We start from the raw sequence: 56002 nt of genomic DNA on the forward strand, positions 1-56002 counted from the left end.
CTTTAGAAGACCGGTTGGTCTTTCAGCACACTTGCTGAGAGACCAACCGGTCTTTTTTATTGCCCGTAGGAACAGGAGTCGTACCCCATGTCGTATTCACCCGAGGACCGATCTGAGAGGCGTGGACCCCGGCGTGATGACCGGCCCCGTCGTGATGGTGACCGGCCGGCGTTCCGGCCTGACCAGCGTCGGGACGACCGTGACCGCCCCCGCCGGGACGACGCTCCGCGTCGTGACGGGGATCGGCCCCCGTTCCGTCGTGACGATCGTCCGCGCCGTGATGGGGACCGTCCTGCGTTCCGCCGTGATGAACGGCGTGATGACCGTCCTGCGTTCAAGCGGGACGATCGGCGCGATGACCGGCCTCGCCGGGACGGTGAGCGGCCGGCGTTCCGGCGTGATGACCGTCGTGACGATCGTCCGCGCCGTGATGGGGACCGTCCTGCGTTCCGCCGTGACGATCGACGTGACGACCGGCCTGCGTTCCGCCGTGACGATCGACGTGATGAGCGTCCTGCGTTCAAGCGGGACGATCGGCGCGATGACCGGCCTCGCCGGGACGGTGAGCGGCCGGCGTTCCGGCGTGATGACCGTCGTGACGATCGCCCGCGCCGTGATGGCGACCGGCCCCCGTTCCGGCGTGACGATCGACGTGACGACCGGCCTGCGTTCAAGCGTGATGAGCGTCCGCGTCGCGACGGGGACCGGCCGGCGTTCCGGCGCGATGACCGTCGTGACGATCGTCCGCGTCGCGATGGCGAGCGGCCTCCGTTCCGGCAGAACGATCGGCGTGATGAGCGTCCGCGTCGCGACGGGGACCGGCCTGCGTTCCGACGTGATGACCGCCGGGACGATCGTCCGCGCCGTGATGGCGACCGTCCCCCGTTCCGGCGCGATGACCGTGACCGGGGTGGCCGGAGCAGTGGGGGTGCTGGTTACCGTGGGCGTGATGATCGCCGTGATGACCGGCGTGGTGGTGGCTTCCGGCGGGATGACCGGGGGAGCCGGGGGCCGGCGCCTCGGCGGCTGTCGATTCCTGACGATGTGACCGGGGCCGAGATCGACCCCTCGGTGCGTCAGGAGCTGATGAGCCTGCCCAAGACCCTCGCCACCGACGTGGCGCGGAACCTGGTGATGTGTGCTCAGCTGCTGGACGAGGACCCCGAGCGCGCGTACGCGTACTCGCGGGTGGCGTTGCGGTTGGCCTCCCGGGTGGCCGCGGTGCGGGAGGCGGCCGGGTTCGCCTCGTACTCCGTGGAGAAGTACGCCGAGGCGCTCGCCGAGTTCCGGGCGGCCCGGCGGATGTCCGGTGCGGATCATCTGTGGCCGGTGATGGCCGACTGCGAGCGTGGTCTCGGGCGGCCGGAGCGGGCACTGGCGATGGCCGGTGAGCCGGAGGTGCGGCGGCTGGACAAGGCCGGTCAGGTCGAGATGCGGCTGGTCGCGGCCGGGGCCCGGCGGGACATGGGCGAGGCCGAGGCCGCCGTGGTGACCTTGCAGAGCCCGGAGCTGAATTCCAGCTCCACTCAGCCGTGGGTCGCCAGGTTGCGCTACGCGTACGCCGACGCGCTGCTGGCGGTCGGGCGTGAGGCGGAGGCCCGGGACTGGTTCGCGAAGACGCTGGACGCGGACGCCGGCGGGGTCACCAATGCCTCGGACCGGCTGGCCGAGCTGGACGGGGTGGAGTTCGTCGACGCGCTCGACCCCGACCTCGACGATGACGAGGACTGAGTAGACGAAAAGGCGAAAAGGCGAAGCGGCGGGAGGGTTCGTTCCCTTCCGCCGCTTCGGCGTGTTCGGTCCAGGTCAGCCGAATTTCGCGATCGGGTTGTCCAGGGTGCCGATGAACTGGAGCGCCGCCGAGGGGTCTTCGAGGTCGACCATCTGCTGGTTGTTGCGCAGCTGGAGGCGGTTCAGGCAGGACAGCGCGAAGGTCTCGGTGAAGAGGTCGTGCTGCTTGAATTTGTCGGTCAGTTCGGGGTGCAGACTCTGGTAGTCGGTGACGCACTCGGCGACCGTCCGCCAGAAGTCGTCCTCAGTGAGAACTCCGGCCTCCGCCAGGATGCCGTTGAGGAAGCGGAGGAAACAGTCGAAGACATCGGTGAAGATGGACAGCGGCTTCTCCTCCTCCGGGACCTCGACCCGGATGCGTTCGATGCCGGCGGGGAGCGGGGTCTCCGGGTCGAAGACCGCGATCTCCTCCGCGATGTCCTTCATGATGGCGCGCTCGGGGACACCGTCGCGCAGCACCAGGATGACGTTCTCGCCGTGCGGCATGTAGACCAGGCCGTACTGGTAGAAGCAGTGCAGCAGTGGGGCGAGGTAGGCGTCCAGATAGCGGCGCAGCCATTCCGCGGGGGGCAGGCCGGAGTCCTTGATGAGGGTGGCGGCGAGGGAGTCGCCGTGCGCGTCCACGTGCAGCAGTGAGGCCATGGTGGCGAGCCGCTGTCCCGGTTCCAGGGACGGTATCGGGCTCTCCCGCCACAGGGCGGCCAGCATTTTCAGGTACGGGGAGCCCTTGCCGGCGACTGCCTCGTACTGGGGGTGGTGGTAGCCGATGGCGGCGCGTTCGCGCAGGATGGTGAAGCCCAGGGCGCGCAGTCGGGGGTCCTCGGCGACCAAGCGGTGCAGCCAGTCGTTGATGGCGGGGGTCACTTCCATGTAGGCGGCGGAGAGGCCGCGCAGGAAGCCCATGTTGAGGACGGACAGGGCGGTCTTGACGTAGTGCTTGTCGGGGGAGCTGGTGTTGAAGAAGGTGCGGATCGACTGCTGGGCGCGGTAGGTGTCCTCGCCGGGGCCCAGGAAGATGAGGTGGCGCTGGGCGACCTCGGCGGCGAAGGTGACGGAGATGCGGTTCCACCACTGCCAGGGGTGGACGGGGATGAGCCGGTGGTCTGCGAGGTCCAGGCCGAGTTCGGCGAGGCGGGCGGCGAAGGTGTCCAGGGTGGCCGGGGAGAGTTCGGTGGCGATCAGCCGGTCGTAGTCGAGGCCGGTGGCGGCCGAGAAGGTGGTGAGGTCGCGGCGGGCGGCCAGCCAGATCAGTTGGACGGGGCTGCCGGTCTCGGGGGCGTACGCGTGGTATTCGGTCGCGTCGAAGCCGAGTCGGCCGTTGTTGGCGACGAAGCAGGGGTGGCCCTCGGTCATGCCGGCTTCGATGGTCTGGAAGTCGGCGCGGGCCAGTTCGGTGGCGGTGGGGCGGCGGGTGGCCGGGTCGGTGGTGAGTTCGCCGGCCAGTTTGTAGGCGGTGCCGGCCAGGGTACTGCTGATCTCCTCCAGGTAGACCGGGAGGATGGTGTCGCTCAGGCTGAGCGCGGTGCGCAGTTCGAGGAAGAAGTCGAGGGGGGAGAGGGGGAGGGGGGTGCCGTCGTGGTGGTGGCGGGTGATGCTGTCGGCGTCGATCTGCCAGTGGTCCAGGGCGCGGCGGCGGGCGGTGAAGCGGTAGGTGATGGTGCCGTCGTCGGTGGGGACGGTGTAGTGGCCGGGGTGGGCCGGGTCTTCGGTGGGGGTGAGCAGCCGCTCGTGGGAGAACTCGGCGAGGGCCTTGCGTATCAGCTGCCGGCCGGCGCGGTCCCACAGCTCGGGGGTGAGGTGGGCGACGGCCTGGTGGGGGTTCTGGGGGGCCTGGGGGTGCATGGCTGGAGGTGCTCCTTAGTCGGTGGCTGCCGGGTGCTGCCGGAGGGCGGCTGCCAGGTACTGGTCGCGGGTGCAGAAACTCAGCAGGGCCTGTTTGCCGGGCAGTTCGACGGTGGCGGCGACCGAGAAGCCCACGGCGGTGTTGAGCGCGTGGACGGGGTGGTTGCGGGCGTCGGGTTCGACGACGACGCGGTGGGTGGCGGGGTCGGCGAAGAGCAGTTCCATGACGGTGGTGATCACGGCGAGGGTGAAGCCGTGCAGGGGGGTGTCGGTGGGGGCGGTGAGGAAATGCATGCCCACGTCGCCCGCTCGGACGGGGTAGACCTTGCCGACCGGCTCGTCGGCCGGGTCGTACCGTTCGGCGATGAAGGCAGGGTTTCCGTTGTGCAGCCCGAGGTAGGCGTGCTGGGTGTGGGCCCTGTCGATGGCTTCGAAGTAGCGGCGCACCTGGTCCTCGGTGGCGTTCTGCATGAGCCAGAAGGCCGATTTGGGGTGGGTGAGCCAGCTGTGCAGCAGCGGGGTGTCGGCGGCGGGGTCGATGGCGCGGACGGTGAACTCGCCGAGGAGTTCGTCGGTTCTGGTGAAGAGGGCGGTGCTCATGCGGCTCCCGGGTGCGATGGGGCAACTCGGAAGTGAGGTTAGCCTAACCTAATTTTCTGGGGCAATGGGCCCCTCTTCCGGCCCCTCCTCCAGAGGGCGCAGGACCAGCCCCGAGGCGGGTTTGGGGCCGAACGACGTGGACTTGCGCGGCATCATGACGCCCGCCTCGGCCAGGGCGCGCACGGTGTCCTCGGCGACCGGGCGCAGCAGTACCGCGCTGCCACCGGTGTGTTGGGCCTGGGCGAGGGCGGCGGTGGTGTCGTGCAGATAGCGGATGCTGCCCGCCCGGTCGGGGACGCCCCACAGGGCGTCGAACAGGGTGGCGTGCAGGACGGTCGCGTCCAGGGTGCGCCAGACGGCCGGGCGGTCGGCCGGGATCGTACGGTCCAGCAGGGCCGGGTCGGGACGGTCCAGCAGATGGAAGACACCGGGGGCCCGGCCGGCCAGCAGGAAGGCGGTGCCCTCGGTGGCGTGCAGGGTGTCCAGGGCATCGCCGGGCGGCGTGGTGAGGCGGCGGACCCGGAAGGCGGCGGTGTCCCGTACCCGCTCCAGCGCCCGTTCGGCGGAGAGTTCGGGGAGTACCCGGTGGATGGCCTGGACCCGCAGCGGGTGGCGGGCGGTGTTGACCAGCAGCACCAGGGCGCGGTCCCAGGGGGGCCGGCCGTGGTGTTCGGCGCGTAGCCGCAGCGAGGTGGCCCAGCGATGGTGGCCGTCCGCGATCAGCGCGTGATGGCGGTGCAGGGCGGTGCGCAGCCGGGTGATGGCGGCCGGTTCGGTGACGGCCCACAGCCGGTGCTCGATGCCGTCCGCGGTGCGGGTGGCGAGCAGCGGGGTGCCGCGGACGGTCTCCTCGATGACGGCGTCGGCCTCGTCGGGGTCGGGGGCCCGGTAGGAGAGCAGCAGGGGTTCGAGGTTGGCGCCGGTGGCGCGGGTGAGCGCGGTGCGGTCGGCGACGACGTCCGGCATGACGTCCTCGTGCGGCAGGACGACGCCGGCGCCGGGTTCGGTCAGCCGCAGGGCGCCGATCACTCCGCGCTGCCTGCTGATGGCCGGGCCGTGCTGCTCGTACACGTACAGGGCGGGGCGCGAGTCCTGGGTGAGGACGCCGTCGGCACGCCAGCGGGCGAGGGTCTGGGCGGCGCGGCGGTGGCCCTCGGCGGGGTCGGTGGCCTGCGGGAGGATCAGCCGGACGACGTTGTGCGGGTCGGCGGTCTCCAGCCGGTGGAGTCCGTCGGGGCGGACCACCACGTCGTACGGGGGTGAGGTGACCGCGGCCGGGTCGCTGACGCGGCCGGGGGCGTAGCGCAGTCCCCGGAAGGGGGCGAGGTCCAGCCCGGTGGGGCCGGCGGGGACGTCGGGAGCCATCCGCGCATGCTATGCCGATTGCCCCGCTCCGGGGCAGATGGGGGCGATGGCCAAAGGTGCGGCATGATCGAAGATGTTATGGCTGATGACAGGTGTGAGACGAAGATCCGGACGAGCCCGGCGGGCAGTGAGCGCGCGCTGTTCACGGCGTACGACACGGCGCTGCTCGATCTGGACGGAGTGGTGTACGCGGGCGGCCATGCGCTGCCCCACGCGGTGGACTCGCTGCGGACGGCGCGGGAGGGCGGGATGCGGCTGGCGTATGTCACCAACAACGCCTCCCGTACGCCGGAGACGGTGGCCGCGCATCTGACGGAGCTGGGGGTGCCGGCCGAGGCGGCCGAAGTGGTGACCTCGGCGCAGGCGGTGGCGCGGGTGATCGCGGAGCGGCTGCCGGCCGGGGCGCGGGTGCTGTGTGTGGGGGGTGCGGGGCTGCGGGTGGCGCTGGCCGAGCGCGGGCTCGAACCGGTGGCGTCGGCGGACGACGATCCGGCGGCGGTGGTGCAGGGGTACGGGGGTCCTGAACTGCCGTGGGGGGCGCTGGCGGAGGCGACGCTGGCGGTGAACCGGGGGCTGCCGTGGTTCGCGTCGAACACGGATCTGACGATTCCGAGCGGGCGGGGCATCGTGCCGGGCAATGGCGCGGCGGTGGAGGTCGTACGGATCGGGTCCGGGGGGCGGGTGGCGCCGGTGGTGGCGGGGAAGCCGCTGCCGCCGATGCACCGGGAAACGATTCTGCGCACCGGTGCGGAGCGGCCGTTGGTGGTGGGGGACCGGCTCGACACGGATATCGAGGGGGCGTTCAACGGGGGTGTGGACTCACTGCTGGTGCTGACCGGGGTGACGGACGCGGCGGGGCTGGTGGCGGCGCGGCCCGAGCATCGGCCGACGTTCGTGGCGGCGGATCTGCGGGGGTTGCTGGTGGCGCAGCCGGCGGTGGTCGCGGCGGGCGGCTCGGGCGCCGGCTTCGGCTGCGGGGGGTGGCGGGCGGTGGCCGGCGGGCATGCGCTGGAGCTGACCGGGGCCGGGGAACCGGTGGACGCGCTGCGGGCGCTGTGTGCGGCGGCCTGGACGGCGGCGGGGGAGGGCAGTTGCGCGCTGGAGCTGCCGGCCGGGCTGGCCGGGATGCTGGAGCGGGAACGGTGAGCGGGTGACGGGCGGTCCGGTACGGGTGTGGCGGGCCCGTACCGGACCGCCCGGGTCAGTCGGTCTCCTCCGGGGTGGCCGGGGCGGTGGAGATCTGGGCGATCAGGTCGTCCTCGGTGGTGCCCTTGCGCCAGTAGCCGGTGAACTTGATGTTCTTGCGGTCGATGCCCCGGTCGTTGACGAGGTGGCGGCGCAGGGTGCGCACCGAACCGGCTTCGCCGGCGATCCACGCGTAGGGGTGGCCGGCGGGCAGGTGGGTGGCGCGTACCGACTCCAGCAGGGTGGCGCCGGCCCGGTCGCGGATGATCCAGGTGATGTCGGCGTCGGCCTTGGTGGCGAGTTCCTGGCGGTCCTCGGGGTGGGCGACCTCCAGCCAGACCTTGGCGGGGGTGCCGGGGGGCAGCCAGTCGAGGATGCCGGCGACGGCGGGCAGTGCGGTTTCGTCGCCGGTGATGAGCATCCACTCGGCCTCGGGCGGCGGGCGGAAGTCGACGGCCGCGTTGTCCTCTTCGAGCGGGCCGAGGATGGCGACGGCGTCACCGGGGGCGGCGTTCGCGGCCCAGCGGGAGGCCGGGCCGCCGTCTTCGCCGTGCAGGGCGAAGTCGATGTCCAGTTCGTCGGGACCACGGCGCTGTTCGCGGGCCGTGTAGGTGCGCATGATGCCGCGTTCGGTCGGGTCCATCTGCTGCCAGGCCGGCCACCAGGCGTGTCCCGCGTCCCGGGGGATGGCGACCTCGTGCCGCCCCGGCTGGGGCAGGAAGAGTTTGAAGCGCTGGTCCCGGCCTCCGCTGGCGAACCGGTTGAGCCGGTCGCCACCGAGGGTGACCCGGGTGAAGCCGGGGCTGAGCCGGGTCGTCCGCAGTACCTGGAGATCGAAGAATTCGAAGGGCGCGGCGGTCATGGTGTCGTGTCCTTTCGTTCGGTCTGTCGGGGTTCAGCCGAGCGGGCGGTGGCGGGACGGGAGCGGGGTTCGGGACATGGTCATGGAGGGGGTGCCTGGTCTCTCGGAAAGCCGGAACGGAGGTTAGGCTAACCTAACTCTTTGTTCGGTGTGAGGGTCGCCGGGGGGAGTGTCGGGTGACCACGGGGGCTTCCACGGGGCCGCCGAGTGCGCCGGCGGCGCTGTGGGTCGTGGTGCTGCCGGGAGCCGATGTGCCGGGGTGGCTGCCGCCGGTGTCCGCCGATCCGGTCGCCCGGTGGGCTTCGCGGACCGGCAGTCGTCGGCGGGGGTGCTCACCGCGAGGGTGAGCGGTGGGTGGCCGGCTGCGGTGGCCGCCGTACACCGAAGGCCGGGCGGGGCGGATCCGCGGGCGGTGTGACGGGGTTCGGCGGTGGGTTGGCGGTAGCGTCGGGCGCATGGATGACCCGACGCGCATGCCCACGTCCCCGTCGCCCGAGCCCGAGCCCGAGCCCGAGACCGAGACCGAGGCGGAGCCTCAGCCCGAGCCGGTCGGGGCGCCGGGGGAGGACGGGCCGCGACCGCTGGGGATCGCGGTCACCGGCACCGGGCATCCGGAGGTGGACGCCGCGCTGGAGCGGCTGGCCGACGCCGATCACCTCGCCGTCGGCGCTCATGGGGAGGTGTACGAGGATGTTCACCGCGGGCTGCGTGCCACGCTGGCCGCGCTCGATGTCCCGCAACCCGATCCCGTCACCCCCACCCCCAGGAGCTGAACCACCCGTGGCCGCTGCGACCCGCCGACGTCTGTCCCGTCTCGACGCCGAACTGGTGCGGCGCAAGCTCGCCCGTTCGCGCGAGCACGCCAGGACGCTGATCGAGGACGGCCGGGTGTCGGTCGACGGGATGGTGGCCGCCAAGCCCGCCACCCAGGTCGCCACCAGCGCGGCCCTGGTGGTGCGCGAGGACGCCGATGACCCCGGCTATGTCTCGCGCGGCGGCCACAAACTCGCCGGCGCGCTGGCCGTCTTCACCCCGCTCGGACTGCGGGTGGCGGGCCGGCGCGCGCTGGACGCCGGGGCCTCCACCGGCGGGTTCACCGACGTGCTGCTGCGGGCCGGCGCCGCCCAGGTGATCGCCGTGGATGTGGGGTACGGCCAGCTCGCCTGGTCGCTCCAGGCGGACGAGCGCGTCACCGTACAGGACCGGACTAACGTACGGGAGATGACGCTCGAACAGATTGGCGGGCAGCCGGCGGAACTGATCGTCGGTGATCTGTCGTTCATCCCCCTGGGACTGGTGCTGCCCGCCCTGATCGGCTGCGCCGCGCCCGACGCCGATCTGGTGCTGATGGTCAAACCGCAGTTCGAGGTCGGCAAGGAGCGGCTCGGCAGCGGAGGTGTCGTCCGCAGCCCGCAGCTGCGCGCCGAGGCGGTCACCGCCGTCGCGGCGCGGGCGGCGGAGCTGGGGCTCGGCGTACGGGGCGTCACCGCCAGCCCGTTGCCCGGACCCTCGGGCAACGTCGAATACTTCCTGTGGTTGCGCGCCGGCGCACCCGCACTCGACCCCGCCGATGTCGAACGCGCCGTGACGGAAGGGCCCCAGTGACCGAGACCACCCCGCGTACCGTCTTCCTGCTCGCCCACACCGGCCGGCCGGCCGCCGTGCGCAGCGCCGAACTCGTGGTGCGCGGGCTGCTGGCGCACGGGGTGGGGGTACGGGTGCTGGCCGAGGAGGCCGCCGATCTGCCGATGCCGGGGCACGGCTCCTACGACGACCGGGTGGAGTGGGTGGAGCCCGGGCCCGGGGTGGCCGATGGCTGTGAGCTGCTGATCGTGCTCGGCGGGGACGGCACCCTGCTGCGCGGCGCGGAGTTCGCGCGGGCGTCGGGGGTGCCGATGCTCGGGGTGAATCTGGGCCGGGTCGGGTTTCTCGCCGAGGCGGAGCGGGACGATCTGGACCAGGTGGTGGACCGGGTGGTCAGCCGCGCGTACGAGGTCGAGGAGCGGATGACCCTCGATGTGCTGGTCAGCGACGACGGCGAGGTCATCCACCGGGACTGGGCGCTGAACGAGGCGTCGGTGGAGAAGGCGGCCCGGGAGCGGCTGCTGGAGGTGGTCATCGAGGTGGACGGCCGCCCGGTGTCCGGCTTCGGCGGGGATGGGGTGGTGTGTGCCACTCCGACCGGTTCCACGGCGTACGCCTTCTCGGCCGGCGGCCCGGTGGTGTGGCCGGAGGTGGAGGCGCTGCTGATGGTGCCGATCAGCGCGCACGCGCTGTTCGCGAAGCCGCTGGTCACCGCGCCCGGCTCGGTGCTCGCGGTGGAGGTGCGGCCGGACAGCGGGCCAGGGGTGCTGTGGTGCGACGGGCGGCGTACGGTCGAACTGCCCGCCGGGGCGCGGGTGGAGGTGCGGCGCGGACTGGTGCCGGTCCGGCTGGCGCGGCTGCACCGGGCCCCGTTCACCGATCGGCTGGTGGCCAAGTTCGCCCTCCCGGTGGCCGGATGGCGCGGCGCTCCGCACTAATGTTCGACCCCGGGCGTCGCCACAGCACCCGATGACCTCGTATGGTCGTATCCGTGTTGGAGGAGATGCGGATCAAGGACCTGGGCGTGATCGACGACGCGATCGTCGAACTGTCCACCGGATTCACCGCCGTGACCGGTGAGACCGGCGCCGGCAAGACCATGGTCGTCACCAGTCTGGGCCTGCTGCTCGGCGGCCGGGCGGACGCCGCGCTGGTGCGCGCCGGCGCCGCCACGGCCCTGGTGGAGGGCCGCATCAGCCTGCCACCCGGCGCCCCGGCCGCCCACCGCGCGGAGGAGGCCGGCGCCGAACTCGACGAGGGCGCGCTGCTGATCAGCCGCACCGTCTCCGCCGAGGGACGCTCCCGGGCGTACGTCGGCGGCCGGACCGTACCCGCCGGACTGCTCACCGAACTGGCCGACGAACTCGTCGCCGTCCACGGCCAGACCGACCAGCAGGGACTGCTGCGCCCCGCCCGGCAGCGCGAGGCGCTCGACCGGTACGCGGGCGAGGCCGTCGCCGTACCCCTGGCTGGCTACCGCGAGGCGTACCGGCGGCTGCGCGATGTCGCCGCCGAACTCACCGAGCTGACCACCCTGGCCCGTGAGCGGATCCAGGAAGCCGACCTGCTGCGCTTCGGCCTGGAGGAGATCGCCGCCGCCGAGCCACGCCCCGGCGAGGACGGCGAACTCGCCGCCGAAGCCGCCCGGCTCGGGCACGCGGAGGCACTCGCCTCGGCCGCCGCCGCCGCGCACGGCGCGCTGGCCGGCGATCCCGCCGACCCGGCCGGGGTGGACGCCGGGGTGCTGGTCGGCGGCGCGCACCGGGCCCTCGAAACGGTCCGCGGCCACGACCAGGAGCTGGCCGAACTCGCCGACCGGCTCGCCGAAGTACACATCCTGCTCTCGGACGTGGCCGGCGAACTCGCCTCCTACGCGGACGGCCTGGACGCCGACCCGCTGCGGCTGGCCGCCGTGGAGGAGCGGCGCGCCATCCTGGGCCATCTGATCCGCAAGTACGGCGGCGGCCCCGAGGAGGCGGCGGCCGGCGACGGCTGCTCGGCCCTGCTGGTGTGGGCCGAGGGCAGCGCCGCCCGGCTCGCCGAGCTGGAGGGCGACGACGAGCGGATCGGCGAGCTGACCGCCGAGCGGGACGAGCTGCGCGCCGAGCTGAGCGTGCTGGCACAGGCCCTGAGCGAGGCGCGGGCGGAGGCCGCCAAGCGGTTCGGGGAGGCCGTCACCGAGGAGCTGACCCAGCTGGCGATGGCGCACGCCCGCATCGAGGTGGCGCTGCGGCACACCGAGACCGCGCAGCCCGACGAGGGCATCGAGGTGGGCGGCCGGCCGGTGGCGTACGGCCCGCACGGCGTTGACGAGATCGAGCTGCTGCTCGCCCCGCACCCCGGCGCCACCGCCCGGCCCATCGCCAAGGGCGCCTCCGGCGGTGAGCTGTCCCGGGTGATGCTGGCCATCGAGGTGGTCTTCGCCGGCACCACCCCCGTGCCCACGTACCTCTTCGACGAGGTGGACGCCGGGGTCGGCGGCAAGGCCGCCGTCGAGATCGGCCGCAGACTGGCCCGGCTGGCGGACTCCGCACAGGTGGTGGTCGTCACACATCTGCCACAGGTCGCGGCCTTCGCCGACCGGCATCTGGTGGTGGAGAAGACCAGCGACGGATCGGTCACCCGCAGTGGCGTGCAGTCCGTCCACGGGGAAGGCAGAGTACGGGAGTTGTCCCGGATGCTGGCGGGGCAGGAGGACTCCGCGCTGGCCCGCGCGCACGCCGAGGAACTGTTGGCCACCGCCGCCCGGCTCGGCCGCGGCCGGTAGTCCATGAGAGTGGCGCGCGCTACCGCGATGCCGCCGCCAACTGGCATTCTGGACGCCCCGCGTGGTGAGTGACCGCGAAGTGACCCAGCACACAGTCGAGGAGAGGAGCGTGTCGGCCATGCCCGTCGTGCCACCGCCAGCGGCCGGACAGGCCCCACAGCTGCACGTGGTGCAGCTGCTCGGCGGAGGCAGCGCCGGCACGGGCGCGCATGTGCGCTCACTGGCGGCCGGGCTCGACGCCCGGGGCGTGCGGGTGACCGTGTGCGCCTCCCAGTACGCGGAGCGCCGCTACGACTTCGGCGGCACCGGCGCCCGGTTCATCCCGGTTCCGGTACGGGCGCAGGCCGACGCCGTACGGACCCTGCGGGAGATCTGCTGCGACGCCGACCTGGTGCACGCCCACGGGATGCGGGCCGGTCTTGTCGCCGCGCTGGCGCTGCACAGGCGGTCCGTGCCGCTGGTGGTGACCTGGCACGCCCGCCCGGCGGACCAGGGCGTACGCGAGCGGCTGCGCCGGCTGACCGAACGCTGGGTGGCGCGTGCCGCCTCGGTGGTGCTCGGCGCCACCTCGGACCTGGTGGCACGGGCGCGGCGGCGCGGGGCGCGCGACGCCCGGCTCGCGCCGGTGGCGCTGCCGGCACAGCGCGCCAGGCGCGGGGAACGCGCGGAGAACGAGCCGCACAAGGTACGGGCCGAACTGGGCGTGGTCGACCGGCCGCTGCTGATCGCCGAACAGGGCCACGAGATGCTGCTGGCCGCCGCACGCGGCTGGCGCCGCCTGGACCCCCAGCCGCTGCTGGTGATGGCGGGGGACGGACCGCAGCGCGGGCTCTGGCAGCGCCGCATCGAACGTGAGGGCCTGCCGGTGCGGCTGCTGGACCGCACCCAGGACGTACGGCGGCTGCTGCCGGTCGCCGATGTGGCGCTCGCCGCGCCGCGCTGGGAGGCGCGGCCCGAGCTGGCACAGGCAGCGCTGCGCGGCGGGGTCCCGCTGGTGGCGACGGCGGTCGGCGGCGTACCCGAGCTGGTGGGCGACGCGGCGGTGCTGGTCCCCTACGGGGAGGTCGCCGCCCTGACCGCGGCGGTGCGCACCCTGCTGGCCAACCCCGACCACCGCGCCGCCCTGACCCTGGCGGGCCGGGCCCGGGCCCGCTCCTGGCCGACGGAGGACACGACGGTGGCCCAGGTCCTGAGCGTCTACGACGAACTGTCCGGCAAGAAGTAGCCTTTGGCGGGGCAGGGCCTCTTAATCCTGGTAGTAGTCAGCGGTTGCCGGGGTCACTGGCCATTTCGCCGCGCCCTGCCGGGACATCGGGTACTTGACGCTGAACAGTTCCCCGGACATGCGGATGTCATTGACCTCGGCGATCAGGATCGTCCCCTCGACCCGGACCTTCGAGGTTCGGATCACCCGCAGCAGCGGAACGCCGGGCGGCAGCAGCAGCGCCGCGACATCGGACGGGCTGGGCGTCGCAGCGGTGACCTCCTCCTCCCAGGAGATCGGTGCTCCCGTCCACTCCTCGATGCGGTCATAGATCCCGCCGAGCCCGGTATCCCCTGCCAGGACGGGCAGTTCGGCCACGACGGCGGGATGCAGCCAGCTGTCGGTGAGCTGCCGGAACCGCTCGTCGTCCGGGTCGCCGTTGAGCCGTTTGCGTACGACGACGGGCTCTCCCGCACCGATGCCGAGTAGCTCCGCGATGTCCGGCGGCACGGGGGCGGTGGTCACCTCGGTCTGAGTGCCCGCGACCATGCGCCAGTGCTGGACATTGCTGCCGGAGTAGTAGCCGAGGTGGTCCCGCTCCATGCCCCGGGACCGCACCATCCGGGTGCGGGGACGATCCCGCACGAAGGTCCCGGCCCGCCCGCCCTTGTACTCCACCAGACCTTCGGCCTTGAGCTGGTTCAGCGCCTGCCGTGCGGTCTGCCGGGACACGCCGTGCTCCGCCGCCAGGGCCTCCATGGTCGGCAGCCGCTCACCAGGTGCCACAGCTCCGTTATGAATCAGCTCCCGTAGCTGGTTCGCGATCTCTTCCGCCGTCTGTGCCATGCGGAGACAGCCCCTCTCGTTCTCGCTCTGACGTTTGCATCGTCAACACTAAGTGCTAGCAGGTACTCCTTGACGCGCAAGCTCGCCGAGGGCATCATCATGCTACGAAATAGGTGATAGCACCTATGTCTCGGTGGATCCCAATGGCCTGATTCCGCCGCGCCCGCTTCCGGAGCCGAGCGGGTCCCGCAACGACATATTTCCCCGACATCCGAAGGGCGGATCACCATGACCGAGGGCATCATCCCCGCCAGCCCGACAGAGGCCGCCTACTACCTCGACCGCGTCCAGCGGCTCAGCCACGTCGTCGACGACGCCACCGCCGACCGTGATCTCGCCGTCCTCCGCGCGCATGAGCGCGGAGCCAGCCACCAGGAGATCGCCCGGCGGGCCGACCTCAGGCCCGCCGAGGTGGAGGCCGTCGTCACCTCGCTCCTCGCCGAGGAGGACATCGCCGACTGGTGTGACGGGCCCGACTACCTCCCCGTCTACCGGCATTACCGCTGAGCCCTACGTCGAGGCCCGTACCACCAGTTCGGCCGGGGTCACGATCGGGGCCAGCGGGGTGGCCGCCGGGGTCGGGGCGGGGGCCAGCTGGCGGAGCAGGAGCTGGGCCATCAGGCGGCCCATCAGCTGGACGTCCTGACGGACCGTGGTCAGGGCGGGCTCGGCCCAGGCGGCCGGCTCCAGGTCGTCGTAGCCGGCCACCGCCACATCCCGCGGCACCCGCAGACCGTTGCGGCGCAGAGTGCGCAGCGCGCCCGTGGCCATCAGGTCGTTGCCCGCGAAGACCGCGTCCAGGCCGGGGGAGCGCTCCAGCAGTCGCGCCATCGCCGACTCCCCGGCCCGCGCCGTGAAATCGCCGTGCGCCAGCAGCGCCGGGTCCGGTGTCGTACGGCCCAGCGCGTCCAGATAGCCCGCGAGCCGGTCCTGGGCGGCCGTCTGGTCCAGCGGGCCGGTGATGACGGCGATCCGGCGCCGCCCGCGCGCCAGCAGGTGGTCCACGGCCTGCCGCGCGCCGTCGCGGTTGTCGGTGTCGACGTACAGGAGCGTCGGGTCGGTCCCCGCGCCCGGCCAGCCGGGGCGCCCGCCGAAGACCGTGGGCAGCCCGGAGGCCCGCGCCAGCGCCGGCAGCGGATCGGTGTCGCGCAGCGAGAACATCAGCACGCCGTCCACGTGGCCGCCGGCCAGATAGCGGCCGATCCGGTCGTCGTCACCGGGGTGTTCCACGAGCATCAGCAGCAGCTGGGTGTCGTGGTCGGCGAGTTCGCGGCCGATGCCGCGCAACTGCTGTGCGAAGAACGGGTCGGCGAAGACCCGCGACTCCGGCTCCGCTATCACCACGCCCACCGCCCCCGTACGGCGGGTGACCAGCGAGCGGGCCGCGCTGTTGGGGACGTACCCCAACTCCGCCACCGACCGCTGGACGCGCTCCCGCAACTCCGCCCGTACGTTGGGGGTGCCATTGACCACCCGGGAGACGGTGGCCCGCGAAACACCGGCGTGAGCGGCGACGGCTTCGAGTGTGGGGTGGCGTTCTGGCACTTAGGGTCCTCTTAAGTCGCTGGCCCTTGACCGTACCGTCCGGTCCCGGCAGTGTGCTGGGAGGCGCTCTGAGAGCGCTCTCATTGACTCCCCCCACGGGATCCGTCCGATGCAACGCCGCACCCCCACAAGGAAGATGCGCACTGTCATGAGCATGAAAAAGTCCGGCTGTTCACTGCTTGTCGACCATGTTTCCGTTCAGATCGGTGAGGTGTGATCCCGATGGTTACCCGCAGAAACCTGCTCAAGGGCGCCGCCGCCGGTGCGATCGCCGTGCCGGCCGCCGGGCTGCTGGCCAGCCAGGCGTTCGGCAATGAGGACCCGGGCAGCGTGAACACCTCCGCCGCCACCCTCCCGGTCACCATCGTCAACAACACCGGCAACTGGAACAACAGTTCCATCTACATCTACATCGTCGGCAATGTGGAGGGCCGTCAGGTACGGCTCACCCCGCAGGGCACGCTGGCCCCGATCCAGCTCGGTGACAACGGCGCGGACGGCTTCACCGACTACGCCATCTCGCTGGCCTCCTCCGGCTCGACCACCATCCAGCTGCCGTACATGTCGGGCCGGATCTACGCCGCGCTCGGCGCCAAGCTCAAGTTCAAGGCGGTACTGGACGGCAACGGCGTCCCCGCGCTCGCCTACCCGGCCGGCTGGGTGGAGTCCGACCCCAACTACCCGGTGCTGCACGACTGCGCGGAGTTCACGTACAACGCGGACGGCATGTTCTGCAACGTCACCATGGTCGACATGTTCAGCGTGCCCATGGACGTCCGGCTCCAGGGCAACGCCGACCAGTCGGCCGGTGCGCTCAAGCCCGGTGGCCGGCAGCAGGTGTTCACCGAGGTGGGCCGCAACCCCGCGTTCGCCCCGCTGGTGATCGGGGACCGCCGGGTGCTCGCCCCCAGCCACGGTCTGGACGCCGGACGCTTCTCCCGGACGTACTTCGACTCGTACATCAACCAGGTCTGGGGCGAGGGCAATCAGCTGAACATCCGCACCAACCTGGGCTACTTCACCGGGCGGGCCAGCGGCGGCCGGCTGGTCTTCAACGGGCCGGGCCAGGTGGCGTTCGACCGGCCCACCACCCGCGATGTGCTGTTCTGCGACGGCGCGCTGCACGCCCCCAACGACGGGGTACGGGGCCCGGTCGCCGCGATCCTGGGCGCCGCGCTCAACCGCACCACCGCGCTCAGCCACCGCGAGCAGCCGGTGACCAACGCCGCCGCCTTCTACCAGGGCGATGTCACCCACCACTACGCCAAGGCGCTGCACAACGCCACCGTGGACGGCCGGGCCTACGGCTTCGCCTTCGACGACGTGGCGGACTTCGCCTCCTACATCCAGGACCACGCGCCGCGGCAGTTCACCCTGACGCTCAGCCCGTTCTGATCCATCCCCGGTAAAACGCCGGTGGCCGCCCCGAACTCCAGCCGGGGCGGCCACCGGTGCGTTGCGCCGGGCGGGCGTCAGCCGCCGTACGCGCCGGACGCGGTCAGCCGCAGCGCCGTGTCGATCAGCGGCACATGGGAGAACGCCTGCGGGAAGTTGCCCACCTGCCGCTGGCGGCGCGGGTCCCACTCCTCGGCCAGCAGCCCCAGGTCGTTGCGCAGCGACAGCAGCCGCTCGAACAGCTTGCGGGCCTCGTCCACCCGGCCGATCATCGCCAGATCGTCCGCCATCCAGAACGAGCAGGCCAGGAACGCGCCTTCGTCGCCCTCCAGGCCGTCGACCCCCGCCTGGTCACCCGCGGTCGGGTAGCGCAGGATGAAGCCGTCCAGGGTGGACAGTTCGCGCTGGATCGCCTCGATGGTGCCGATGACCCGCTTGTCGTCCGGCGGCAGGAAGCCCATCTGCGGGATCAGCAGAAGCGAGGCGTCCAGTTCCTGCGAACCGTAGGACTGGGTGAAGGTGTTGCGCTCCTTGTCGTAGCCGTGCTCGCACACATCGCGGTGGATCTCGTCGCGCAGTTCGCGCCAGCGCTCCAGCGGGCCGTCCACCTCCCCCGACTCGATGAGCTTGACGGTACGGTCCACCGCCACCCAGGCCATCACCTTCGAGTGGGTGAAGTGCCGGCGCGGCCCGCGGACCTCCCAGATGCCCTCGTCCGGCTCGTTCCAGTGCTCCTCCAGGTAGCGGATGAGCTTCAGCTGGAGCAGATTGGCGTGATCGTTACGGGCCAGGCCGGTCATGTGGCCCAGATGCAGGGCCTCGGTGACCTCCCCGTACACATCCAGCTGGAGCTGCCCCGCCGCGCCGTTGCCGATCCGCACCGGCTGCGAGTTCTCGTAGCCGGGCAGCCAGCTCAGCTCGGCCTCGGCCAGCTCGCGCTCGCCCGCCACCCCGTACATGATCTGGAGGTTCTCCGGGTCGCCGGCCACCGCGCGCAGCAGCCACTCGCGCCAGGCCCTGGCCTCCTCGTGGTAGCCGGTGCGCAGCAGCGAGGACAGGGTGATCGCGGCGTCGCGCAGCCAGGTGTAGCGGTAGTCCCAGTTGCGGGAGCCGCCGATCTCCTCGGGGAGGGAGGTGGTGGGGGCCGCGATGATGCCGCCGGTGGGCGCGTACGTCAGAGCCTTGAGGGTGATCAGCGAGCGGACCACCGCCTCCCGGTACGGGCCGTGGTACGTGCAGTGGCTGACCCACTCGCGCCAGAACTCCTCGGTGGCGGCCAGCGCCTCCTCGGGCTGCGGCACCGGCGGCGGCTCCTTGTGGGACGCCTGCCAGCTGATGGCGAAGGCGATCCGGTCCCCGGGCGCCACCGTGAAGTCGGAGTAGGTGGTGAGGTTCTTGCCGTACGTGTCGGCGGTGGTGTCCAGCCACACCGAGTCGGGGCCGGCCACCGCCACCGTACGGTCGTCGACCTTGTGCACCCACGGCACCACCCAGCCGTAGGAGAACCGCATCCGCAGCGTCGAGCGCATCGGCACCCGGCCGCTGACGCCCTCCACGATCCGCACCAGCTGCGGGGCGTCGCTGCCGCGCGGCGGCATGAAGTCCGTCACACGCACGGTGCCGCGCGTGGTGTCCCACTCGGACTCCAGAATCAGCGAGTCGCCCCGGTAACGGCGCCGGGTGGCGGGCGGCGGCGGCACATCCTTGCCGTGCGCCGGTCCGATGCGCCAAAAACCGTGCTCATCTGTGCCGAGCAGGCCGGCGAAGACCGCGTGGGAGTCAAAACGGGGCAGACACAGCCAATCAGCCGAGCCGTCCCGGCAGACAAGGGCGGCGGTCTGCATGTCGCCGATGAGTGCGTAATCCTCGATGCGCCCGGCCACTTGCATCTCCAGTCGAACGGTGGGGCCGCCCCCGTGGGACGTGCGGTATTTCGTCGCTCAATTGAGCGTCCGAGCAGGATACGACGGCTCGCGGCTCTCCGCGCGCCATCCGCGTCCTGCCTGGCTACCGCCCGCTCACTGATACGCTGGTAGCCCGTGGAGCGGAGGGCAGCAGGACCCCCGAACCGCATCCGACCTCGCGACCACGGGAGCCCGTCTTGGCCACTGCCTCCAGTCCCCGCAAGACGACCAAACACATCTTCGTCACCGGCGGGGTCGCGTCCTCGCTCGGCAAGGGACTCACCGCATCCTCACTCGGTGCCCTGCTCAAGGCGCGCGGGCTGCGCGTCACCATGCAGAAGCTGGACCCGTATCTGAACGTGGACCCCGGCACCATGAACCCCTTCCAGCACGGTGAGGTCTTCGTCACCAACGACGGAGCCGAGACCGACCTCGACATCGGCCACTACGAGCGGTTCCTGGACGTCGATCTGGACGGCACCGCCAACGTCACCACCGGGCAGATCTACTCCACCGTGATCGCCAAGGAGCGGCGCGGCGAGTACCTGGGTGACACGGTGCAGGTCATCCCGCACATCACCAACGAGATCAAGCACCGCATCCGGCGGATGGCCACCGACGACGTGGACGTGGTGATCACCGAGGTCGGCGGCACGGTGGGTGACATCGAGTCGCTGCCGTTCCTGGAGGCGGTGCGCCAGGTGCGGCACGAGGTGGGGCGGGACAACGTCTTCGTCGTGCACATCTCGCTGCTGCCGTACATCGGTCCGTCCGGCGAGCTGAAGACCAAGCCGACCCAGCACTCGGTGGCCGCGCTGCGCAACATCGGCATCCAGCCCGACGCGATCGTGCTGCGCGCCGACCGTGAGGTGCCGCTGGCCATCAAGCACAAGATCTCCCTGATGTGCGACGTGGACGAGGCCGCCGTGGTGGCCTGCATGGACGCCCCGTCGATCTACGACATCCCCAAGGTGCTGCACACCGAGGGCCTGGACGCGTACGCCGTGCGCCGGCTCGATCTGCCGTTCCGCGATGTGAACTGGACCCAGTGGAACGATCTGCTGCGCCGGGTCCACCACCCCGAGCACGAGGTGCGGGTGGCGCTGGTGGGCAAGTACATCGATCTGCCCGACGCGTATCTGTCGGTGACCGAGGCGCTGCGGGCCGGCGGCTTCGCGAACAACGCCCGGGTGAAGATCAAGTGGGTGACCTCCGACGACTGCAAGACGCCGGGCGGCGCCGCCGAGCAGCTGGCCGACTGCGACGCGGTGTGCATTCCGGGTGGCTTCGGCGACCGGGGCGTGGACGGCAAGATCTCCGCGATCACCTGGGCCCGCGAGAACCGGGTGCCGCTGCTGGGGCTGTGCCTGGGGTTGCAGTGCGTGGTGATCGAGGCCGCGCGCAATCTGGCCGGGATCGAGGGGGCGGACTCCACCGAGTTCGACCGTACGACCGCGCATCCGGTGATTTCGACGATGGCCGAGCAGTTGGACATCGTCGCCGGTGAGGGCGACATGGGCGGCACCATGCGGCTGGGCATGTACCCGGCGAAGCTGGCCGAGGGCTCGATCGTGCGCGAGGTGTACGGCGGCGAGCCGTACGTCGAGGAGCGGCACCGGCACCGTTACGAGGTCAACAACTCCTACCGCCAGGACCTGGAGAAGAAGGCCGGGCTGGTCTTCTCCGGCACCTCGCCGGACAACAAGCTGGTGGAGTACGTGGAGTACCCCCGCGAGACCCACCCGTACCTGGTCGCCACCCAGGCCCACCCGGAGCTGCGCTCCCGGCCCACCCGTCCGCACCCGTTGTTCGCCGGTCTGGTGAAGGCCGCAGTCGAACGAGCCGAGCGAAAGGCCGCCTGACCGACGATGACCGTCGAACTCCGTGACATCCCCGACTCCTGGCCGGTGCGCGGCACCGCGACGCCGTTCACCGGGAACAAGACCAGCGTCCGTACGGATGAGGTGGTGATGCCGGACGGATCGGTGGTGCGGCGCGACTACCAGGTGCATCCCGGCTCGGTGGCGGTGCTGGCGCTGGACGAGGCGGACCGGGTGGTGGTCATCCGGCAGTACCGGCACCCCGTACAGCAGCGCCTGTGGGAGATCCCGGCGGGGCTGCTGGACGTCCCCGGCGAGAACCCGCTGCACGCCGCACAGCGCGAGCTGTACGAGGAGGCGCACATCAAGGCCGAGGACTGGCGGGTGCTGGTGGATGTGTACACCACACCCGGCGGGTGCGACGAGGCGGTGCGGATCTTCCTGGCCCGTGAGCTGTCCGACGCGGACGGCGAGCGGTACGCGGTCGCGGAGGAGGAGGCGCAGATGGAGCACGCCCGGGTGCCGCTGGCCGAGCTGCTGCGCGCCGTTCTGGCCGGGGACGTGCACAACAACTGCCTGGTGGTGGGCGCGCTGGCGCTGGCCGCCGCGCGGGCGGGCGACGGCGAGGAGGCCCTGCGCCCGGCCCTGTCCCCCTGGCCGGCCCGGCCGTTCCCGGCGTAGTGGGCTTCACCGGGCGGGGCGGGGCGGGGCGGCGCGGCCCCGGTCCTGTCGCGTCGCGCGATCCGCGCCGGTGACCCCGGCCGCGACCGGGTCGGCCGGGACGCCCGGGTGGCGCCGTCCTCGGGTCCCGCCTCGGTCGGGCTCGCCGCCGATGGCGTGGCGGCCGTGCCGGGGTGCCGGGCCGCCGGTGGGTGGGGGTGTCGTGTCTTGGTGGGGCGTACGCCCCCGGTGGCATACGCTGCGCTCACCACTCACCACGCACGCGAAGCAGAGGGCGCGCAGTGACGGAAGCGGCGGTGCACGGGTCCCCCGGTCCGGGGGGACTGCTCGGACGGCAGGGCGAACTCGCGCGGCTGCGCGCCGATATCGACGGGGCCGGTCTTGACACCATGGCCGGCCGGCCCGTCCCGCGCAGCCGGGTGCTGCTGGTGGCCGGCCGGCCCGGCAGCGGCCGGACCGCGCTGGCCGAGGAGTTCGTCCAGGAGCAGCTTGCCACCGGCCGTTATCCGGACGGCCTGCTGCGCGCCCGGCTGACCGATCCGGGTGGTGAGGCCGTTCCCGTGGAGCGTGTCGCGCGTGAGCTGCTGGCGGCCGGGGACGTGTCCGCGCCGGCCGGGGCCGACGAGGAGGAGCTTGCCGACATCCTGCGTACGGCCCTGGGCAAGCGCCGTGCGCTGCTGCTGCTCGACGACGTGGCTGGCGCCGAGCAACTGGCCGAGCTGATCCCTGACACCCGTGACTGCCTGGTGCTCGCCGTCTCCCGAGGCCCGCTCACCGGCATCCCCGATGTGCGCCCCTGCACCCTGGGTGGACTGGAGCGGGCGCCCGCGCTGAGCCTGCTGCGGCGGGGCGCGGGGGAGATCCGGATCACGGTGGACCCCACCGCCGCCGCCCGGCTGACCGAGGCATGCGGCGGACTGCCGGCCGCCGTGGTGCTGGTGGCCGGCTGGCTGGCGATGCGTCCCGAGGCCACCATCGCTGAGGCGCTGGCCCGGCTCACCCACCCGGACGACGAGGACGGCCTCGGCGGCCACCAGGACCCGGTGGCCCTGGCTTTCCGGCTGGTGTACGCGGCGCTGCCGTCCGCCGCCGCCCGTACCCTGCGGCTGGCCGCGCTGGCCCCGGCCGGGGTGCTCGACGCGCATACCGTGGCCGCGCTGTCCGGCTGCGCGCTGGGCGCGGCACGCGGCGCGCTGGAGAACTTCGCGCTGCTGGGCCTGGTCCGGCCCGCCCCGCCCGGTGGCGAGCGCGGGGAGTACCGGCTGCCCGGGGTTCTTGACCCGCTGTTGCGCACGCTGCTGCGTACCCAGGAGCGGCCCGCCGAGGTGCTGCTGGCGCGGGCCAGGTTGCTGGAGCGGGCGGTGCGCCGGCTGCGGGCCTGCCAGGCGGTCACCGAACCGCTGGGCGGCCCGGCCCGGCGGTGGCTGTCCGGGCTGCCGGCCGCGCTGCGCTTCGATGAGCCGGCGGACGCGGCGCGCTGGCTGAGTGCCCGGCTGCCGGCGCTGACCGCCGCCGCCCGGATGGCGGTCGCGGACGGCGGTGATCTCGACACGCTGGCGCGGCGGCTGGTCGGGGCGCTCAGTGGCGCGCTGCTGGCGCACCGCGGCCGGCCGGCCGCGGCGCCCGAGCTGTACCGGCTGCACGAGCTGGTGCTGGAGGTGGCGACCCGGCGCGGGCCGGCCGGGGAACGGGCGGCGGCTCTGCTGGTGCTCGGCGATCTGGATCTGGCGGCCGGCCGGGCCGCGCTCGCCCTGGAGCGGTACCGGGCGGCGCTGGACGCCGCCCGGGCGGACCGGGCCGGCCCGGACGGTCCGCTCGCCGCGCGGGCGCTGGAGTCCGTGGGGGACACCTATACCGAGCTGGCGGACTGGCAGCGGGCGGCCGACTGGTACGGGCGGGCGCTGGCGATCCAGCAGTCGCGTGACGAGCCGGCGGCGGTGGCCCGGCTGCACGGGCGGATCGGGGCGGCCCTGACCCGTACCCGGCACTGGGGCGAGGCACTGCGCGCCTGGCGGGCCGCCGCCGCCGCGCACCGCAGGGACGGGGACCGGCGTGGCCAGGCGGCCGCGCTGGCGGAGCTGGCCACCGTCCAGGAGTACGCGGGCCGGCCGGAGGAGGCGTTGCGCACCGGCGAGGAGGCGCTGCGGCTGGCGGGTGCGGCGGGCGACGCGGAGCTGGTGGGCCAGGTGCGGCTGCTGCTGGCGGGGATCGCCGAGCGGATGGGGCGGATGGCCCAGGCGGCCAGGTACCGGGTGGCGGCGGGGCCGGGGTCGGGGCCGGGGTCCGGCGGCGCGCTGGAATCCTTTGCGCTTACCGAGGAAGGGACTTGCGAAACATAGAGCCCATCGAGAGATGATCGATTGAATGTAAGGCTGGACAGAGGTAAACCCTTCATTAAACTGGTGTGACAGCTGCTTCCGCTCTGCCTTCGGCAATGACGCAAGGACCGTGATCCACGTGAAGGTCGGGATTCCCCGCGAGGTCAAGAACAACGAGTTCCGGGTCGCCATCACCCCGGCCGGCGTGCACGAGCTGGTCACCGCCGGGCACCAGGTCGCCGTGGAACGCGGCGCCGGCCTCGGCTCCGCCATCACCGACGAGGAGTACACCGCCGTCGGCGCCTCGGTCCTCCCCACCGCCGACGAGGTGTGGGCCGAGGCCGAGCTGCTGCTCAAGGTCAAGGAGCCGGTGGCCGAGGAGTACCACCGGCTGCGCAAGGGCCAGACCCTGTTCACCTACCTCCATCTGGCCGCCTCCCAGGAGTGCACCCAGGCGCTGCTCGACTCCGGCACCACGGCCATCGCCTACGAAACGGTGGAGACCGCAGGCCGCGCCCTGCCGCTGCTGGCGCCCATGTCGGAGGTCGCCGGCCGGATCGCGCCCCAGGTCGGCGCCTACCATCTGATGCGCTCGGCGGGTGGCCGCGGCGTGCTGCCCGGCGGGGTCCCCGGCACCGCTCCCGGCGAGGCGGTGGTCATCGGCGGCGGGGTCTCCGGCTGGCACGCCACCCAGATCGCCATCGGGCTCGGCTTCCATGTGACGCTGCTGGACCGGGACGTGGCCAAGCTGCGGGAGGCCGACCGGATCTTCGGCACCCGGGTGAAGACCATCGTGTCCAATGTCTTCGAGCTGGAACGCGCCGTTCTCGCTGCCGACTTGGTGATCGGCGCGGTGCTCGTCCCCGGGGCGCGGGCACCAAAACTGGTCAGCAATGAGCTGGTGGCGCGGATGCGCCCCGGAAGTGTTCTTGTCGACATCGCGATCGACCAGGGCGGCTGCTTCGCCGACTCGCGGCCCACCACGCACGCCGAACCCACCTTCCGGGTACACGATTCGGTCTTCTACTGTGTGGCCAACATGCCCGGCGCGGTGCCCCACACCTCCACATATGCCCTGACCAATGCCACTCTCCCGTATATCGTGGAGCTGGCCGGTCATGGCTGGACCGGTGCCCTGCGCCGTGATCCGGCGCTGGCCCTGGGCCTCAACACCCATGAGGGACAGGTTGTCTACGGCCCGGTGGCCGAGGCCCACGGACTGCCGCACACCGAACTGGGCGCGGTTCTGGCCTGATCCGATCGATCCGTCAACCGGAGGCGTCAACATCGGGAAGATCACATCCTCTTGTCGACACATCGGCTGACAGGAGGGGCACCGGTCACCGCCGGTGCCCCTTTCAACCAAGTGGGCGCTGCGGTAACGGACCTCGGGACGCTCTCGCACTCTTGACAAGGGGGTGTGCGAAGCCCGACACATCGGTACCGGTCCGGCGGATTGTGTTGCCGCTGACCGCCGACACGCCATAGAGTCGCCAATCGTCGGCATGGTGCAACGCTGACTCTGTAGAGAAGTTTCCTGATCCCCTAGGAGGTAGGACGACTTGTGAATGAGTCGACAATTACTCCCCGGGGAGGGCATTCGGGCAGCCGTTCCGTCGCTGTCCGTACCTTCGCAACTCACCAAAGCCACGCGACCATGACAGCGCCTCAGAGCACGGACGGCCACGACGTGAAAGACGCCGACCGTATCCCCGATGACGTAGAGCTGCCCGACGGCCAGTTCTACGACCCGGACGCGGAATACGAACCCGACCCCGAGTACGCGGCGACCATCGCGCCCGACGCGGCCCGACAGCGCCGCGAGCGCATCGGACCCACCGGGCGCCCGCTGCCGTACTTCCCGATCCCCGGCCCGCTCACCGAGCGCGGCCCGGCCAAGATCATCGCCATGTGCAACCAGAAGGGCGGCGTCGGCAAAACGACCTCCGCCATCAATCTGGGCGCGGCGCTGGCCGAGTACGGCCGCCGCGTACTGCTGGTGGACTTCGACCCGCAGGGCGCCCTGTCGGTCGGCCTGGGGGTCAACCCCATGGAACTCGACCTCACCATCTACAACCTCCTGATGGAACGCGGCATGGCCGCCGACGAGGTCCTGCTGAAAACCGCCGTGGCCGGCATGGACCTGCTGCCCAGCAACATCGACCTGTCGGCCGCCGAAGTGCAGCTGGTGAGCGAGGTGGCGCGCGAGTCGACCCTCAGCCGCGCCCTGCAACCGCTGCTGCCCGACTACGACTTCATCGTCATCGACTGCCAGCCCTCGCTGGGCCTGCTCACCGTGAACGCGCTCACCGCGGCGCACAAGGTGATCGTGCCGCTGGAGTGCGAGTTCTTCGCGCTGCGCGGCGTCGCGCTGCTGACCGAGACGATCGAGAAGGTGCAGGAGCGGCTGAACCCGCACCTGAGCCTGGACGGCATCCTGGCTACCATGTACGACTCCCGTACGGTGCACAGCCGGGAGGTCCTGGCACGGGTCGTCGAAGCGTTCGACGACAGCGTGTACCACACGGTCATCGGACGCACCGTGCGCTTCCCGGAGACCACGGTCGCCGGTGAGCCGATCACCACGTACGCCTCCAACTCGGTGGGCGCCGCCGCCTACCGTCAGCTCGCCAGGGAGGTGCTCGCCCGGTGCCACGCCGAGTGAGTCTCCCGGCAGCCGACGAACTGTTCCGCACCACCGGGGGGTCGGCGTCCGTCCAGCCCTCCAGCCCGAACGAGCAGCAGGCGGCACAGTCGCCGTCCTCCGCCGATCACCCGGCGCCCACGGCGCCGGGCGGCGGGGGAGGCGAGGCCGCAGCCGGCGCCCCGGCGGCGGTGCCGGGGCAGGCCAAGCGGCGCTCCGCGCCGCAGCAGCAGCCCACGACGGCGGCAGCGGCGGGCGCGGGGGCCGCCGCCACACCGGCGGCGGGACAAACGGGGCAACAGGCCCAGGCGCAGGCGCAGGCACAGCCGCGCAAGGTGCGGTCCGCCCGGCGGCCGAGCGGGCGGGAACGGCACGACGAGAAGATCACGGTCTATGTGTCCGCCGAGGAACTCATGGACCTGGAGCACGCGCGGCTGGTGCTGCGCGGCGAGCACGGACTGGCCGTGGACCGCGGACGCATCGTCCGCGAGGCGGTCGCGGTGGTCCTGGCGGACCTCGAATCACGGGGCGACGCCAGCATTTTGGTACGCCGGCTGCGGGGTCGCTAGCCGCGGGTAGAGCCACCGGGCGATGTTGCCGTCGCGGCACGTCCCAATTGTCGGCACCGAGGGGTAATGTGCCCCGGGATGCCCCCGACCGACCCACCCGTCCCCGCACGCCGCCGCCCCCTGGGCCCCGGCGCGGGTGCGCTGCGCGCGGGCGGGGCCGCTGCGCCCGAGCCGCTGCGCGGCGCGTCGGGCGGCGGTGAAGAGGCTGACGCCGGCCCGGATTCGGTGCTGCGTGCGGTGGGGCCGGTGGCCGCCGACGGGTTGGCCGGTACGGATCGCCCGTTGGACGTCGGCGCGGGGGCGTCGGTTGGGGGTGAAGAGGCTGACGCCGGCCGGGAATCGGTGCTGCGTGCGGGTGGATCGGTGGCCGGGTCGGGGCAGGCCGATGCGTCCGCGGGGACGGATCGCCCGCTTGATGGCGGCGCGCCCGGGTCGGGGGGTCTGCCGGGGACGGGTGCCCGGCACTCCGGGGGCGTTCCGTTGCCGGACAACAGCGGGCGGGAGCCGCCGCGCGGAGCCGAGTTGCCGGCAGGCGACCGGCGTGGGGGCGGGCCAGGAGGCGCCGGTACGGCGGCCGAGTCCGGGAAAGTGCCGGGAGCGGGCCCCGAGCCGGGCCCGCCGCCCCCGCCGGTGGACGGTTCGCCGGGCCCCGCCGCCAGTACGCGCGTACCGGGCCCCGCCACCGCCCCCGACGCCCCCGTGGCGGAAGGGCGATTCCGGCTGGTACTGGAGAACTTCGAAGGGCCCTTCGATCTGCTGTTGCAGTTGATCTCGCGGCACAAGCTCGATGTGACCGAGATCGCGCTCTCCAAGGTCACCGACGAATTTCTCGCCCATCTGCGGGCCATGGGGCCAGACGGGGATCTTGATCAGACCACCGAGTTCCTTGTCGTCGCCGCCACCCTTCTCGATCTCAAGGCCGCCAGGCTGCTGCCCGCCGCCGAGGTCGAGGACGAGGGGGATCTGGCGCTGCTGGAGGCCCGGGACCTGCTGTTCGCCCGGCTGTTGCAGTACCGGGCGTACAAACACGTCGCCGAGATCTTCGCCGAGCGGCTCAGCGCCGAGGCACGGCGCCACCCCCGTACCGTCGGCCTCGAACCGCACCACGCGCAGCTGCTGCCCGAGGTGATGATCAGTGTCGGGCCCGAGGGGTTCGCCGCGCTGGCCGTCAAGGCCATGCAGCCCAAGCCGGTGCCCCAGGTGTATGTGGACCACATCCACGCGCCGCTGGTCTCCGTACGCGAGCAGGCCGCCGTGGTCGTCGAGCTGCTGCGGGCCGCCGGGCAGGCGTCGTTCGCCGAGCTGACCGCCGACGCCCCCGACACCCTCACCGTCGTGGCCCGCTTTCTCGCCCTGCTGGAGCTGTACCGCGAGCGCGCCGTACACCTTGACCAGCCCGAGGCGCTCGGCCCGCTGCTGGTGCGCTGGAGCGCCACCCCGGAGGCGGCCGGCCGGGAGCTGGTCACCGATGAGTTCGATCAGGAGGCATCCGATGAGTGATCCGGCTCCGCCGCCCGCGCTCAAGCCGTCCCTGGAGGCCGTGCTCATGGTCGTCGACGAGCCGGTCACCGTGGAAGCGCTGGCCAAGGTCCTGGACCGGCCCCGCCGCGAGATCGCCGACGCGCTGCGCGAGCTGGCGGACGAGTACACCGTCCAGAATCGCGGCTTCGAGCTGCGGTACGTGGCCGGCGGCTGGCGGTACTACACCCGGGCGCGGTACGCCGAGGCGGTGGAGGGCTTCGTTCTCGACGGGCAGCAGGCCCGGCTCACCCAGGCCGCGCTGGAGACGCTGGCCGTCGTCGCCTACCGGCAGCCGGTCAGCCGTTCCCGGGTCTCCGCGGTGCGCGGCGTGAACTGCGACGGGGTCATGCGCACCCTGCTCCAGCGCGGGCTGATCCAGGAAGCGGGCACCGAACCCGAAACAAGTGCGATCCTGTACGGGACGACACACTACTTCCTGGAGCGCATGGGCCTCACGGGCCTGGACGAGCTCCCGCAGCTGGCTCCCTTCCTTCCCGAGGCCGATCAGGTCGAGGGCGAGAGCCAGGAAGGAGTGCCGTCGTTCTCAGTTGACGACAACGGCGAGACTCCTACGGATCATTGATGCGAAGCAGCGGCAATAACAGCAACCGGAACCACCGGGGCGCGGGCAACAGCCGCGACGACAAGCAGAAGCGGACGGGCAAGCCCCCCCGTCCCGAGGAACGGCGCTACGGCCAGCAGGGCAGTGCGTTCGGGCCGGGCGGGCCCGCCAAGCCGGCCCGCAAGCGGGCGGCGCCCGCGCGGTCGCGCGAGTACGACGCCCAGATCGAGGAGCGCAACCGCGCCCGGCACACCAAGCCCGCGGTCAAGCTGCCCAAGACCCACGGGGAGCCCGAGGGCGAGCGGCTCCAGAAGGTCCTGGCCCGCGCCGGGCTCGGCTCGCGGCGGGCCTGCGAGGAGCTGATCGACCAGGCCAGGGTCGAGGTCAACGGCAAGATCGTCACCGAGCAGGGCCGCCGGGTCGACCCCGAGAAGGACGAGATCAAGGTCGACGGACTGACCATCGCGTCCCAGTCGTACCTGTTCTTCGCCCTGAACAAGCCCGCCGGCGTGGTCGCCTCCATGGAGGACCCCGAGGGCCGCCAGTGCCTGGGCGACTATGTGCAGAACCGCGAGACCCGGCTCTTCCACGTCGGCCGCCTCGACACCGAGACCGAGGGCCTGATCCTGCTCACCAACCACGGCGAGCTGGCGCACCGGCTGACCCACCCCAAGTACGGCGTCAAGAAGAGCTACCTCGCCGCGATCCGCGGGCCGATCCCGCGCGACCTGGGCAAGCGGCTCAAGGACGGCATCAAGCTGGAGGACGGGTACGCCCGCGCCGACCACTTCAAGGTCGTGGAGAACACCGGTAACAACTACCTCGTCGAGGTCAGCCTGCACGAGGGCCGCAAGCACATCGTGCGCCGGATGCTCGCCGAGGCCGGCTTCCCGGTCGACAAGCTGGTCCGTACCCACTTCGGCCCCCTCGCGCTCGGCTCGCAGAAGTCCGGCTGGCTGCGCCGGCTCACCAACACCGAGGTGGGCCAGCTGATGCGGGAGGTCGGTCTGTGACCGCCCGCTGACCCCATTACGCTGGTCGGATGCGCACCGCCCTGGTCATCGGCACCGGTCTGATCGGTACCTCCATCGCTCTCGCGCTCAGCGCACGTGGTGTACGGGTGCACCTGGAGGACCGGGATCCGGACCGGGTCCGTACCGCCGCCGCGCTGGGGGCGGGCACCGAGGAGCCGGTGACGGGGCGGGTGGAGCTCGCCGTCGTCGCCGTACCGCCCGCGCACATCGCGGCGGCGGTGGCCGAGGTGCAGCGGCGCGGCGTGGCCGACGGCTGTATCGACGTCGGCAGCGTCAAGGGCGGCCCGCGCCGGGAGCTGGCCGCGCTGGGCGGTGACCCGGCCGGGTATCTGGGCACCCACCCGATGTCGGGCAAGGAGCGTTCCGGACCACTGGCGGCCACCGCCGATCTCTTCGAGGGCCGGCCCTGGGTGCTCACCCCCACCCCCGATACCCGCACCGAGGTGCTGAATCTGGTGCTGGAGCTGGTCGCGCTGTGCCGCGCGGTCCCGGTGGTGATGGAGGCCGACGCCCATGACCGGGCCGTCGCCCTCGTCTCGCACACCCCGCAGCTGGTGTCCAGCCTGCTGGCGGCCCGGCTGGCCGACGCGGAGGAGTCGGCGGTCCGGCTGTCCGGGCAGGGCATCCGGGACGTGACCCGGATCGCCGGTTCCGAGCCGCAGATGTGGCTGGACATTCTGTCCGCCAACCCCGGCCCGGTCGCCGAGGTGCTGGGCGCGCTGGCGGCCGACCTGGAGCGGACCGTGGCGTCGCTGCGTGCCATGGATTCCGGCGATCCGGAGCGGCGCGCGGGCGGGGCGGACGGCATCGAGTCGCTGCTGCGGCGAGGCAACGCGGGCCGGGATCGGGTGCCGGGCAAGCACGGCGCGGCGCCCGCCGTGTACGAGACGGTCGGGGTGCCGATCACCGACCGGCCGGGCGAGCTGGCCCGGATCTTCGCGGACGCGGGCGCGGCCGGCGTCAACATCGAGGATGTCCGCATCGAACACGCCACCGGGCAGCAGGCCGGCCTGGTACAGCTGATGGTCGATCCGCCGGCGGCGCCCCGGCTGATCGCCGCGCTGCGCGGGCGCGGCTGGGCGATCAGGCAGTGATCCCGCGCTGATCCCGCACTGATCCCGCGCCGACCCCGGCTCGTACATCTGTACGGGAGTAGCGGGCGGGGGGCCGGGCGGGGGCGGCGGGCCGGTACCCTTGGCCGGGGCCATTCGTTGCCGGATCCCGTCGGGAAGCGCGCCCCTCTCCCGCCCGCCGCTGAGAAAGGTGCGCAGCCACGTGTCCGCACATCCCGTCATCGTCGCCATCGACGGCCCCTCCGGTACGGGCAAGTCCAGCACCTCCAAGGCGGTGGCCGCGCGGCTGGGCATGGGCTATCTCGACACCGGGGCGCAGTACCGCGCCATCACCTGGTGGATGCTCAACAGCGGCGTAGACGTGCACGACCCGGCCGCCGTGGCCGCCGTGGCGGGCAAGCCCGACATCGTCTCCGGCACCGACCCGCTCGCCCCCACCATCACCGTGGACGGTACGGACGTGGCCGGCCCGATCCGCACCCCCGAGGTCACCGGCGCGGTCAGCGCGGTCAGCGCGGTCCCCGCGGTCCGCACCCGGATCACCGAGCTCCAGCGCACCATCGCGGGGGACGCCCCCGGCGGAATCGTGGTGGAGGGCCGGGACATCGGCACCACCGTGCTCCCCGACGCCGATGTGAAGATCTTCCTGACCGCGGACCCGGAGGCCCGGGCGGCGCGGCGCAGCGGTGAGCTCAAGGCCGCCGGGGCCGGTGCGCCGGATCTGGCCGCCACCCGGGAGGCGCTGGTCAAGCGGGACGCCGCCGACTCCGGCCGCAAGACCTCCCCGCTGGCCAAGGCGGCCGACGCCACCGAGATGGACACCACCGAGCTGACCCTGGAGCAGGTCATCGCCTACGTCATCGCCGTCATCGAGGACGCGGAGCGGAAGCAGCGCCTGCCGTGACCGTCTCCCGGACCCCCGTCGCCCCCGCCGAGCGCGGCGCCGAGGTCGGCCGGCGGATCGGGGTCGGCCTGATCTACGGGCTGTTCCGGCCCCGGGTGCTGGGCGCCTGGCGGGTGCCGGCCACCGGCCCGGCGATCATCGCCGTCAACCACACCCACAACGTGGACGGCCCGGTGGTGATGGGGGTGGCGCCCCGCCCGGTGCACTTCCTGATCAAGAAGGAAGCGTTCATCGGCCCGCTCGACCCGTTTCTGCGCGGCATCGGCCAGCTGAAGGTGGACCGCGACACCACCGACCGCACCGCGATCACCGCCGCCCTGGACGTGCTCAAGAACGGCGGGGTGCTGGGCATCTTCCCCGAGGGCAGCCGTGGCGAGGGGGACTTCGCCGCGCTGCGGGCGGGCCTGGCGTACTTCGCGGTGCGCTCCGGCGCCCCGGTGGTGCCGGTGGCGGTGCTCGGCAGCAATGAGCGGCGCAGCGCGGTGATACGGGGGATGCCGCCGATCCGTGGCCGGCTCGATGTGGTTTTCGGCGACCCGTTCACGGTGGGCGAGGGCGGCCGGCGTACCAGGGCGGCGCTGGACGCGGCCACCGGGCAGCTGCGGGACGGACTGACCGCCCACCTGGAAAAGGCGCGCCGGCTGACCGGCCGCTGAGCGACACTGGAGGGCGCGGCCCCGGCACGCGGCCGGGCCGCCGCCCTCCACACCTTCCGTTTTTGTTTCTTCTGCTTTGAGGACCACACCCATGAACGACCAGATCGATCCCGGCGGCGCGGGCGGGCACGGCGCGCTGGGCGACGCCGAGTACGCGGAGTTCATGGAGCTGGCCGCGCTGGAGGGTTTCGACGCCGAGGAGATCGAGAGCGAGCTGGCGGCGGCGAACGCCGGGCCGCTGCCCGTGCTCGCCGTCGTGGGCCGCCCCAATGTCGGCAAGTCGACCCTGGTGAACCGGATCATCGGCCGCCGTGAGGCCGTGGTCGAGGACCGCCCCGGCGTCACCCGCGACCGCGTCACCTACGAGGCCGAGTGGGCCGGCCGCCGCTTCAAGGTGGTGGACACCGGCGGCTGGGAGCAGGACGTGCTCGGCATCGACGCCTCGGTCGCGGCCCAGGCCGAGTACGCCATCGAGGCCGCCGACGCCGTGGTCTTCGTGGTGGACGCCGCGGTGGGCGCCACCGACACCGACGAGGCCGTGGTCCGGCTGCTGCGCAAGGCCGGAAAGCCCGTGGTGCTGTGCGCCAACAAGGTCGACGGCCCCTCCGGCGAGGCCGACGCCGCCTATCTGTGGTCCCTGGGCCTCGGCGAGCCGTACCCGATCTCCGCCCTGCACGGCCGGGGCACCGGCGACATGCTGGACGCGGTGCTGGAGGCGCTGCCCGACGCGCCTCCCCAGACCTTCGGGACCGCCCCGGGCGGCCCCCGCCGGATCGCCCTCATCGGCCGCCCCAACGTCGGCAAGTCCTCGCTGCTGAACAAGGTGGCCAAGGAGGACCGGGTGGTCGTCGACGCCACCGCCGGCACCACCCGCGACCCGGTGGACGAGCTCATCGACCTCGGCGGCAAGGTCTGGCGCTTCGTGGACACCGCCGGCATCCGCCGCCGCGTCCACCTCCAGGACGGCGCCGACTACTACGCCTCACTGCGCACCGCCGCCGCTCTGGAGAAGGCGGAGGCCGCGGTCGTCCTCATCGATGTGACCGAGCCGATCAGCGTCCAGGACACCCGCATCATCACGATGGCGGTGGAGGCCGGCCGGGCGCTGGTGATCGCGTACAACAAGTGGGACCTCATGGACGAGGAGCGCCGCTTCTACCTGGAGCGGGAGATCGAACGCGACCTGGTGCAGGTGCAGTGGGCCCCGCGGGTCAACATCTCCGCCTTCACCGGCCGGCACATGGAGAAGCTGGTGCCGGCCATCGAGACCGCGCTGGAGGCGTGGGGGACCCGGGTGCCCACCGGCAAGCTGAACGCCTTCCTGGGCGAGCTGGTGGCCTCCCACCCGCATCCGGTGCGGGGCGGCAAGCAGCCGCGGATTCTCTTCGGCACCCAGGCCGGCACCAAGCCGCCGCGCTTCGTGCTGTTCTCCTCCGGCTTCCTGGAGGCCGGCTACCGGCGCTTCATCGAGCGGCGGCTGCGCGAGGAGTTCGGCTTCGAGGGCACGCCGATCAAGGTGTCGGTGCGGGTGCGGGAGAAGCGCGGCCGGGTCAAGAAGTAGCGGTACGGGCCGGCCGCCGCTCACCCGCCCGCGTCACGGCGGGCGGGCGGCAGCGCGGCCGGGAAGGACCGGCCCGGCGCGGAGACCTCCCCGTGGTAGTACGAGGGGAGGTGCCCCGTGTCGGGCCGTCCGTAGGACCGCCAGCTCGCCGCCCCGCTGCTGGTGCCGGTGCCGTGGATGGTGCCGAACCCCTCGAACCGCAGCTCTTCCTCGCCCGAGCGATCCCCCGGCAGCGCCCGGAACAGCCGCCGGTACTCGTCGTAGAGCGAGTCGAAGATCGGGGTCTCCGAGCCGGACTGGCCGTGGTCGTACGGCGTGCGCCGTGCGTGGGCGCCGGACTGTCCGGGGATCGCGGCGTGGCCGTGGGAATGCGCGGGTCGGGTGGATTCGTAAGGGTGCACGTCCGGTCAACGATCATCCGGGGCGACGGATGCGGGGCGCCGCACCCGGATACTCGATCGCGTCAGCCGCGCCAGCGGCTCAGGTGCCCGCCAGCGGCATCGCGGCGGCCACCAGCAGCCCGCCGGCCGCCGCCTTCTCCAGCGCCTCGCGGAGCAGATCCTCCCGTGGCTGCTGGCCGATCGAGCCGGCCGGGGCCGCGTACACCAGCACCGACTGCTTCTGGTTGGCGGTGGAGCGCCAGCCCTCGGTGACCGCGAGCGGCTGGTGCGCCTGCCACCAGGCGGCCGTCTGGCCGGTGGCGGCGTCCGCCTGGAGGACCGAGTGCAGCTGCCCCATGGCCAGCAGCACCGACCAGCCGGGGACCTGCGCGGGGGCGTTGGAGACATCGGTGACCGGCAGGAAACCGGCCTCGATCAGCAGCGGCAGGAAGTCGTCACCGGGACCCTCCGAGCCGGGACGGGCCACCGGCCCGGACGGCTCCACCACCAGTGCCGGGTACAGCTCCTCACCGATCAGGATCTGGCCGCAGGTCACGCCGAGCACCACCTGGCCGCTGCTCTCCTCCAGCTCGGCCGCCGAGGGGATGCCGGGGGCCGCGGGGGACTCGGCGACGGTGGACTGGCCGGTGATGGAGGCCACCGCCCCGCGCAGCTGCTCCTCGGAGACCGTGACCACCTGGGAGGGGATACAGGCGGCGTGGGCGAAGGCGAGGACCGCCGTCTCGCCGCCGACGAAGAGCACGGTGGAGGTGCGCTCCTGGCCGGTGTCGCCCGGGGTGCGGCACGAGGTGCAGTCATAGCTGCCCGGGGCGTTCTCGCCCGCGAGCAGCCGTGCCGCTTCGGCTTCGCCGATCTCGGCGCGAACCTCGTCACTGACGTCGAGCAAGGGGGACATGTGGCTCCTCGGTTGGGAATCTCGGCCCGCTGCCGTCGCGGACCCCGTGCACAACGGCCGGGGCGGCGCGAGGGTCACGCAGAGGGCGCGTGATTCGCACACACGGGTACGCGAAGGCGCTCGATTCGTACAGCTGAACGAGTACCGAGCGCCGTGCGGAGTGGCCGGGATTGTGCTGTCAGGGGCGGGACAATACGGCGCGGGGGCGGATATCAGCCGTTCATCCGAGGGTCATTCCCGGGGTGGAATTCGGCGCTCGCCCAGCGATTTCCACCGGCCGTCGGAATCGCGTCGGGAAAGGATTTTCCATTACACGACGTGCACGAACAACCGGGCGGCGGCCGACCGGGTGCACCGTGACACAAGCGTGACAGTCCGCTGATCGGGGCGGGACCTCCACCGGGTACTTCCGGGGCCGGCGGCACCCGGCATACGGTGGGTGCATGACCCCTTCACAGCCCTGGCGCCGCTCCAGCCCCCAGCCGCCGGACGACGACCCCGACGCCTACGTGGGGCTCGCCGCCGACCGCGCCGAGCGGCAGGCCACCGAGCGCGGCTGGGGCACCGTACGGCGGCTGGCGCCGGACGCCGTCATCACCATGGAGTACCGGCCGGGCCGGCTGAACCTCGCGGTCAAGGACGGCGAGGTGGTGCGCTGCTGGCAGGGCTGAACGGGCCCCCCAGCGGCTCGACGGGCCGCACCGGCGGGTGGGCGGCCGGCGGCCTGGTCTCGGGCTGGTGCGGCCGGGCGGGCGGCCGGGTGTGGTTCTTGGCGAGCCGGGCCGGCACCGGGGCCGGCCGGGCCGGCGTGCTCCCGGGGTCGGCGGGCGCGGCCACCGGCGGCGCGTCGGGAGGCGGCAGCACGGTGTGCGGCTGCCGCCCGGGTCTGCCCCGCAGCCGGTCCCGCACCAGCATCAGCCGGCGCTCCACCTCGCGGATCACCGGCTCGCACCAGGGCAGCGCCAGCAGGACCAGCAGCCCCGCCGCCCAGCCGAGCAGCACATCGCTCACCCAGTGCGTCCCCAGATAGACCGTGGTGGCGCCCACCCCGAGCGCGAACACGGCGGCGATCACCGACAGCGTTCTGCGGGCCCGCGGCGTGGTGGCCAGATACGCGAGAATCCCCCAGGTCACCACCGCGTTGGCGGTGTGCCCCGAGGGAAATATATCGCCGTTCAACCACATCTCGTTCGAGCCGATGTCATTCGCGTAGTGCGGCCCCTCCCGGCGCATGCCGAGCTTCGCCGCACCCACCGTGACGTTCAGCGCCAGCAGCGCCGCCGCCATCACCAGCAGCGGTCGCAGGGTGCGCTGGCGCCACGAGCGCCAGCCCAGCCAGGCGGCCACCAGCACCGCCGTGGGGCCGCGCTGCCCGAGCACCACGAAGTAGTCCAGGAAGGCGTGCAGCCCCGGCCACTGCTTGTACGGGCGGAAGAGCATCACCTGCCAGTCCAGCCGGACCAGCCAGGACGTGCTCAGCACCGCCGCCACGATCGCCGCGTACGAGCCCAGCGTCGCCCACAGGAGTGCGCCCCGGGTGCGGCTCATGCCGGGAGCCGCGACGGCCGGTCGCTGCGGCTCCTGTTCGAGGCGGGCGAAGAATCGGTCGGTACGCACTCCAGCAAGATTACAGCCGGTGATAGGAGCACTTCGACTCCAGCCTGCTTTCGTGATGCCGATGTGATGTGCCGCGACGTTTTTCCGGGGGTGATTGGCCTGGAGTTCTCCCGCTGTTCACCCGGCTTTACGAATTACCGGGAAGCCATGATTTGCCGATCTGGCGATGATGGTACGGCCAATCGGATTGTTTTTCTTTTAGGGCTTTCCGGGTGACGCGGAGCCGGTGCGCGGGCCGGTCCGGAGGGGACCGGAGGCCCTGGGGGTTTGGCCGGACCCTGTCGTACGCTGTGGCTCGTCCGCCCGCTCCGCCCGTCCCCAAGGTGCCCGCGCCCATGGCGAGTCCGCCCCCCGCCGAAGACCGAAACCGCTGGACGGTTCTGGTCGTCCTGTGCGTCAGTCTGCTGCTGGTCGCCATCGACGCCACCGTGCTGCACGTCGCCGTGCCCGCCGTCACCGAGGACCTGCGGCCCGGCGCCGTCCAGCTGCTGTGGATCGTGGATGTCTATCCGCTCGTGTGCGCCTCGCTGCTGATCCTCTTCGGCACCCTCGGCGACCGGATCGGCCGGCGCCGGGTGCTGCTGATCGGCTACGCCTGCTTCGGGCTGGCCTCCGCGCTGGCCGCGTACGCCGGCACCCCGGACGTCCTGGTGACCGCCCGCGCGCTGCTCGGGGTCGGCGGGGCGATGATCATGCCGGCCACCCTGTCGATCCTGCGGCAGGTCTTCCCCGACCGCCGCGAACGCGCCCTGGCGATCGGCGTCTGGAGCGCGGTCGCCGCCGTGGGCGCCGCGATCGGACCGCTGGTGGGCGGGGCGCTGCTGGAGCACTTCTGGTGGGGCTCGGTCTTCCTCATCAACATCCCGCTGATGGCGGTGTGCCTGCCGGTGGCCCGCTGGCTGCTGCCGGAGTCCACCGGGGAGCACCGCGGCCCCTGGGACGTGGCCGGGGCGCTGCTGGCGGCCGGCGGGCTGTTCGCCGCGATCATGGCGCTCAAGCGGGCCGGCGGCGGGGAGCTGTACAGCCCGCTCACCCTGCTGGCCGCGCTGGCGGGCGCCGTGCTGCTGGTGCTCTTCGTACGCAGGCAGCGGGCCCTGCCGCATCCGCTGATCGAGCTGCGGGCCTTCACCCGTCCCGCCTTCGGCACCTCGGTGGGCTGCATCGTGCTGACCGTGCTGGCGCTGGTCGGGCTCGCCCTGATCGCCGCCCAGTACCTCCAGCTGGTGCTCGGGCTCACCCCGTTGCAGACCGGGCTGCGGCTGCTGCCGCTCAGCGTGGCCGCGATCGCCGCCGGCCTGGTGGGCGCCCGGCTGCTGCACCGGCTCGGGCCGCGGCTCATGGTCTCGCTCGGCTTCGTGCTCACCGCCCTCGCCGTGCTGACGCTGATGCCGCTGGGGGAGCAGGACCGCCCCGTACTGATGGCGGCCGGCTTCGTGCTGCTGGGCTTCGGCCTGGAGACCACGCTGTTCGCCTCCTACGAGTCGATGCTCTCGGACGCCCCGGCCGGGCAGGCGGGCGGGGCCGCGGCGATCGGCGAGACCGCCTACCAGTTCGGCGCCGGGCTGGGCATCGCGCTGCTGGGCAGCGTCATGAACGCCGTCTACGGCCCGGCGGTGCGCGGTGCCCAGGGGGTGGGGGAGGAACACTCGGCCGCCGCCGCGCACTCACTGGGTGAGGCGTACTCGGTGGCCGCCCAGCTCGGTGGTGGGGAAGGGCTCGCCCTGCGGCAGACCGCCAAGGACGCGTACGTCCACGGCATGCACATGACGCTGATTGCCAGCGCCGTCCTGCTGCTGCTCGGCGCGCTGGCCGCGCTGCGGCTGCCCCGCGACCTGGCCGCCGTGCCCGCGGTGCCGCCCGCACCGGCCACGCCGGGCGCATCGCCCGCACCGCCCGCCGCCGCTCCGGTGGTCGCGGACCGTACGGCGCAGATCGGCCCGCCGCGCGCCCCGGAGGAGCTGCCGCTCTTGCCCACCGGGGTTACTCAGCCGTAACGTCGGCGGCTCCGTCCTTCCTGGAGGCTCCGTCATGCCGCACGGCTCACCGCCGCCCTTCGACCCGGCCGACCCGCTGGGCATCGACGATCTGCTGACCCCCGAGGACCTGGCGGTGCGGCGCACCGTCCGGCAGTGGGCCGCCGACCGGGTGCGGCCGGCCATCGCCCAGTGGTACGAGGAGGGGCGCGCGCCGGTGACCGAGCTGGCCCGGGAGCTGGGCGGCCTGGGCGCGCTGGGCATGACGCTTGAGGGCTACGGCTGCGCCGGGGCGTCCGCCGTGCAGTACGGGCTGACCTGCCTGGAACTGGAGGCCGCCGACTCCGGCATCCGCTCGCTGGTGTCGGTGCAGGGCTCGCTGGCGATGTACGCCATCCACCGCTACGGCTCGCCGGAGCAGCGCGAGCGGTGGCTGCCGGCCATGGCGCGCGGCGAGACCATCGGCTGCTTCGCGCTGACCGAGCCCGATCACGGCTCGGATCCGGCCGGGATGCGCACCCGTGCCGAACGGGACGGCGGCGACTGGGTGCTGACGGGCCGCAAGATGTGGATCACCAATGGCTCGGTGGCCGGCGTCGCGGTGGTGTGGGCCCGCACCGACGACGGCATCCGGGGCTTCGTGGTGCCCACGGACCGGCCCGGGTTCAGCGCGCCGGAGATCCGGCACAAGTGGTCGCTGCGGGCCTCGGTCACCAGCGAGCTGGTGCTGGACGGGGTACGGCTGCCGGGCGACGCCGTGTTGCCGGAGGCGCGCGGGCTCGGGGCGGCGCTGGGGGCGCTCGGCCACGCCCGGTACGGCATCGTGTGGGGTGCGCTGGGCGCCGCGAGGGACTGCTTTGAGACAGCTCTGGCTTATGCGGGAGAACGCGAACAGTTCGGACGGCCGATCGCCGGCTTCCAGCTCACCCAGGCGAAGCTGGCGGACATGGCGGTGGAACTGCACAAGGGGCTGTTGCTGGCGCACCATCTGGGCCGCCGCCTGGAGGCGGGGCGGCTGCGCCCGGAACAGGTCAGCTTCGGCAAGCTGAACAATGTCCGGGAAGCGCTGGAGATCTGCCGCACCGCCCGCACGATCCTGGGCGCGAACGGCATCTCACTGGAGTATCCGGTGCTGCGGCACTGCGGAAATCTTGAGTCGGTGCTCACCTATGAGGGCACCAGCGAGATGCATCAGCTGGTGCTGGGCAAGGCGCTCACCGGACTTGAGGCGTTCCGGGGCTGACGCCCGGAACCCGAGCCGGGTGGTGCGCGCCGCGAGCGCGGGTCTTCGAAGACCCGCCCCGCCCGGGCGCGCACCCGCTCAGCTCTGGTTGAAGAAGCCGGTGGCGTGCCGGCGGCTGTCGCTGACCACCCGGTAGTCGCCGGGGGTCAGCAGGAAGACCCGGTTGGCCACCCGGTCGATGGAGCCGCGCAGGCCGAAGATCAGGCCGGCCGCGAAGTCGACGACGCGCTTGGCGTCGCCGGGCTCCATGGCGGTGAGGTTGATGACCACCGGGACCCCGTCGCGGAACAGCTCACCGATGCGGCGGGCGTCGCGGAAGCTCTCCGGCGTCACCGTCGCGATCCGGCCGCTTTCCCCCTCCGGCTCCGGATTCTCCACCGCCCGCACCGCGGGGTCGGTGGCCCACGGCTCGGTGCTGTCGCCCGGCTCGGGTCCCTCGGCGTACTCGTCGTCGTAGTAGCGCATCTCGCGGTCCTCGACGAGGCCGAGCCAGGCGCTCGCCTTGCGTACCGATCCCATGGATGCCTCCTCTCTAACGCGGCTCGAAACCGCCCACACCCCTATCGTCATCCATGATGCGGATGATGCGCCAAGTGGATTGGCACCGGAACTGGATTTCGTGACGGTTCTGGTGCAATCGATTATGGCGCCCCATCAGGAAGATGGGCGCGCCGCTCAGCTGACGGAGAGTGAGTTTCGGGCACTATGCCAGCTGGGTGAGGAGGATCCGTGGAGTGGCTGAAAGTCGTTCTTGGCAATCGGGCCGGAGGTGGTGAAGATTCGGTGCAGCGCTTGTCAGGGTCATGCCTACTGATCGCGGAGCATGATCCCGGCCACGCCTCACGGGCCCGCACACCCAACGGACCCCAGATTCCCCACGGAGGAAATCGTGAGTACCGAGCGCCCCAACCCCCACAGACGGTTCGTCAAGCGGCTGCGGCTGATCGCCGCCGCCTCCGGTGTGGCGGCGATGGCAGCCCTCGCGCTGCCCGGCTCCGCCGCCGCCGAGCCGGTCCAGACCTTCAGCGTTCCCCAGCTGGCCAAGGCCCACAACGCCGTGCTGTCCGCCGACATCGCGGGCACCGCCTGGACGGTGGACGGTGAGACCGGCAAGGTCGTCGTCACCGCGGACTCCACCGTCACCCAGGCGGAGATCGCGGAGATCAAGGAGAGCGCGGGCTCGCTGGCCGGTGCCATCACCGTTGAGCGCACCCCCGGCACCCTGCGGAGCTACCTGTCCGGCGGCGACGCCATCTATGCGAGTAGCTGGCGCTGCTCGGCGGGCTTCAACGCCACCCGGGGCGGGCAGACGGTCCTGCTGACCGCCGGCCACTGCACCGACGGCGCGGGCACCTGGTGGAGCAACTCCGGTCGCACCACCGTCATCGGGTCCACCATCGGGTCGAGCTTCCCGGGCAACGACTACGGCCTGGTCTCGTACACGAACGCCGCCCAGACCCGGCCCAGCAACGTCTACCTCTACAACGGCACCTACCGGACCATCACCGGTGCGGCCAATGCCACCAACGGCCTGTCGGTGCAGCGCTCCGGCTCCACCACCGGGCTGCGCTCGGGCTCGGTGACCGGCCTGAACTACACCGTGAACTACGGCAACGGTGAGATCGTCTACGGCCTGATCCGTACCAATGTCTGTGCCGAGCCCGGCGACAGCGGTGGCCCGCTGTTCTCCGGCAACACCGCCATCGGTCTGACCTCCGGCGGAAGCGGCAACTGCACCGTCGGCGGCACCACGTACTTCCAGCCGGTGGTGGCGGCGCTGAACGCGTACGGGGCCACCATTCCGTAACCGGGCCGGCTCGTTCGAGCCGCGCCGTACCTCGTGCTTCACCCCCTCGCTGCCCCCGCCGGGTCACCCGGACGGGGGCAGTGGCATGGGGTGGAGCGAACGGCGGGTGTCACAAAAACCGGACTCCGGCGAACGATGAGCGAACCCGAACAGCGATTTTCAGACAGGTCTAGTCCTCACACACGGCGAGTTATGGCTGGCGCAACGCGCGTAGCGTGGCGAACGCCCCTGGAAAACCGGGCGAGTTCCGGACACATCACCCGGATGGAGGCGCGAGAGTCGAACGGTCATGCAGGGCGTGAAGTCGTTCTTGTGTGGTCCCGGGCAGGATGGGAATACTCGCCATCACCGCTTGGCATGAACGTGGCTGAAGAGTCAGGTTCCTGCTCTCTCCGGAGCCAATGGGCTCCAACCCCCACAGGAGGAAACGAGCGTGACAAACCGACGCATGTCCGCGCGGCGTATCACGATGGCCGCCACCGGTGTCGCAGCACTGCTGGCCGGGTCGTTCACCATGTCTCAGGCGAACGCCCAGACCCCCACCTTCACCCCGGATGTCCTGTCCTCGCAGGCGGCCGTCGAACTGGCGACCACCCTGGAGGACTCGCTGTCCGCCGACACAGCCGGCACCTTCTACGACGCCGAGACCGAAACCCTCGTGGTGAACGTCACGGACACCGCCGCCGTCTCCGAGGTCCAGGCCACCGGCGCCGAGGCGCGCCTGGTGGAGCACTCCCTGGCCACCCTGGAGGCCGCGGCCGACGAGGTCGAGGAACTGTCCGTGCCCGGCACCGCCTGGGGCATCGACCCCGTCTCGAACGCGGTCAAGGTGACGGTGGACTCCACCGTGACCGGCGACGCGCTCGCCGAGCTCCAGAACGGCATCGACGCCCTGGACGGCAAGGCCGTGCTGGAGCAGGTCGAGGGTGAGTTCCAGCCCTTCATCGCGGGCGGTGACGCCATCTACACCTCCGGCGCCCGCTGCTCGCTCGGCTTCAACGTGACCGTCGGCGGGCAGCGCGGCTGGCTGACGGCCGGTCACTGCGGCTCCACCGGCAGCAGCTGGGCCGCCAGCTCCGGAGGCTCGTCCTTCGGCACCCTGAGCACCAGCGTCTTCCCGGGCTCGGACTACGCGCTGGGCCGGTACAGCACCAGCATCGCCAGCCCCAGCCAGGTCAACCTGTACAACGGCACCGCCCGGGCCATCACCGGTGCGGCCAACCCGGTCGTCGGCCAGTCCGTCACCCGGTCCGGCTCCACCACCGGAGTGCACAGCGGTACGGTCACCGCGCTGAACGTCACGGTCAACTACGCCCAGGGCGCGGTGCGCGGCACCATCCAGACCACCGTCTGCGCCGAGCCCGGTGACAGCGGCGGCGCCCTCTTCTCGGGCAACACCGCGCACGGTCTGACCTCGGGCGGCAGCGGCAACTGCTCCAGCGGCGGCACCACCTTCTTCCAGCCGGTGGTCGCGGCGCTGAACGCGGTGGGCGCCACCATCCCGTAACAACAACCCCACAGTCCACGGCCCGCCGCCGCGCGCGGCGGGACCCGGTGACACACTGCGAAGCCCCCGGCCCGGGAACGGGCCGGGGGCTTCGACTTTGGCGTACAGGGGGAGTGACGACGTGTTCGGCATCATCAGGCCCTGCCGGCACCGGCTGCCGGCCGGGCTCGGCGAGCAGTGGCTGGCGCATCTGTGCGGCCTGTGCCTGGCGCTGCGCGCCACCCACGGCCAGGCGGCCCGGCTGGCGACCAACTACGACGGGCTGCTGATATCGGTGCTGTACGAGGCGCAGGCCGGTGCGGCGGGGGAGAGCGGCGGGCGGCGTACGGCCGGACCGTGCCCGCTGCGGGGGATGCGGACGGCGTCGGTCGCCCGGGGCGAGGGCGCCGCGCTGGCCGCCGCCGTGTCGCTGGTGCTGGCCTCGGCCAAGCTGCGGGACCACGCGGTGGACGGCGACGGGGCGCTGCGGCGCCGCTCGCTGGCGGCGGCGGCCGGGCGGGTGGCGCGGGGCTGGGAGCGGGCCGGTGCCAGGGGCGGGGCGGCGGTGGGCTTCGATGCGGCGCTGCTCACCGACGCCATCGGGCGGCAGCAGGAGCTGGAGGCGGCGGCCGGCCCCGGCAGCGCGCTGCTGGCGGTGACCGAACCGACCGAGACGGCGACGGCCGCCGCGTTCGCGCACACGGCGCGGCTGGCGGGGCGGGAGGGCAACGCGCGGGCGCTGGCGGAGGCGGGGCGGTACTTCGGGCGGCTGGCGCATCTGCTGGACGCGGTGGAGGACCAGGCCCAGGACGCGGCGGACGGCGCCTGGAATCCGCTCACGGTCACCGGAACGACGCGGGCGGAGGCGCGGCGGCTGTGCGACGACGCGGTGCTCGGGGTGCGGCTGGCCCTGCGGGAGGCGGAGTTCCGCGACGGGCGGCTGGTGCATGTGCTGCTGGTGCACGAACTGCGGCGGGCGGTGGACCGTACGTTCGCGGGGCCGGGCGGGGTGGTGTGCGGGCACGGCGGGGCCGGCGCCGCCGGGGAGCCCGACACCGGCCGGCCCTTCACCCCGGAGCTGCCGGATGTGCTGGACCTGCCGCTGGGCAAACCCAGGCGGCGGCGCGGCTGGGCGGCCGGCTGTCTGGTGTGGACGGGCATGTTCTGCACCTGCCAGATCTGCTGCGGCGACCCGTACCACGACCCCTGGACCGGCAAGGAGCGCACTGGCTGGTGTCACTACTGCGACTGTTGCAGCGGCTGTGATTGCTGCTGCTCGTGCGGCGACGACGCCGGCTGCTGCGACGGCTGCGACTGCAACTGCGGCTGCGACTGCTGAGACCGGGCGCCGCCGGGACGGGTCCGTCGGCGCGGCACGGTCGGCGGGCGCGCGGAGGCGGCCCCCGGGGCACCGCAGCCGCTTCCCGGGGGACGGCCGGCGGGGCCGTCACCCGGGAGGCGGTCGGGGGTCAGCCGCGTTCGGCGGCGACCAGTTCGGCGATCTGGACGGCGTTGAGCGCGGCGCCCTTGCGGAGGTTGTCGTTGGAGACGAACAGGGCCAGGCCGTTGTCCACCGTCTCGTCGCGGCGGATCCGGCCCACGTAGCTGGCGTCGCGGCCGGCCGCCTGCTGGGGGGTGGGGACGTCCGAGAGGATCACGCCCTCCGCGTCCGCCAGCAGCTCACGGGCCCGGGCCGGGCTCAGCGGCTGGTCGAAGCGGGCGTTGATCTGGAGCGAGTGGCCGGAGAAGACCGGCACCCGGACGCAGGTGCCGGACACCTTGAGACCCGGGATCTCCAGGATCTTGCGGCTCTCGTTGCGGAGCTTCTGCTCCTCGTCGGTCTCGTCCAGGCCGTCGTCCACGATGGCGCCGGCCAGCGGCAGCACATTGAAGGCGATGGGCCGTACGTAGTTGCGCGGGGCCGGGAAGTCCACCGCGGTGCCGTCGAAGGTCAGCTGGGTGGCGTCCTGGGCGATCGCGGCGCGCGCCTGCTCGTCCAGCTCGGCGACCCCGGCCAGGCCGCTGCCGGAGACGGCCTGGTAGGTGGCGACCACCAGGGAGGTGAGCCCGGCGGCGGCGTGCAGCGGGCGCAGCACCGGCATCGCGGCCATGGTGGTGCAGTTGGGGTTCGCGATGATGCCCTTGGGGCGGTCGGCGATGGCGTGCGGGTTGACCTCGGAGACCACCAGCGGGACGTCGGGATCCATCCGCCAGCCGGAGGAGTTGTCGATCACCACGGCGCCGGCGGCGGCGACCTTCTCGGCCAGCGCCTTGGAGGTGGTCTTGCCGGCCGAGAACAGGACGATGTCCAGGCCGGAGTAGTCGGCGGTGGCGGCGTCCTCGACGGTGACCTCGCCGTCCTGCCACGGCAACGTACGGCCTGCCGAACGGGCGGACGCGAACAGCCGCAGCTGGTCGACCGGGAACTTCCGTTCGGCCAGAATTCCGCGCATCACACCGCCGACCTGGCCGGTGGCTCCGACGATCCCGATCTTCATGAGGCTCCTTGCGTCCATAACGTCCAGCTCACGTCCCGTGCGCTGTGGCTTCTACCCTGCCTTGTGGTGCCCGAGTACAGCGAATTCTTTGATGTCGGTCACGCTCGGTCAGGGTGCTCGTGAAGATACTTCTGTATGGAAGTAACGCCCATGAAACGCGGCCGAACTAGCCTCCCGGTGCCCGGCGCGTTTCGCGCGGTCACGACGTGAGGTGGAACGGATGCGACTGACCCCGCACGAACAGGAGCGGCTGCTCATCCACGTGGCCGCCGATGTGGCCGCGCGGCGGCGGGCCAGGGGACTGCGGCTCAACCACCCCGAGGCCATCGCCCTGATCACCTCGCACCTCCTGGAAGGCGCCCGCGACGGCCGTTCCGTCGCCGAACTGATGGCCTCCGGGCGCGAGGTCCTCACCCGCGCCGAGGTGATGGAGGGCGTGCCCGAGATGATCCACGACGTCCAGGTCGAGGCCACCTTCCCCGACGGCACCAAGCTCGTCACCGTCCATGAGCCCATCATCTGACCCCCGACCGGCGGGAGCGCCCCCTGTGATCCCAGGCGAGATCCGGTACGCCGACACCCCCGTCCCGCTGAACGAGGGTGCCCCGGTGACCCGGCTGACCGTACGCAACACCGCCGACCGGCCCGTACAGGTCGGCTCGCACTACCACTTCGCCGAGGCCAACCCGGGCCTGGACTTCGACCGGGCCGCCGCGCACGGCAAACGGCTCGGCATCGCGGCCGGCACCGCCGTCCGCTTCGAGCCCGGCATCCCGGTCGAGGTCGAGCTGGTGCCGATCGCCGGCCGCCGGATCGTCCCGGGGCTGCGCGGCGAGACGAAAGGCACACTCGATGGCTGAGCTGAGCAGGCCCGCGTACGCCGACCTCTTCGGCCCCACCACCGGGGACCGGGTGCGGCTGGCCGACACCGAGCTGTTCATCGAGATCGAGGAGGACCTGTCCGGCGGCCCCGGGCGGGCCGGTGAGGAAGCCGTCTTCGGCGGCGGCAAGGTCATCCGCGAGTCGATGGGGCAGTCCCGGGTCAGCCGCGCGGAAGGCGCCCCCGACACCGTGATCACCGGCGTGATCGTCCTGGACCACGACCGGGTCGGCAAGGCCGATGTGGGCATCAGGGACGGCCGGATCACCGCGCTCGGCAAGGCCGGCAACCCCGACACCATGGACGGGGTACATCCCGAGCTGATCATCGGCCCGGAGACGGAGATCATCGCCGGCAACGGCAAGATCCTCACCGCCGGCGGCGTCGACGCCCATGTCCATCTCATCTGCCCGCAGACCGCGCAGGAGTCCCTCGCCTCCGGCATCACCACCATCGTCGGCGGCGGCACCGGACCGGCCGAGGGATCCAAAGCCACCACCGTCACCCCCGGCGCCTGGCACCTGGCCCGGATCTTCGAGGCCATGGACGGCTACCCCGTCAACCTCGGACTGCTGGGCAAGGGCAACACCACCGCTCAGGACGCCATGCGCGCCCAGCTGCGGGCGGGAGCCGTGGGCTTCAAGATCCACGAGGACTGGGGCGCCACCCCGGCCGTCATCGATGCCTGCCTGCGGGTGTGCGACGAGTCGGGCGCCCAGCTCGCCATCCACACCGACACCCTCAACGAGGCAGGCTTCGTCGCCGACACCCTCGCCGCGATCGCCGGCCGCTCCATCCACGCGTACCACACCGAAGGCGCCGGGGGCGGGCACGCGCCCGACATCATCACCGTGGTCTCCGAGCCGCACATCCTGCCCTCCTCCACCAACCCCACCCGCCCGCACACCGTCAACACCGTCGAGGAACACCTCGACATGCTGATGGTCTGCCACCACCTCAACCCGGCCGTCCCCGAGGACCTCGCCTTCGCCGAATCCCGCATCCGGCCCACCACCATCGCCGCCGAGGACATCCTGCACGACCTCGGCGCCATCTCCATCCTGTCCTCCGACGCCCAGGCCATGGGCCGGGCCGGCGAGGTCATCATGCGCACCTGGCAGACCGCGCACGTGATGAAGCGGCGGCGCGGCGCGCTGCCCGGCGACGGCCGCGCCGACAACCACCGGGCCCGCCGCTATGTCGCCAAGTACACGATCAACCCGGCCATCGCCCAGGGACTCGACCACGAGATCGGCTCGGTCACCCCCGGCAAGCTCGCCGATCTGGTGCTGTGGCAGCCCGCCTTCTTCGGCGTCAAACCCGACCTGGTGATCAAGGGCGGCCAGATCGCGTACGCCCAGATGGGCGACGCCAACGCCTCCATCCCCACCCCGCAGCCGGTGCTGCCCCGCCCCATGTTCGGCGGCATCGGCCGGGCACCGGCCGCCAACTCGGTCAACTTCGTCACCGAAGCCGCCGTGCACGACGGGCTGCCCGAACGCCTGGGGGTGGGCAAACGCTTCACCGCCATCCGCGACACCCGGCGCACCGGAAAGGCCGACATGCTCAACAACGACGCCCGCCCGCGCGTCACCGTCGACCCCGACACCTTCACCGTCACCATCGACGGCGACCCCGTGGTCCCCGAACCCGCCACGGAACTGCCCCTCGCCCAGCGCTACTTCCTCTTCTGATGCCGGCCGCGTCCGCCCTGCTGCTGCTCGCCGACGGCCGCTTCCCCGCCGGAGCACACGCCCACTCCGGCGGGGCGGAGGCCGCGGTACGCGCCGGGCAGCTCACCGGGCCCGCCGACCTCGCCGACTTCTGCCTCGGCCGACTGCACACCACCGGACTGGTCGCCGCCGCCCTCGCCGCCACCGCCCGCGCCGGGCACGACCCGGGCGAACTCGACGAGGCCGCCGACGCCCGTACCCCCGCGCCCGCACTGCGCGCCACCGCCCGCCGGCTCGGCCGGCAACTGCTGCGCGCCGCCCGCGCCACCTGGCCCGACCCCGAACTGGACGCGATCGCCGCCCGGCACCCCGGCGGCCTCCACCAGCCCATCGTGCTGGGCCTGGCCGCGCGGGCGGCCGGGCTCACCCCGCACGACGCCGCGCAGGCCGCCGCGTACGAATCCGTCAGCGGACCCGCCACGGCGGTCGTCCGGCTGCTGAGTCTGGACCCGTTCGACGCCACCGCACTGCTGGCCCGCCTCGCCCCCGACCTCGACGCCGTGACCGCGCGCGCCGTCGAGGCGGCCGAAGCGGTACGGACGCACGGCACCGACGCCCTGCCCGCCGCCTCCGCGCCGCTGCTCGACATCGCCGCCGAAGCCCACGCCACCCGGACCGGCCGACTGTTCGCCTCCTGAATGAGGAGCCCCGCCATGCACCTGAACCACCCCGAGACCTTCCCGCCCCGCCACACCTACGGCGCGGAGCCCCTGCGCCCCGACGGGCGCCGGCGCGCCCTGCGCATCGGCCTGGGCGGGCCGGTCGGCTCCGGCAAGACCGCCACCGTCGCCGCGCTGTGCCGGGCGCTGCGCGCGGAGCTGTCCATCGCCGTGGTCACCAACGACATCTACACCCGCGAGGACGCCGACCACCTGCTGCGCGAGGCCGTCCTGCCACCGGAGCGGATCACGGCGGTGGAGACCGGCGCCTGCCCGCACACCGCGATCCGCGACGACATCTCCGCGAACCTGGAGGCAGTGGAGGAACTGGAGGACGCCACCGGGCCGCTGGACCTGATCCTGGTGGAATCGGGCGGCGACAACCTCACCGCCACCTTCTCCCGGGGCCTGGTGGACGCACAGATCTTCGTCATCGACGTGGCAGGGGGTGACGACATCCCGCGCAAGGGCGGCCCGGGGGTCACCAGCGCCGACCTGCTGGTGATCAACAAGACCGACCTGGCCCCGTACGTCGGTTCCGACCTGGCGGCGATGGCGCGCGACGCGAAGGCGCAGCGCGGCGAACTGCCGGTCGCCTTCACCTCGCTGCGGGACGCGGACGGGGTGGCGCCGGTACGGGAGTGGGTACGGGAGCGGCTGACCGCGTGGGCCCAGCCGGCCGCCGTATGAGCGTCGGTGCGCGGGCGAGGATCACCGCGGCGCCGGGCGGGCGGTTGCCGGTGCTGGCCGGCGAGGGGCCGCTTGCGGTACGGCGTACCCGCGCCGAGGGCGACTGGGCGCAGGTCACCTCCGTCGGCGGGATGAGCGGGCCGCTGGGCGGCGACCGGCTGCGCATGACCGTGACGGTGCGGCCGGGCGCGGCCCTGCGGGTGACCTCGGCGGCGGCGATGGTGGCCCTGCCGGGCCCGGGCCGGGACGGCGAAGAGGCCCGCTACGACATGGAGATGACGGTGGGGGAGGGCGGCGTGCTGCGCTGGCTGCCGGAGCCACTCATCTGTGCGGCGGGCAGCGTGCTGCGGATGACCACCCGGGTGGAGCTGGCGGCCGGCGCCCGGCTGTGGCTGCGCGAACAGCAGATCCTGGGGCGCGCGGACGAGCCGTCCGGCCGGCTCACCACCCGCCTGATCGTGCGGCGGGCCGGCCGGCCCCTGCTCGACCAGGAGCTGAGCTTCGGCCCCGGGGCGCCCGGATGGTGCGGGGGCGCGGTCCTGGGACCGCACCGGGCGGTGGGCCAACTGCTGGTGGTGAACCCCTACTACGAGAAGTCCCCGATCGAGCCGGCCCTGCTGGGGGACACGGCCACCATGACCCCGCTGGCCGGCCCCGCCGCCCTGGTCACCGCCCTGGCCCCGGACGGCCTGGCCCTGTCCCGGCTGCTCGCGCAGGCCACGACCCGGCTCACCGCCACCACCCGCCCGGACTGATCGCCACCACGACCGGCCACCAGGGCGAGGAGAGCGGGCCCGGCCGGAACGGGAGCGAGTGCCCTGTCCCGCCTCCCGGTGGACGGGGGTGCCCGGCCGACCGGGGCATCGACCGGTGGTCAGAGGTCGGTCACCAGCAGGCGGTATCCGACGTCGATGGTGGAGCGGGTCAGGAGGTCCGCGTGGCGCCGGTGCCAGTGGCCGGTGGTCAGGTCGGTGGCCAGGCGGGCCAGGCCGGGGGCCAGGGCCGCTTCGCCGGCCTGGGCGAGACCGGAGATTCCGGCGCGCACCCAGGGGTCCAGGTACGCGTCGGGGCGCCGCCAGTACGCCGCGCCGAAGCCGTCCGTGCAGTCGTGCGGGATGGGCACGGTCTCCTGGCGCGCTCCGCCGAGCAACGCGGCCAGCTCGTCCAGCGGCAGCGCCCGGCCGGCGTCGAACGCGGCGACCTGCGGGAGGTAGTCACGCAGCAGCCAGAAACGCTCGCGGTACACCTCCTGGTCCCAGGTCAGGATGACGATGCGGCGCCGGGCGACCCTGCGGAGCTGGGCGATGCCGGCGGCCGGGTCGGTCCAGTGGTGCAACGTGAGGACCGCCAGCACCGCGTCGGCCGCGTCGTCGCGCAGCGGAAGCCGCTCGGCCACCGCGCGCACCGCCGGCGCGCACCCGGGCGGGCGTTGGGCGACCATGACCTGACTGGGCTCCACCGCCAGGACGGTGTGCGGTGGTTCGTAGGAACCGGTGCCCGCCCCCACGTTGATCACCCGCGCCGCGTCGCCGAGCGCGGCGTGGATCTGTGCGGCGATCCGGGGATCTGGTCGGCGGCTTCGGGAGTAGGTCGCACCGAGAGTGTCGTAGACGGCCATGCCTCACGCTACTCGTTCGAGGCTGTCGTTGACGTCGGTGGAGGGACCTCGACGAGGAAGAACAGGAAGCCGATTTTGGTGTACCGGTCAAGGAAGTCGTCCGGGAAAAGTTCGCGGGCGGAAGGGTCGGGCCCCAGTCCTTGGGGTAGTGCAGCACCGGCGAGGCGACAGCGTCGTCGAACGCGCCGTCCGGGAAAGGCAGTGGGTCGCGCAGGTCGGCGACGCGCAGGGCCGCGTCGGGGCCCAGCCGCCGCCGGGCCGGCGCCACCATCCCGGCGCTGGAGTCGAAGCCGTCGTAGTCGTTCGCCCCGTCCTCGATGGTGTGCGTCGTCGTCGCAGCCCGGTGCTAGGTCCTGTCTGACAATTCCCGCCTGGCCCGCGTCGCCTGGCACAGGGGGCACCTCCCAGGCCCCCAAGGGCCTGGGGGAACCTCGCCGCACTCCGCTTCGCTGCGTCTCTGCTCTGTTGGGGGACCTGGGAAGCGGAGCTGTCGAGACGTCCGGGTAGCCCCTCCCCAAGCTCTTCGGGCAGGGGATGCCCCAGCGAGGCCGTCCCTCCGCCTTGCGATGCGCCCCCAGCCCTCCCCAAGCTCTTCGAGCAGGGGATACCCCATGGCCGGGAGGTGCCCCCTGCACCAGACAACGCGGGCCTGACCGGCGCCATGTGTCAGACAGGACCTAGCCGAGGATGCCCCGGTCGTACGCCGTGGCCACCGCCGCCGCGCGGTCGTTGACGGCCAGTTTGGTGTAGAGATGGGCGAGGTGGGTCTTCACCGTGGCCTCGCTGATGAAGAGTTCGGCGGCGATCTCCCGGTTGGAGCTGCCCTTCGCGACCAGTTGGAGGACCTGGCGTTCGCGGGCGCTCAGCGCCTCGCGGCCGGGCTCGCGGACCCGGGAGACCAGCCGGGTGGCCACGGCCGGGGACAGCACCGTACGGCCCTCCGCCGCGGACCGTACCGCCGTGAACAGGTCCTCGCGCGGCGTGTCCTTCAGCAGATAGCCGGTGGCGCCGGCCTCGATGGCCGGCAGGGTGTCTGAGTCGGTGTCGTAGGTGGTGAGCACCAGCACCTTGCTGGGCAGCTTCCGGCGGGTCAGCTCGCGGATCGCCGCCACTCCGCCGCCACCCGGCATCCGCAGATCCATCAGCACCACATCCGGTGCCAGCCGCGCCGCCAACTCCACGGCGGTGGGCCCGTCCGCCGCCTCGCCCAGTACCTCGAAGTCCGGCGCGGTGGCGAACATGCCGCGCAGACCGTCCCTGACCACCGGGTGGTCGTCCACGATCAGCAGGGTGATGGGGAGTGGATCAGCCATGGCGCACCAACGGTACGCGAGCGGAGACCGCCGTGCCCTGGCCGGGCTCGGACTCGACGTCCACCGTGCCGGCCAGCCGGGCGGCGCGGGCCCGCATGCCGCCGAGGCCGAAGCCGCCGGGGGCGTTCCGGGGGCGGGGCACCCGGGCGTCGAAGCCCCGGCCGTCGTCGCGGATGTCGAGGGTGACCTCGTCGTCCATGTAGGACAGCGTGACCCCGACCCGGCCGGCGCCGGCATGCCGCCCGGCGTTGGCGAGCGCCTCCTGGGCGATGCGCAGCAAGGTGGCCGCCACCTCGTCGTGCAGCGGCTCGACGGTGCCGGTGATCGTATACATCACCGGGACCCCGAACTCTTCCGTCCAGGCGGCCACGGCCTTCTTCAGCGCCTCCGGCAGACCGTCGTGCTCCAGCTCGCCGGGGCCCAGGTTCTGCACCGAGCGGCGGGCCTCGCCCAGGCTCGTTCTGGCCAGCGCGGCGGCCCGGGCCACATGGGCCCGGGAGGTGGCCTCGTCGGCGGTGGCGGTGGCGGCCTGGAGCTGGGTGATGATGCCGGCGAGCCCCTGGGCGATGGTGTCGTGGATCTCGGCGGCCAGCCGCTGCCGCTCCTGGGTGACCCCGGCCTCCCTGGCCTGGACCACCAGCATGTTCTGGAGCGCGGCGTTGTCGCGCAGCGCCTGCTGGAGCCGGGCATTGGTGCTCTCCAGCTCCGCGATGGTGGCGGCCCTGGCCCGGGCGCGCTCCTCCTCGCGAGCGCCGAGATGGCCGAACACCAGGGTGAGGGAGCCGTGCAGCAGGAGCAGCGCCCCGAACGCGGTCCACATGACCGACCCCTGCGGAGGGAAACCGCCCACGTTGGAACCGGCCATGATGACCGCGGTGGTCAGCAGCCCGGCCCGGCGGACCCGCCGGGGCAGCAGATGGTCGGTGTCGAAGTAACCGAGCACCGCGTAGATGCCGAAGAACGGATTGATCCAGTTGAGGGCGAAGGCGAGCGCGGTCCTGGTCCAGTAGTAGACCTGGCGGGCGGCCGGGCTCTGGGAGCCGCCCCGTCGCAGGGCACGGCCCCGCCACTGCTGGAGGGCGATCGCCGCGGCCACCAGGGCGGTGCCCACGTACAGACCCTCGCGTGTGGTGATGATCCCGTAGGTGAGGAGGGACAGCAGCACACTGAGCCCCAGCGTGCCGTAGGGACCCCAGCGGTAGAACCGCGCCCAGCTCTCCTCGACCGTGCCCCGGGTGTCCGTCATGCCCTCCAGCATGCCGCCCCGCTGCCCCTCTCCCGCACTCACCCGCTACCCCCAGCGGAACCAGCGCACGGCCGCGGCGGTCAGCAGCCCCGCCCACAGCGCGGTGACGCCCAGGTGGGTCCACTGCGGCCAGCCGCCGGCCGCCGCCTGATCGAGCGCCTGCGAAGCCGCCCCGAACGGGGTCAGCTGCACCACCTCGCGCAGGGCGTCGGGCATGGTCTGCACCGGCACCCACACCCCGGCGGTGAACATCATCGGGAAGAAAACGATGGTCCCCACCGTCTGGGCGACCTTGGTGGTACGGCACAGGGCCGCGATGGCCGCCCCCAGCGCCAGCGCGGAGGCCGCCGTCAGGGCCAGCGCCAGCGCGTACCCAGGCAGGTGCCCCGGCAACGACACATCGAACGCCAGCCGGCCGACCGCCACCGCCATCAGCACTGCGGCGGCGACCGCCGTCCCGTGCAGTATCAGCTGCGCCGTCAGCAACTGCTGGGGACGGGCCGGGGTCGCCGACAGCCGGCGCAGAATGCCGCGCTCGCGATAGCCGGACAGCGTGGTCGGCATCGACTGCACACCCGCCATGATCATGGACACCAGGATGGCGACCGGCACATACACGTCGATCACCCGGCGGCCGTTCAACTCCTCGGACACCTCGCGGAAGGCCGGTATCAGGCCCAGGATCGTCAGCAGCGCCGAGGGGAAGACCAGGATCCAGAAGATCGCGCCGGGCTCCCGGGTGAACAGCCGGAACTCGGTTCTCAGCACCGCTCGGGAGGCCTGGGTGGTGGTGGACATATCAGCTCTCCTTCGTGGGTGCGGTCAGACCGAGGTAGGCGTCGTCGAGGGTGGCGTCGGTGACCCGCAGCTGTTCGACTGTGATCCGCTGCCGGGCCAGCAGTGCGATGACGGCGTTGACCGAGCCGTCGTCACCCTCGATCACCAGCCGGTCGTCCTTGCGCCGCTCCCAGCGAGCCGCCGGCAGGGTGGCCAGCTCGTCCTCACTCAGCGGGCGGGACGGCACGAAGGAGATGACCGTGGCACCGGCCGTCCGCCCGATCAGCCCGGCCGGCGAGTCCAGCGCCGCGATCCGGCCCGCGTCGATCACCGCGACCCGGTCGCACAGCCGCTGTGCCTCCTCCATGAAGTGGGTGACCAGCAGCACCGTGACCCCGGAGTCCCGCACCTCCTCGATCAGTTCCCAGGTCTCCCGCCGGCCGTGCGGATCAAGACCCGTGGTCAGCTCGTCCAGCACCACCACCCGCGGGCTGCCGATCAGCGCCAACGCGATGAACAGCCGCTGTTGCTGACCCCCCGACAGCTTCGCGAACCGGGTCTCCAGACGGGCGGTCAGCCCCAGCCGCTCGGCCAGTGGCCGCCACGCGGCCGGCCGCCGGTAGAACGAGGCGTACAGCTCCAGGGCCTCCCGCACCAGAAGCTTGGGCTGGAGCGCGGTCTGCTGGAGCTGCGCCCCCAGCAGCTCGTTGACCTCCCGGCGGTCGGCGACCGGGTCGAGCCCCGCCACCCGCACCCGCCCCGCGTCGGGCACCCGCAGGCCCTCGACACATTCCACGGTCGTGGTCTTCCCGGCGCCGTTCGGCCCGAGGATGCCGAAGATCTCCCCCTCGTCGACGGAGAAGGACACCCCGTCGACCACGGGCCTGCCCCCGTAACTCTTGCGCAGCCCGCTGACTTCGATGATTGCCATGC

Annotated in this window: 52 protein-coding genes and 1 pseudogene; 35 read left to right on the forward strand and 18 right to left on the reverse strand. The window is 72.5% G+C overall.

Annotation, left to right across the window (positions count from 1 at the left end):
* The first annotated feature begins 136 nt into the window (after window positions 1-136).
* Together AC5WRL_RS00005 and AC5WRL_RS00010 are read left to right on the forward strand one after the other, a co-directional pair.
* Window positions 137-1048, forward strand: a complete 912-nt coding sequence (locus tag AC5WRL_RS00005) for a hypothetical protein (protein WP_496086807.1) — start codon at window positions 137-139, stop codon at window positions 1046-1048.
* Window positions 1027-1731, forward strand: coding sequence for a tetratricopeptide repeat protein (locus AC5WRL_RS00010; protein ID WP_496086776.1), 705 nt, complete (start codon window positions 1027-1029; stop codon window positions 1729-1731). The genes AC5WRL_RS00005 and AC5WRL_RS00010 overlap by 22 nt, the downstream gene beginning before the upstream one ends.
* 75 nt (window positions 1732-1806) lie before the next feature.
* Here the strand turns inward: AC5WRL_RS00010 and AC5WRL_RS00015 are convergent, their stop codons facing one another.
* From AC5WRL_RS00015 to AC5WRL_RS00025, 3 genes are read right to left on the reverse strand one after another with little or no spacing between them, the layout of a single operon-like run.
* Window positions 1807-3633: an IucA/IucC family protein gene (locus AC5WRL_RS00015; RefSeq protein WP_496086100.1), complete on the reverse strand. Its 1827-nt coding sequence runs from the start codon at window positions 3631-3633 to the stop codon at window positions 1807-1809.
* Between the two features lie 15 nt (window positions 3634-3648).
* A complete protein-coding gene (locus AC5WRL_RS00020) occupies window positions 3649-4233 on the reverse strand; it encodes a GNAT family N-acetyltransferase (protein WP_496086101.1) in 585 nt (194 codons plus the stop codon).
* 48 nt (window positions 4234-4281) lie between these two features.
* Window positions 4282-5598, reverse strand: a complete 1317-nt coding sequence (locus AC5WRL_RS00025; protein ID WP_496086102.1) for a DUF1015 family protein — start codon at window positions 5596-5598, stop codon at window positions 4282-4284.
* 78 nt (window positions 5599-5676) lie between these two features.
* Between AC5WRL_RS00025 and AC5WRL_RS00030 the strand changes: the two genes are divergently transcribed.
* Entirely contained in the window at window positions 5677-6744 is a 1068-nt protein-coding gene (locus AC5WRL_RS00030) for an HAD hydrolase-like protein (protein ID WP_496086103.1), read from the forward strand.
* Between the two features lie 55 nt (window positions 6745-6799).
* Here the strand turns inward: AC5WRL_RS00030 and AC5WRL_RS00035 are convergent, their stop codons facing one another.
* Window positions 6800-7645, reverse strand: a complete 846-nt coding sequence (locus AC5WRL_RS00035; RefSeq protein WP_496086104.1) for a siderophore-interacting protein — start codon at window positions 7643-7645, stop codon at window positions 6800-6802.
* A gap of 455 nt (window positions 7646-8100) precedes the next feature.
* Here AC5WRL_RS00035 and AC5WRL_RS00040 point away from each other — a divergent pair, with 455 nt between their 5' ends.
* From AC5WRL_RS00040 to AC5WRL_RS00060, 5 genes are all read left to right on the forward strand, one after another.
* Complete coding sequence (locus tag AC5WRL_RS00040; protein ID WP_496086105.1) at window positions 8101-8418, forward strand: hypothetical protein; 318 nt, start codon at window positions 8101-8103, stop codon at window positions 8416-8418.
* Window positions 8375-9250: a TlyA family RNA methyltransferase gene (locus AC5WRL_RS00045; protein ID WP_496086106.1), complete on the forward strand. Its 876-nt coding sequence runs from the start codon at window positions 8375-8377 to the stop codon at window positions 9248-9250. Before AC5WRL_RS00040 ends, AC5WRL_RS00045 begins: the two co-directional genes overlap by 44 nt.
* Window positions 9247-10167 (forward strand): NAD kinase, encoded by a 921-nt coding sequence (locus tag AC5WRL_RS00050; RefSeq protein WP_496086107.1) that lies wholly within the window; start codon window positions 9247-9249, stop codon window positions 10165-10167. Before AC5WRL_RS00045 ends, AC5WRL_RS00050 begins: the two co-directional genes overlap by 4 nt.
* Window positions 10168-10208: 41 nt before the next feature.
* Entirely contained in the window at window positions 10209-11996 is a 1788-nt protein-coding gene (recN, locus tag AC5WRL_RS00055; protein ID WP_496086108.1) for a DNA repair protein RecN, read from the forward strand.
* A gap of 118 nt (window positions 11997-12114) precedes the next feature.
* Window positions 12115-13221: a glycosyltransferase family 4 protein gene (locus AC5WRL_RS00060; RefSeq protein ID WP_496086109.1), complete on the forward strand. Its 1107-nt coding sequence runs from the start codon at window positions 12115-12117 to the stop codon at window positions 13219-13221.
* A gap of 21 nt (window positions 13222-13242) precedes the next feature.
* Here the strand turns inward: AC5WRL_RS00060 and AC5WRL_RS00065 are convergent, their stop codons facing one another.
* Window positions 13243-14046, reverse strand: coding sequence for a GntR family transcriptional regulator (locus AC5WRL_RS00065; protein WP_496086110.1), 804 nt, complete (start codon window positions 14044-14046; stop codon window positions 13243-13245).
* A 228-nt stretch (window positions 14047-14274) separates the two neighbouring features.
* Here AC5WRL_RS00065 and AC5WRL_RS00070 point away from each other — a divergent pair, with 228 nt between their 5' ends.
* On the forward strand, window positions 14275-14553 hold the full coding sequence (locus AC5WRL_RS00070) for a hypothetical protein (protein WP_496086111.1): 279 nt from the start codon (window positions 14275-14277) through the stop codon (window positions 14551-14553).
* 3 nt (window positions 14554-14556) lie between these two features.
* On the opposite strand, the gene AC5WRL_RS00075 is transcribed toward AC5WRL_RS00070, so the two are convergent.
* A complete protein-coding gene (locus AC5WRL_RS00075; RefSeq protein ID WP_496086112.1) occupies window positions 14557-15591 on the reverse strand; it encodes a LacI family DNA-binding transcriptional regulator in 1035 nt (344 codons plus the stop codon).
* 222 nt (window positions 15592-15813) lie between these two features.
* On the opposite strand from AC5WRL_RS00075, the gene AC5WRL_RS00080 reads away from it, so the two are divergent.
* Entirely contained in the window at window positions 15814-16986 is a 1173-nt protein-coding gene (locus AC5WRL_RS00080) for a beta-1,3-glucanase family protein (protein WP_496086113.1), read from the forward strand.
* Window positions 16987-17063: 77 nt separating this feature from the next.
* Here AC5WRL_RS00080 and AC5WRL_RS00085 read toward each other — a convergent pair whose 3' ends face one another.
* Complete coding sequence (locus AC5WRL_RS00085) at window positions 17064-18875, reverse strand: glycoside hydrolase family 15 protein (RefSeq protein WP_496086114.1); 1812 nt, start codon at window positions 18873-18875, stop codon at window positions 17064-17066.
* A gap of 212 nt (window positions 18876-19087) precedes the next feature.
* Between AC5WRL_RS00085 and pyrG the strand changes: the two genes are divergently transcribed.
* The 13 genes from pyrG (at window position 19088) to der (ending at window position 34233) form a co-directional block, all read left to right on the forward strand.
* Window positions 19088-20752, forward strand: a complete 1665-nt coding sequence (gene pyrG, locus AC5WRL_RS00090; protein ID WP_496086115.1) for a CTP synthase — start codon at window positions 19088-19090, stop codon at window positions 20750-20752.
* 6 nt (window positions 20753-20758) lie between these two features.
* On the forward strand, window positions 20759-21391 hold the full coding sequence (locus AC5WRL_RS00095; protein ID WP_496086116.1) for an NUDIX domain-containing protein: 633 nt from the start codon (window positions 20759-20761) through the stop codon (window positions 21389-21391).
* A gap of 296 nt (window positions 21392-21687) precedes the next feature.
* A complete protein-coding gene (locus tag AC5WRL_RS00100) occupies window positions 21688-23730 on the forward strand; it encodes a tetratricopeptide repeat protein (protein ID WP_496086117.1) in 2043 nt (680 codons plus the stop codon).
* A 118-nt stretch (window positions 23731-23848) separates the two neighbouring features.
* On the forward strand, window positions 23849-24964 hold the full coding sequence (gene ald / locus AC5WRL_RS00105; RefSeq protein WP_496086118.1) for an alanine dehydrogenase: 1116 nt from the start codon (window positions 23849-23851) through the stop codon (window positions 24962-24964).
* 402 nt (window positions 24965-25366) lie between these two features.
* Window positions 25367-26374, forward strand: coding sequence for a ParA family protein (locus AC5WRL_RS00110; RefSeq protein ID WP_496086119.1), 1008 nt, complete (start codon window positions 25367-25369; stop codon window positions 26372-26374).
* Window positions 26371-26922, forward strand: coding sequence for a hypothetical protein (locus AC5WRL_RS00115; RefSeq protein WP_496086120.1), 552 nt, complete (start codon window positions 26371-26373; stop codon window positions 26920-26922). The genes AC5WRL_RS00110 and AC5WRL_RS00115 overlap by 4 nt, the downstream gene beginning before the upstream one ends.
* Window positions 26923-27000: 78 nt before the next feature.
* On the forward strand, window positions 27001-28422 hold the full coding sequence (locus AC5WRL_RS00120) for a segregation and condensation protein A (RefSeq protein ID WP_496086121.1): 1422 nt from the start codon (window positions 27001-27003) through the stop codon (window positions 28420-28422).
* The gene (gene scpB, locus AC5WRL_RS00125; protein ID WP_496086122.1) at window positions 28415-29026 is read left to right on the forward strand and encodes an SMC-Scp complex subunit ScpB; all 612 of its coding nucleotides are present in this window, start codon (window positions 28415-28417) and stop codon (window positions 29024-29026) included. Before AC5WRL_RS00120 ends, scpB begins: the two co-directional genes overlap by 8 nt.
* A complete protein-coding gene (locus AC5WRL_RS00130; protein ID WP_496086123.1) occupies window positions 29026-30018 on the forward strand; it encodes a pseudouridine synthase in 993 nt (330 codons plus the stop codon). Before scpB ends, AC5WRL_RS00130 begins: the two co-directional genes overlap by 1 nt.
* A gap of 29 nt (window positions 30019-30047) precedes the next feature.
* On the forward strand, window positions 30048-31133 hold the full coding sequence (locus tag AC5WRL_RS00135) for a prephenate dehydrogenase (protein WP_496086124.1): 1086 nt from the start codon (window positions 30048-30050) through the stop codon (window positions 31131-31133).
* Between the two features lie 181 nt (window positions 31134-31314).
* The gene (gene cmk / locus AC5WRL_RS00140) at window positions 31315-32016 is read left to right on the forward strand and encodes a (d)CMP kinase (protein WP_496086125.1); all 702 of its coding nucleotides are present in this window, start codon (window positions 31315-31317) and stop codon (window positions 32014-32016) included.
* Window positions 32013-32672 (forward strand): lysophospholipid acyltransferase family protein, encoded by a 660-nt coding sequence (locus tag AC5WRL_RS00145; RefSeq protein ID WP_496086126.1) that lies wholly within the window; start codon window positions 32013-32015, stop codon window positions 32670-32672. The genes cmk and AC5WRL_RS00145 overlap by 4 nt, the downstream gene beginning before the upstream one ends.
* Before the next feature lie 91 nt (window positions 32673-32763).
* Window positions 32764-34233 carry a ribosome biogenesis GTPase Der gene (gene der, locus AC5WRL_RS00150; protein ID WP_496086127.1) on the forward strand — a complete coding sequence of 490 codons (1470 nt, stop codon included), beginning with the start codon at window positions 32764-32766 and terminating at the stop codon, window positions 34231-34233.
* Window positions 34234-34253: 20 nt separating this feature from the next.
* On the opposite strand, the gene AC5WRL_RS00155 is transcribed toward der, so the two are convergent.
* Window positions 34254-34583, reverse strand: a complete 330-nt coding sequence (locus AC5WRL_RS00155) for a hypothetical protein (protein WP_496086777.1) — start codon at window positions 34581-34583, stop codon at window positions 34254-34256.
* Window positions 34584-34713: 130 nt separating this feature from the next.
* Window positions 34714-35529, reverse strand: coding sequence for a DUF8842 C-terminal domain-containing protein (locus tag AC5WRL_RS00160; protein WP_496086128.1), 816 nt, complete (start codon window positions 35527-35529; stop codon window positions 34714-34716).
* Between the two features lie 443 nt (window positions 35530-35972).
* Between AC5WRL_RS00160 and AC5WRL_RS00165 the strand changes: the two genes are divergently transcribed.
* The gene (locus AC5WRL_RS00165) at window positions 35973-36200 is read left to right on the forward strand and encodes an I78 family peptidase inhibitor (RefSeq protein ID WP_496086129.1); all 228 of its coding nucleotides are present in this window, start codon (window positions 35973-35975) and stop codon (window positions 36198-36200) included.
* Here AC5WRL_RS00165 and AC5WRL_RS00170 read toward each other — a convergent pair.
* Window positions 36163-37077, reverse strand: coding sequence for a phosphatase PAP2 family protein (locus AC5WRL_RS00170; RefSeq protein WP_496086778.1), 915 nt, complete (start codon window positions 37075-37077; stop codon window positions 36163-36165). The two genes, AC5WRL_RS00165 and AC5WRL_RS00170, sit on opposite strands and share 38 nt — an antisense overlap.
* 404 nt (window positions 37078-37481) lie before the next feature.
* Between AC5WRL_RS00170 and AC5WRL_RS00175 the strand changes: the two genes are divergently transcribed.
* Complete coding sequence (locus AC5WRL_RS00175) at window positions 37482-39140, forward strand: MFS transporter (RefSeq protein WP_496086130.1); 1659 nt, start codon at window positions 37482-37484, stop codon at window positions 39138-39140.
* 34 nt (window positions 39141-39174) lie between these two features.
* Entirely contained in the window at window positions 39175-40362 is a 1188-nt protein-coding gene (locus AC5WRL_RS00180) for an acyl-CoA dehydrogenase family protein (protein ID WP_496086131.1), read from the forward strand.
* Window positions 40363-40440: 78 nt separating this feature from the next.
* Here the strand turns inward: AC5WRL_RS00180 and AC5WRL_RS00185 are convergent, their stop codons facing one another.
* A complete protein-coding gene (locus AC5WRL_RS00185; RefSeq protein WP_496086132.1) occupies window positions 40441-40881 on the reverse strand; it encodes a cell division protein SepF in 441 nt (146 codons plus the stop codon).
* Between the two features lie 370 nt (window positions 40882-41251).
* Here AC5WRL_RS00185 and AC5WRL_RS00190 point away from each other — a divergent pair, with 370 nt between their 5' ends.
* The 3 genes from AC5WRL_RS00190 (at window position 41252) to AC5WRL_RS00200 (ending at window position 44994) form a co-directional block, all read left to right on the forward strand.
* A complete protein-coding gene (locus tag AC5WRL_RS00190) occupies window positions 41252-42169 on the forward strand; it encodes a S1 family peptidase (RefSeq protein WP_496086133.1) in 918 nt (305 codons plus the stop codon).
* A gap of 433 nt (window positions 42170-42602) precedes the next feature.
* Window positions 42603-43676 (forward strand): S1 family peptidase, encoded by a 1074-nt coding sequence (locus tag AC5WRL_RS00195; RefSeq protein ID WP_496086134.1) that lies wholly within the window; start codon window positions 42603-42605, stop codon window positions 43674-43676.
* Window positions 43677-43797: 121 nt separating this feature from the next.
* Window positions 43798-44994 carry a DUF5685 family protein gene (locus AC5WRL_RS00200; protein WP_496086135.1) on the forward strand — a complete coding sequence of 399 codons (1197 nt, stop codon included), beginning with the start codon at window positions 43798-43800 and terminating at the stop codon, window positions 44992-44994.
* A gap of 130 nt (window positions 44995-45124) precedes the next feature.
* Here the strand turns inward: AC5WRL_RS00200 and AC5WRL_RS00205 are convergent, their stop codons facing one another.
* On the reverse strand, window positions 45125-46153 hold the full coding sequence (locus AC5WRL_RS00205) for an aspartate-semialdehyde dehydrogenase (protein WP_496086136.1): 1029 nt from the start codon (window positions 46151-46153) through the stop codon (window positions 45125-45127).
* 220 nt (window positions 46154-46373) lie between these two features.
* Here AC5WRL_RS00205 and AC5WRL_RS00210 point away from each other — a divergent pair, with 220 nt between their 5' ends.
* Genes AC5WRL_RS00210 through AC5WRL_RS00235 form a run of 6 tightly spaced genes read left to right on the forward strand, consistent with a single transcriptional unit; the run spans window position 46374 to window position 50870 of the window.
* Complete coding sequence (locus AC5WRL_RS00210) at window positions 46374-46676, forward strand: urease subunit gamma (RefSeq protein WP_496086137.1); 303 nt, start codon at window positions 46374-46376, stop codon at window positions 46674-46676.
* A 25-nt stretch (window positions 46677-46701) separates the two neighbouring features.
* Window positions 46702-47013 carry an urease subunit beta gene (locus AC5WRL_RS00215; protein ID WP_496086138.1) on the forward strand — a complete coding sequence of 104 codons (312 nt, stop codon included), beginning with the start codon at window positions 46702-46704 and terminating at the stop codon, window positions 47011-47013.
* Window positions 47006-48727 carry an urease subunit alpha gene (locus tag AC5WRL_RS00220; RefSeq protein ID WP_496086139.1) on the forward strand — a complete coding sequence of 574 codons (1722 nt, stop codon included), beginning with the start codon at window positions 47006-47008 and terminating at the stop codon, window positions 48725-48727. Before AC5WRL_RS00215 ends, AC5WRL_RS00220 begins: the two co-directional genes overlap by 8 nt.
* Window positions 48727-49404 (forward strand): urease accessory protein UreF, encoded by a 678-nt coding sequence (locus tag AC5WRL_RS00225; protein ID WP_496086140.1) that lies wholly within the window; start codon window positions 48727-48729, stop codon window positions 49402-49404. Before AC5WRL_RS00220 ends, AC5WRL_RS00225 begins: the two co-directional genes overlap by 1 nt.
* Window positions 49405-49419: 15 nt before the next feature.
* Window positions 49420-50115 (forward strand): urease accessory protein UreG, encoded by a 696-nt coding sequence (gene ureG, locus AC5WRL_RS00230; protein WP_496086141.1) that lies wholly within the window; start codon window positions 49420-49422, stop codon window positions 50113-50115.
* Window positions 50112-50870, forward strand: a complete 759-nt coding sequence (locus AC5WRL_RS00235) for an urease accessory protein UreD (RefSeq protein ID WP_496086142.1) — start codon at window positions 50112-50114, stop codon at window positions 50868-50870. Before ureG ends, AC5WRL_RS00235 begins: the two co-directional genes overlap by 4 nt.
* 119 nt (window positions 50871-50989) lie before the next feature.
* Here the strand turns inward: AC5WRL_RS00235 and AC5WRL_RS00240 are convergent, their stop codons facing one another.
* From AC5WRL_RS00240 to AC5WRL_RS00265, 6 genes and pseudogenes are all read right to left on the reverse strand, one after another.
* A complete protein-coding gene (locus AC5WRL_RS00240) occupies window positions 50990-51733 on the reverse strand; it encodes a class I SAM-dependent methyltransferase (RefSeq protein WP_496086143.1) in 744 nt (247 codons plus the stop codon).
* Window positions 51734-51854: 121 nt separating this feature from the next.
* Window positions 51855-52052: pseudogene (locus AC5WRL_RS00245) on the reverse strand (class I SAM-dependent methyltransferase); the annotation flags it as partial.
* A gap of 358 nt (window positions 52053-52410) precedes the next feature.
* Window positions 52411-53046: a response regulator gene (locus AC5WRL_RS00250; RefSeq protein ID WP_496086144.1), complete on the reverse strand. Its 636-nt coding sequence runs from the start codon at window positions 53044-53046 to the stop codon at window positions 52411-52413.
* Complete coding sequence (locus tag AC5WRL_RS00255) at window positions 53039-54292, reverse strand: sensor histidine kinase (RefSeq protein WP_496086145.1); 1254 nt, start codon at window positions 54290-54292, stop codon at window positions 53039-53041. Before AC5WRL_RS00255 ends, AC5WRL_RS00250 begins: the two co-directional genes overlap by 8 nt.
* A gap of 45 nt (window positions 54293-54337) precedes the next feature.
* The gene (locus tag AC5WRL_RS00260) at window positions 54338-55090 is read right to left on the reverse strand and encodes an ABC transporter permease (protein ID WP_496086146.1); all 753 of its coding nucleotides are present in this window, start codon (window positions 55088-55090) and stop codon (window positions 54338-54340) included.
* 1 nt (window position 55091) lies between these two features.
* Window positions 55092-56000, reverse strand: a complete 909-nt coding sequence (locus AC5WRL_RS00265) for an ABC transporter ATP-binding protein (RefSeq protein WP_496086147.1) — start codon at window positions 55998-56000, stop codon at window positions 55092-55094.
* Window positions 56001-56002 lie beyond the last annotated feature (2 nt).

The sequence above is a fragment of the Streptomyces sp. NTD107 genome (assembly GCF_059510435.1).

Bases quoted from the DNA above. Each gene is read 5' to 3' on its own strand.
- AC5WRL_RS00005 (WP_496086807.1), top strand. From the start codon at position 137: ATGACCGGCCCCGTCGTGATGGTGACCGGCCGGCGTTCCGGCCTGACC.
- AC5WRL_RS00015 (WP_496086100.1), bottom strand. From the start codon at position 3,633: ATGCACCCCCAGGCCCCCCAGAACCCCCACCAGGCCGTCGCCCACCTC.
- AC5WRL_RS00020 (WP_496086101.1), bottom strand. From the start codon at position 4,233: ATGAGCACCGCCCTCTTCACCAGAACCGACGAACTCCTCGGCGAGTTC.
- AC5WRL_RS00025 (WP_496086102.1), bottom strand. From the start codon at position 5,598: ATGGCTCCCGACGTCCCCGCCGGCCCCACCGGGCTGGACCTCGCCCCC.
- AC5WRL_RS00030 (WP_496086103.1), top strand. From the start codon at position 5,677: ATGGCTGATGACAGGTGTGAGACGAAGATCCGGACGAGCCCGGCGGGC.
- AC5WRL_RS00035 (WP_496086104.1), bottom strand. From the start codon at position 7,645: ATGACCGCCGCGCCCTTCGAATTCTTCGATCTCCAGGTACTGCGGACG.
- AC5WRL_RS00040 (WP_496086105.1), top strand. From the start codon at position 8,101: ATGGATGACCCGACGCGCATGCCCACGTCCCCGTCGCCCGAGCCCGAG.
- AC5WRL_RS00045 (WP_496086106.1), top strand. From the start codon at position 8,375: ATGTCCCGCAACCCGATCCCGTCACCCCCACCCCCAGGAGCTGAACCA.
- recN (WP_496086108.1), top strand. From the start codon at position 10,209: ATGGTCGTATCCGTGTTGGAGGAGATGCGGATCAAGGACCTGGGCGTG.
- AC5WRL_RS00060 (WP_496086109.1), top strand. From the start codon at position 12,115: ATGCCCGTCGTGCCACCGCCAGCGGCCGGACAGGCCCCACAGCTGCAC.
- AC5WRL_RS00065 (WP_496086110.1), bottom strand. From the start codon at position 14,046: ATGGCACAGACGGCGGAAGAGATCGCGAACCAGCTACGGGAGCTGATT.
- AC5WRL_RS00070 (WP_496086111.1), top strand. From the start codon at position 14,275: ATGACCGAGGGCATCATCCCCGCCAGCCCGACAGAGGCCGCCTACTAC.
- AC5WRL_RS00080 (WP_496086113.1), top strand. From the start codon at position 15,814: ATGGTTACCCGCAGAAACCTGCTCAAGGGCGCCGCCGCCGGTGCGATC.
- AC5WRL_RS00085 (WP_496086114.1), bottom strand. From the start codon at position 18,875: ATGCAAGTGGCCGGGCGCATCGAGGATTACGCACTCATCGGCGACATG.
- AC5WRL_RS00095 (WP_496086116.1), top strand. From the start codon at position 20,759: ATGACCGTCGAACTCCGTGACATCCCCGACTCCTGGCCGGTGCGCGGC.
- AC5WRL_RS00110 (WP_496086119.1), top strand. From the start codon at position 25,367: ATGACAGCGCCTCAGAGCACGGACGGCCACGACGTGAAAGACGCCGAC.
- AC5WRL_RS00120 (WP_496086121.1), top strand. From the start codon at position 27,001: ATGCCCCCGACCGACCCACCCGTCCCCGCACGCCGCCGCCCCCTGGGC.
- scpB (WP_496086122.1), top strand. From the start codon at position 28,415: ATGAGTGATCCGGCTCCGCCGCCCGCGCTCAAGCCGTCCCTGGAGGCC.
- AC5WRL_RS00130 (WP_496086123.1), top strand. From the start codon at position 29,026: ATGCGAAGCAGCGGCAATAACAGCAACCGGAACCACCGGGGCGCGGGC.
- AC5WRL_RS00135 (WP_496086124.1), top strand. From the start codon at position 30,048: ATGCGCACCGCCCTGGTCATCGGCACCGGTCTGATCGGTACCTCCATC.
- der (WP_496086127.1), top strand. From the start codon at position 32,764: ATGAACGACCAGATCGATCCCGGCGGCGCGGGCGGGCACGGCGCGCTG.
- AC5WRL_RS00160 (WP_496086128.1), bottom strand. From the start codon at position 35,529: ATGTCCCCCTTGCTCGACGTCAGTGACGAGGTTCGCGCCGAGATCGGC.
- AC5WRL_RS00165 (WP_496086129.1), top strand. From the start codon at position 35,973: ATGACCCCTTCACAGCCCTGGCGCCGCTCCAGCCCCCAGCCGCCGGAC.
- AC5WRL_RS00170 (WP_496086778.1), bottom strand. From the start codon at position 37,077: ATGAGCCGCACCCGGGGCGCACTCCTGTGGGCGACGCTGGGCTCGTAC.
- AC5WRL_RS00175 (WP_496086130.1), top strand. From the start codon at position 37,482: ATGGCGAGTCCGCCCCCCGCCGAAGACCGAAACCGCTGGACGGTTCTG.
- AC5WRL_RS00180 (WP_496086131.1), top strand. From the start codon at position 39,175: ATGCCGCACGGCTCACCGCCGCCCTTCGACCCGGCCGACCCGCTGGGC.
- AC5WRL_RS00185 (WP_496086132.1), bottom strand. From the start codon at position 40,881: ATGGGATCGGTACGCAAGGCGAGCGCCTGGCTCGGCCTCGTCGAGGAC.
- AC5WRL_RS00205 (WP_496086136.1), bottom strand. From the start codon at position 46,153: ATGAAGATCGGGATCGTCGGAGCCACCGGCCAGGTCGGCGGTGTGATG.
- AC5WRL_RS00210 (WP_496086137.1), top strand. From the start codon at position 46,374: ATGCGACTGACCCCGCACGAACAGGAGCGGCTGCTCATCCACGTGGCC.
- AC5WRL_RS00220 (WP_496086139.1), top strand. From the start codon at position 47,006: ATGGCTGAGCTGAGCAGGCCCGCGTACGCCGACCTCTTCGGCCCCACC.
- AC5WRL_RS00225 (WP_496086140.1), top strand. From the start codon at position 48,727: ATGCCGGCCGCGTCCGCCCTGCTGCTGCTCGCCGACGGCCGCTTCCCC.
- ureG (WP_496086141.1), top strand. From the start codon at position 49,420: ATGCACCTGAACCACCCCGAGACCTTCCCGCCCCGCCACACCTACGGC.
- AC5WRL_RS00235 (WP_496086142.1), top strand. From the start codon at position 50,112: ATGAGCGTCGGTGCGCGGGCGAGGATCACCGCGGCGCCGGGCGGGCGG.
- AC5WRL_RS00240 (WP_496086143.1), bottom strand. From the start codon at position 51,733: ATGGCCGTCTACGACACTCTCGGTGCGACCTACTCCCGAAGCCGCCGA.
- AC5WRL_RS00250 (WP_496086144.1), bottom strand. From the start codon at position 53,046: ATGGCTGATCCACTCCCCATCACCCTGCTGATCGTGGACGACCACCCG.
- AC5WRL_RS00255 (WP_496086145.1), bottom strand. From the start codon at position 54,292: ATGACGGACACCCGGGGCACGGTCGAGGAGAGCTGGGCGCGGTTCTAC.
- AC5WRL_RS00260 (WP_496086146.1), bottom strand. From the start codon at position 55,090: ATGTCCACCACCACCCAGGCCTCCCGAGCGGTGCTGAGAACCGAGTTC.
- AC5WRL_RS00265 (WP_496086147.1), bottom strand. From the start codon at position 56,000: ATGGCAATCATCGAAGTCAGCGGGCTGCGCAAGAGTTACGGGGGCAGG.